Source organism: Trinickia sp., from assembly GCF_051953405.1.
Classification (GTDB): Bacteria; Pseudomonadota; Gammaproteobacteria; order Burkholderiales; family Burkholderiaceae; genus Trinickia.
This window is the reverse complement of sequence record NZ_JBQCIV010000018.1, coordinates 57,672-115,208: the sequence shown is the minus strand read 5'-3', so window position 1 is coordinate 115,208 and position 57,537 is coordinate 57,672. Positions and strand designations below refer to the sequence as shown.

47 protein-coding genes and 5 tRNA genes (2 of these 52 running past the window's edge) are annotated in these 57,537 nt (G+C 63.4%); 37 read left to right on the top strand and 15 right to left on the bottom strand.

Features of this window, described 5'->3' with window-relative positions:
• Together ACTHN9_RS03885 and ACTHN9_RS03880 are read left to right on the top strand one after the other, a co-directional pair.
• Positions 1-166, top strand: partial view of a hypothetical protein gene (locus ACTHN9_RS03885; protein WP_440535427.1) — the final stretch only. The gene continues 1,382 nt to the left of window position 1, outside the view; 166 of the gene's 1,548 nt are visible here — the last part of the coding sequence; the start codon falls outside the window, past its left edge; it ends in the stop codon at positions 164-166.
• Between the two features lie 79 nt (positions 167-245).
• Positions 246-893 carry a hypothetical protein gene (locus ACTHN9_RS03880; RefSeq protein WP_440535426.1) on the top strand — a complete coding sequence of 216 codons (648 nt, stop codon included), beginning with the start codon at positions 246-248 and terminating at the stop codon, positions 891-893.
• Positions 894-1,135: 242 nt separating this feature from the next.
• Here the strand turns inward: ACTHN9_RS03880 and ACTHN9_RS03875 are convergent, their stop codons facing one another.
• Complete coding sequence (locus tag ACTHN9_RS03875) at positions 1,136-1,636, bottom strand: DUF2867 domain-containing protein (protein ID WP_440535425.1); 501 nt, start codon at positions 1,634-1,636, stop codon at positions 1,136-1,138.
• A gap of 327 nt (positions 1,637-1,963) precedes the next feature.
• On the opposite strand from ACTHN9_RS03875, the gene ACTHN9_RS03870 reads away from it, so the two are divergent.
• From ACTHN9_RS03870 to kdgD, 9 genes are all read left to right on the top strand, one after another.
• On the top strand, positions 1,964-4,318 hold the full coding sequence (locus tag ACTHN9_RS03870) for a hypothetical protein (protein WP_440535424.1): 2,355 nt from the start codon (positions 1,964-1,966) through the stop codon (positions 4,316-4,318).
• Entirely contained in the window at positions 4,315-5,532 is a 1,218-nt protein-coding gene (locus ACTHN9_RS03865; protein ID WP_440535423.1) for a hypothetical protein, read from the top strand. Before ACTHN9_RS03870 ends, ACTHN9_RS03865 begins: the two co-directional genes overlap by 4 nt.
• A gap of 12 nt (positions 5,533-5,544) precedes the next feature.
• Complete coding sequence (locus ACTHN9_RS03860) at positions 5,545-6,261, top strand: DUF1266 domain-containing protein (protein WP_440535422.1); 717 nt, start codon at positions 5,545-5,547, stop codon at positions 6,259-6,261.
• Positions 6,258-6,866 carry an SMI1/KNR4 family protein gene (locus ACTHN9_RS03855; RefSeq protein ID WP_440535421.1) on the top strand — a complete coding sequence of 203 codons (609 nt, stop codon included), beginning with the start codon at positions 6,258-6,260 and terminating at the stop codon, positions 6,864-6,866. Before ACTHN9_RS03860 ends, ACTHN9_RS03855 begins: the two co-directional genes overlap by 4 nt.
• 315 nt (positions 6,867-7,181) lie before the next feature.
• Entirely contained in the window at positions 7,182-8,543 is a 1,362-nt protein-coding gene (locus tag ACTHN9_RS03850; protein ID WP_440535420.1) for a hypothetical protein, read from the top strand.
• 420 nt (positions 8,544-8,963) lie between these two features.
• Positions 8,964-9,857, top strand: a complete 894-nt coding sequence (locus ACTHN9_RS03845; protein ID WP_440535419.1) for a LysR substrate-binding domain-containing protein — start codon at positions 8,964-8,966, stop codon at positions 9,855-9,857.
• Between the two features lie 175 nt (positions 9,858-10,032).
• The gene (locus ACTHN9_RS03840; protein WP_440535418.1) at positions 10,033-11,418 is read left to right on the top strand and encodes an MFS transporter; all 1,386 of its coding nucleotides are present in this window, start codon (positions 10,033-10,035) and stop codon (positions 11,416-11,418) included.
• Between the two features lie 38 nt (positions 11,419-11,456).
• A complete protein-coding gene (gene gudD, locus ACTHN9_RS03835) occupies positions 11,457-12,797 on the top strand; it encodes a glucarate dehydratase (protein ID WP_440535417.1) in 1,341 nt (446 codons plus the stop codon).
• A gap of 60 nt (positions 12,798-12,857) precedes the next feature.
• Complete coding sequence (gene kdgD, locus ACTHN9_RS03830; protein WP_440535416.1) at positions 12,858-13,775, top strand: 5-dehydro-4-deoxyglucarate dehydratase; 918 nt, start codon at positions 12,858-12,860, stop codon at positions 13,773-13,775.
• On the opposite strand, the gene ACTHN9_RS03825 is transcribed toward kdgD, so the two are convergent.
• Complete coding sequence (locus ACTHN9_RS03825) at positions 13,753-14,445, bottom strand: SGNH/GDSL hydrolase family protein (protein WP_440535415.1); 693 nt, start codon at positions 14,443-14,445, stop codon at positions 13,753-13,755. The genes kdgD and ACTHN9_RS03825 overlap by 23 nt on opposite strands.
• A gap of 281 nt (positions 14,446-14,726) precedes the next feature.
• Between ACTHN9_RS03825 and ACTHN9_RS03820 the strand changes: the two genes are divergently transcribed.
• Positions 14,727-15,554: an isocitrate lyase/PEP mutase family protein gene (locus tag ACTHN9_RS03820; RefSeq protein ID WP_440535414.1), complete on the top strand. Its 828-nt coding sequence runs from the start codon at positions 14,727-14,729 to the stop codon at positions 15,552-15,554.
• Positions 15,555-15,640: 86 nt separating this feature from the next.
• Here ACTHN9_RS03820 and ACTHN9_RS03815 read toward each other — a convergent pair whose 3' ends face one another.
• From ACTHN9_RS03815 to ACTHN9_RS03805, 3 genes are all read right to left on the bottom strand, one after another.
• On the bottom strand, positions 15,641-16,039 hold the full coding sequence (locus tag ACTHN9_RS03815) for a DUF995 domain-containing protein (protein WP_440535413.1): 399 nt from the start codon (positions 16,037-16,039) through the stop codon (positions 15,641-15,643).
• 297 nt (positions 16,040-16,336) lie between these two features.
• Positions 16,337-16,717: a VOC family protein gene (locus tag ACTHN9_RS03810; RefSeq protein ID WP_440535412.1), complete on the bottom strand. Its 381-nt coding sequence runs from the start codon at positions 16,715-16,717 to the stop codon at positions 16,337-16,339.
• 163 nt (positions 16,718-16,880) lie between these two features.
• Complete coding sequence (locus ACTHN9_RS03805; RefSeq protein WP_440535411.1) at positions 16,881-17,309, bottom strand: tautomerase family protein; 429 nt, start codon at positions 17,307-17,309, stop codon at positions 16,881-16,883.
• A 114-nt stretch (positions 17,310-17,423) separates the two neighbouring features.
• Here ACTHN9_RS03805 and ACTHN9_RS03800 point away from each other — a divergent pair, with 114 nt between their 5' ends.
• The 3 genes from ACTHN9_RS03800 to ACTHN9_RS03790 all read left to right on the top strand — a co-directional run bounded on the left by ACTHN9_RS03800 (position 17,424) and on the right by ACTHN9_RS03790 (position 19,811).
• Positions 17,424-18,014 carry a TetR/AcrR family transcriptional regulator gene (locus ACTHN9_RS03800; RefSeq protein ID WP_440535410.1) on the top strand — a complete coding sequence of 197 codons (591 nt, stop codon included), beginning with the start codon at positions 17,424-17,426 and terminating at the stop codon, positions 18,012-18,014.
• Positions 18,015-18,135: 121 nt separating this feature from the next.
• Positions 18,136-19,290: a YncE family protein gene (locus ACTHN9_RS03795; RefSeq protein WP_440535409.1), complete on the top strand. Its 1,155-nt coding sequence runs from the start codon at positions 18,136-18,138 to the stop codon at positions 19,288-19,290.
• Between the two features lie 161 nt (positions 19,291-19,451).
• Complete coding sequence (locus ACTHN9_RS03790; protein WP_440535408.1) at positions 19,452-19,811, top strand: hypothetical protein; 360 nt, start codon at positions 19,452-19,454, stop codon at positions 19,809-19,811.
• A 210-nt stretch (positions 19,812-20,021) separates the two neighbouring features.
• Here the strand turns inward: ACTHN9_RS03790 and fabI are convergent, their stop codons facing one another.
• Positions 20,022-20,816: an enoyl-ACP reductase FabI gene (gene fabI, locus ACTHN9_RS03785; RefSeq protein WP_440535407.1), complete on the bottom strand. Its 795-nt coding sequence runs from the start codon at positions 20,814-20,816 to the stop codon at positions 20,022-20,024.
• Between the two features lie 110 nt (positions 20,817-20,926).
• Between fabI and ACTHN9_RS03780 the strand changes: the two genes are divergently transcribed.
• From ACTHN9_RS03780 to ACTHN9_RS03760, 5 genes are all read left to right on the top strand, one after another.
• Positions 20,927-22,846 (top strand): extracellular solute-binding protein, encoded by a 1,920-nt coding sequence (locus ACTHN9_RS03780; protein WP_440535406.1) that lies wholly within the window; start codon positions 20,927-20,929, stop codon positions 22,844-22,846.
• Positions 22,847-22,974: 128 nt separating this feature from the next.
• Positions 22,975-24,021, top strand: coding sequence for a microcin C ABC transporter permease YejB (locus tag ACTHN9_RS03775; protein WP_440535405.1), 1,047 nt, complete (start codon positions 22,975-22,977; stop codon positions 24,019-24,021).
• A gap of 83 nt (positions 24,022-24,104) precedes the next feature.
• On the top strand, positions 24,105-25,136 hold the full coding sequence (locus tag ACTHN9_RS03770; protein WP_440535433.1) for an ABC transporter permease: 1,032 nt from the start codon (positions 24,105-24,107) through the stop codon (positions 25,134-25,136).
• On the top strand, positions 25,133-26,770 hold the full coding sequence (locus ACTHN9_RS03765) for an ABC transporter ATP-binding protein (RefSeq protein WP_440535404.1): 1,638 nt from the start codon (positions 25,133-25,135) through the stop codon (positions 26,768-26,770). Before ACTHN9_RS03770 ends, ACTHN9_RS03765 begins: the two co-directional genes overlap by 4 nt.
• Before the next feature lie 136 nt (positions 26,771-26,906).
• Positions 26,907-27,623, top strand: coding sequence for a C40 family peptidase (locus ACTHN9_RS03760; protein WP_440535403.1), 717 nt, complete (start codon positions 26,907-26,909; stop codon positions 27,621-27,623).
• A 123-nt stretch (positions 27,624-27,746) separates the two neighbouring features.
• Here ACTHN9_RS03760 and ACTHN9_RS03755 read toward each other — a convergent pair whose 3' ends face one another.
• On the bottom strand, positions 27,747-28,694 hold the full coding sequence (locus ACTHN9_RS03755; protein ID WP_440535402.1) for a patatin-like phospholipase family protein: 948 nt from the start codon (positions 28,692-28,694) through the stop codon (positions 27,747-27,749).
• A 262-nt stretch (positions 28,695-28,956) separates the two neighbouring features.
• Here ACTHN9_RS03755 and gltX point away from each other — a divergent pair, with 262 nt between their 5' ends.
• Positions 28,957-30,366, top strand: a complete 1,410-nt coding sequence (gene gltX / locus ACTHN9_RS03750) for a glutamate--tRNA ligase (RefSeq protein WP_440535401.1) — start codon at positions 28,957-28,959, stop codon at positions 30,364-30,366.
• 105 nt (positions 30,367-30,471) lie between these two features.
• Positions 30,472-30,547 (top strand) — tRNA-Ala (locus ACTHN9_RS03745).
• Positions 30,548-30,650: 103 nt separating this feature from the next.
• Here ACTHN9_RS03745 and ACTHN9_RS03740 read toward each other — a convergent pair.
• A complete protein-coding gene (locus ACTHN9_RS03740) occupies positions 30,651-31,859 on the bottom strand; it encodes an MFS transporter (protein ID WP_440535400.1) in 1,209 nt (402 codons plus the stop codon).
• A 102-nt stretch (positions 31,860-31,961) separates the two neighbouring features.
• Positions 31,962-32,861 (bottom strand): transcriptional regulator GcvA, encoded by a 900-nt coding sequence (gene gcvA, locus ACTHN9_RS03735; RefSeq protein WP_440535399.1) that lies wholly within the window; start codon positions 32,859-32,861, stop codon positions 31,962-31,964.
• Between the two features lie 197 nt (positions 32,862-33,058).
• Between gcvA and ACTHN9_RS03730 the strand changes: the two genes are divergently transcribed.
• The 9 genes from ACTHN9_RS03730 to ACTHN9_RS03690 all read left to right on the top strand — a co-directional run bounded on the left by ACTHN9_RS03730 (position 33,059) and on the right by ACTHN9_RS03690 (position 45,733).
• Positions 33,059-34,498: an amidase gene (locus ACTHN9_RS03730; protein ID WP_440535432.1), complete on the top strand. Its 1,440-nt coding sequence runs from the start codon at positions 33,059-33,061 to the stop codon at positions 34,496-34,498.
• The gene (locus tag ACTHN9_RS03725; protein WP_440535398.1) at positions 34,495-35,721 is read left to right on the top strand and encodes an MFS transporter; all 1,227 of its coding nucleotides are present in this window, start codon (positions 34,495-34,497) and stop codon (positions 35,719-35,721) included. The genes ACTHN9_RS03730 and ACTHN9_RS03725 overlap by 4 nt, the downstream gene beginning before the upstream one ends.
• 260 nt (positions 35,722-35,981) lie before the next feature.
• Positions 35,982-42,017, top strand: a complete 6,036-nt coding sequence (locus tag ACTHN9_RS03720; protein ID WP_440535397.1) for a HAMP domain-containing protein — start codon at positions 35,982-35,984, stop codon at positions 42,015-42,017.
• A gap of 21 nt (positions 42,018-42,038) precedes the next feature.
• On the top strand, positions 42,039-44,183 hold the full coding sequence (locus tag ACTHN9_RS03715) for a response regulator (protein ID WP_440535396.1): 2,145 nt from the start codon (positions 42,039-42,041) through the stop codon (positions 44,181-44,183).
• 259 nt (positions 44,184-44,442) lie between these two features.
• Positions 44,443-44,518, top strand: a tRNA-Glu gene (locus tag ACTHN9_RS03710).
• A gap of 87 nt (positions 44,519-44,605) precedes the next feature.
• Positions 44,606-44,682: transfer RNA gene (locus ACTHN9_RS03705), tRNA-Asp, on the top strand.
• A 75-nt stretch (positions 44,683-44,757) separates the two neighbouring features.
• A tRNA-Glu gene (locus tag ACTHN9_RS03700) sits at positions 44,758-44,833 on the top strand.
• Positions 44,834-44,912: 79 nt separating this feature from the next.
• Positions 44,913-44,989: transfer RNA gene (locus ACTHN9_RS03695), tRNA-Asp, on the top strand.
• A gap of 264 nt (positions 44,990-45,253) precedes the next feature.
• Positions 45,254-45,733, top strand: a complete 480-nt coding sequence (locus tag ACTHN9_RS03690; RefSeq protein WP_440535395.1) for a GNAT family N-acetyltransferase — start codon at positions 45,254-45,256, stop codon at positions 45,731-45,733.
• 102 nt (positions 45,734-45,835) lie between these two features.
• Here ACTHN9_RS03690 and ACTHN9_RS03685 read toward each other — a convergent pair whose 3' ends face one another.
• On the bottom strand, positions 45,836-46,717 hold the full coding sequence (locus tag ACTHN9_RS03685) for an AraC family transcriptional regulator (protein WP_440535394.1): 882 nt from the start codon (positions 46,715-46,717) through the stop codon (positions 45,836-45,838).
• 233 nt (positions 46,718-46,950) lie between these two features.
• On the opposite strand from ACTHN9_RS03685, the gene ACTHN9_RS03680 reads away from it, so the two are divergent.
• Complete coding sequence (locus tag ACTHN9_RS03680; RefSeq protein ID WP_440535393.1) at positions 46,951-47,382, top strand: gamma-glutamylcyclotransferase family protein; 432 nt, start codon at positions 46,951-46,953, stop codon at positions 47,380-47,382.
• A 97-nt stretch (positions 47,383-47,479) separates the two neighbouring features.
• On the opposite strand, the gene aceB is transcribed toward ACTHN9_RS03680, so the two are convergent.
• Together aceB and ACTHN9_RS03670 are read right to left on the bottom strand one after the other, a co-directional pair.
• Positions 47,480-49,072: a malate synthase A gene (aceB, locus tag ACTHN9_RS03675; protein ID WP_440535392.1), complete on the bottom strand. Its 1,593-nt coding sequence runs from the start codon at positions 49,070-49,072 to the stop codon at positions 47,480-47,482.
• A gap of 84 nt (positions 49,073-49,156) precedes the next feature.
• Positions 49,157-49,897: a haloacid dehalogenase type II gene (locus ACTHN9_RS03670; RefSeq protein ID WP_440535391.1), complete on the bottom strand. Its 741-nt coding sequence runs from the start codon at positions 49,895-49,897 to the stop codon at positions 49,157-49,159.
• 141 nt (positions 49,898-50,038) lie between these two features.
• On the opposite strand from ACTHN9_RS03670, the gene ACTHN9_RS03665 reads away from it, so the two are divergent.
• On the top strand, positions 50,039-50,941 hold the full coding sequence (locus ACTHN9_RS03665) for a LysR family transcriptional regulator (RefSeq protein ID WP_440535390.1): 903 nt from the start codon (positions 50,039-50,041) through the stop codon (positions 50,939-50,941).
• A 200-nt stretch (positions 50,942-51,141) separates the two neighbouring features.
• Positions 51,142-51,576 (top strand): universal stress protein, encoded by a 435-nt coding sequence (locus ACTHN9_RS03660; RefSeq protein WP_440535389.1) that lies wholly within the window; start codon positions 51,142-51,144, stop codon positions 51,574-51,576.
• 181 nt (positions 51,577-51,757) lie between these two features.
• On the opposite strand, the gene aceA is transcribed toward ACTHN9_RS03660, so the two are convergent.
• The 3 genes from aceA to ACTHN9_RS03645 form a co-directional block, all read right to left on the bottom strand.
• Positions 51,758-53,065 carry an isocitrate lyase gene (aceA, locus tag ACTHN9_RS03655; RefSeq protein WP_440535388.1) on the bottom strand — a complete coding sequence of 436 codons (1,308 nt, stop codon included), beginning with the start codon at positions 53,063-53,065 and terminating at the stop codon, positions 51,758-51,760.
• Positions 53,066-53,438: 373 nt separating this feature from the next.
• Positions 53,439-55,040 (bottom strand): DEAD/DEAH box helicase, encoded by a 1,602-nt coding sequence (locus ACTHN9_RS03650; protein WP_440535387.1) that lies wholly within the window; start codon positions 55,038-55,040, stop codon positions 53,439-53,441.
• Between the two features lie 442 nt (positions 55,041-55,482).
• Entirely contained in the window at positions 55,483-55,752 is a 270-nt protein-coding gene (locus ACTHN9_RS03645; protein ID WP_440535386.1) for an acyl-CoA-binding protein, read from the bottom strand.
• Positions 55,753-55,891: 139 nt separating this feature from the next.
• Here ACTHN9_RS03645 and tsaB point away from each other — a divergent pair, with 139 nt between their 5' ends.
• The 3 genes in view from tsaB to ACTHN9_RS03630 are tightly spaced (each overlapping or abutting the next) and all read left to right on the top strand, a layout consistent with a single transcriptional unit that may run on beyond the window.
• Positions 55,892-56,665, top strand: coding sequence for a tRNA (adenosine(37)-N6)-threonylcarbamoyltransferase complex dimerization subunit type 1 TsaB (gene tsaB, locus ACTHN9_RS03640; protein ID WP_440535385.1), 774 nt, complete (start codon positions 55,892-55,894; stop codon positions 56,663-56,665).
• Positions 56,662-57,144 (top strand): ribosomal protein S18-alanine N-acetyltransferase, encoded by a 483-nt coding sequence (gene rimI / locus ACTHN9_RS03635; protein ID WP_440535384.1) that lies wholly within the window; start codon positions 56,662-56,664, stop codon positions 57,142-57,144. The genes tsaB and rimI overlap by 4 nt, the downstream gene beginning before the upstream one ends.
• Positions 57,144-57,537 carry the 5' end (the start) of a uracil-DNA glycosylase family protein gene (locus ACTHN9_RS03630; protein WP_440535383.1) on the top strand. The gene runs 596 nt beyond the window's last position, so only the first 394 of its 990 coding nucleotides appear in the window; the start codon lies at positions 57,144-57,146; its stop codon lies off the right edge, out of view. Before rimI ends, ACTHN9_RS03630 begins: the two co-directional genes overlap by 1 nt.

Below are 57,537 nucleotides of genomic sequence, written 5' to 3'. Positions count from 1 at the left end.
TGCCGACACGGTGAGTGCATTGCCGTCGAACGGCGATCACCACGAAGTTCGAGGGCACTGGCGTCGACCGCACTTCAGAATGCAACCTCACGGGCCGAATTCGTCGCTGCGAAAGCTCGCGTTCATCGGTCCGACGATCGTGCGGCCGGATCGGCTTGCGCTGTGACCTTTCCGGCAGTGAACGATAGGCCGAGGCGTTCGGCGGCCACGACAGCTTCGTCTTCCAACTTTTAGCTAGGACTTCGATGGAGATTTCTCAGCAATCCCACAGTGTCTGCCCAGCCATGTCCTTCGACGGATACGTCGTGCGCCGGCTGGAGAATGGCATTTACGGACAAGTGAGCAAGGCAACGACCGACGAGGTTGTGCCGCGCTGCTATCTAAGGGGATTCGACGCGCTAATAGACAGCCTGGCGCTGTTAGGACAAACCGGCGAAACTCACCAGGCCACCCCGGTATCGAGTCTTGAACGGGAATTCTTGGTCGAGGGTGTCACCCAAAAGCCGATCGTGGTTCACCTCGGTTGGCGCGCCAAGGGTTATCGGGTACTGCAGCGGCCAAACGGCCGGCTCGCCGGGATCGGGCACCTGCAGCCCGCACGACCGGAAGCGAGCGATATCGCAATCGAGGCTCAAGCGCTGGTGACGATGCAACGGTTGTACGAGTCCGCGGGAATATACGCTTGGTACGACGAATATCTCGTCATCGCCTCGCGCAGCAAGATGCGCATGCTGGGCCATGCACTCAAAGCGCTATGCGACGCAAATCCGGATATCAGCGAGGACGTGGACGACTACGATCAGATTGCGATGTTCGATTCAGAGGCTTGTGAATGGCACTTTGTACCTCGCGACGCCCTTCTCACGCTGGAGGGTTGGCCGTACTTTCGATAAGAGAAGCCGACGCGAGTGTTCCGCGCGTCGCACCTTGCTTAGCGATATGGATCGACGTCGATTGCCGCAGATCCTTGGAGCGGCCCGTCCGCCGTCCGGTCCCGAGCAGCCCTGGAGTGCCCGTGAGGCTTTCGCGTTGCGGCAATTCCCCGATCATCCCGTTCGCAATGACGACGCGCGCTAGACCGGCGACCGGCTTTCCTCGCACCCTTATGCGCAGCGGCTACGCTCCGCGCTTGAATCTACCTCTCTTCCAAAGACACGTTGTCTCGCCGATTGACCGCCAGTTGCAGCAGCGAGCGCGACAGGCGCTTGTGAAACGGCATGATGGCAAACAGGTAGACTCGTCCAAGCAGATGGTTGATTTTGACCAAGGTTGAAATCGTCACTTCCGATCCCTTCGCACCCGGTTGAATGCTTATCCAGATCCGAAAATCCAGATGCTTGTCGTCGCCACCGACGACGACTTCGGCGTTCGTACTCGAAATAATCGGAAACACGTCGATCTTCCCCAGCCCGCGGTCGGAAAAGTCAATACTTGCCTTAAGTCCGAACGGCGCCACGATTCCGTTACGCAAGGCCATCAGACATCGGACCGTGTGTGGCGGATCGGCGAACACGGCGCGCGCTGCTTGTTCGGCGTCGACGTAGCATCGATCTACCTGAGCGGAGTAGGCATCGGCGAAATCGATGTGCGACAACCCCGACGCACGAATTGCCGCCGTCGGCGTGGGAATCAGCAAGACCTTGTTTGCCATGAGTGCCCCAGGTAAAAATTTGCAACGTTGATGGGTGCGTCGACCCAGACTTCGGTCCTCTTTACTCCGATCATCGCGAACCGCTGCCAAGAATGCCATGATTGTCCGAAGCACTAGCGCTCACTCCGCACCTTTCAAATGTCGATTATCCGGCTGCGCGTCCAATGCGTTCGCTGTTCTTGCTTCGCGAGCCGAGTCACCTCGCACCGGTGCGCATGAAGCCGTAAGCGAAAGCCTTCGTCCATAGCAATCGGACAGAAATTTAAGGCTGTTAATCTATCGCTCTACCCAAAAAGAATCCCGGAGATATGAATGACTCCGAATCTCGATGTTGTGACGGGCCGGCAGTTGGAGCAATGGCTGGATCGGCTCGAAGCCGATCTGGAAGAAGACGATTCGGACGAAGCCCGTAATTTGCTGGCCACGCTACGTGCCCGGCCGTTGTGCGCGCATTCGATGGACGCGATCACGCGGCTTTACGGCCTGTGGTTGCAAGCCGGCGACGCCGCCGCGGCGCGCGCCGTGCTCGATGGCGATGGGGCGAGCGTGCTGGCGGGCGCGGCGCCTGATGCCCGTGCCGACATCCGCATGCGTCTTGCGCTGTACCGGCTGCACATCGCTACCTTCCTGCGGGAGGATGACGCCATCGGGCGAGCGCTCGTCGAAATTCGTCACGTGGTGGGCGAAGAGCCCGGCCTTAACGCGGAGCGCTATCGCCGCTGGGGTGCCTTCGACAACATCGAGCTGCACCATCCCGCCCACGCACTCGCAGCCATCGAGTTACGCCATGCGCTGCGTCTGGCGATCCCCGAGCGTGCGACACTTCGCGCTGGCGATGAAGCCGATCGGCAGCGGCGGCGCGCGTGGGCGTTCAAACGGCAGGGCGCGGACGCACAGGCGGTGACCGCCGCCGATGCCGCGCTTGCCGCGATGGCGGGCGCGGCGCCGGGCCAAGCCGTCGATGAGCGCGATTGGCTGCGCCTAGGCGACTCGCTGATCGAGATCGTGCCGCATGGCTATCCAGTTATCGAACAGGCCGTTGCCGCGCTGATGGCGGATTGGCCGGCGCCCCGACGCCGCGAACTGGAAGTTCGCCTGGCGCGCCTTGCCGCTCGGGCCGCTTATGCGCAGGAGGGTCCGCAGGCGGCGCTCGCGGCCTGCGAGCTTGCCCGCCACAGCCTGTCTGTAGACGGAACCGACGATTTCATCGAATACGAGCTGCGGTGGCTCCTCGAAGCCGGACAGCTTGACGAAGCCGGGCAGCGTCTGTTCTTCCATATGTACGAATGCGAAGAGCAGACGTGGGCAGGCATGGCACAGATTGTCCACGAACGGCTCGCAGACGAAAACGACACATCGGTGTGGTGGCCGCTTTCCGTGATGCTCGCCTGCGACACGGCGCGTTTGCTCGAGCGCTTGATTGCGGTTGGCCGGGTGGGCACGAACATCAGGCTGCGCTCTATCGCGCATGCGGAGCTTTATGCGACGGTGGGCGAATCGAGGGGCGACGAACTGCGCGAAGCGGTCCACGCGGCGGCCCGCTCCCTTGCGCAGCGGCGTGCGTCGGACCATCCGTGGATCGCTTACCTTAGCGCCCTGCACGATGGCCGCGCCAAGCTCATCGACCCGGCGACGCAAGCCGAGCGTCTGCGCGTGGCCATCGAGCAAGGCCGCATGACCGACGATCGCTCGCACTATGCGTTGTTTGTCGCACGCCAGCAGTCGGCGGGCCTGGCCGCCGCGATCCAGTCTCCTTCTCCTAACCTGGCGAGCGGTAGAGCTTGCTACCGGTTTGCGGCCGGACTCGACGAAGACGATGACGCGTTCGTGCAAGCCGTGCCCGAGCCATCGCGGGCCGACGTGCGTGTCGACTTGGATCGGCTCAAGCTTGCCATCTATGAGCAGGGCCTGGCTTATATGGAGCGGTTTCTCGAAATGGGAAACGGCCACCCGTATGACGGATGCGCGGAGCTTTACGCGATGCTCTGCAACAATCTCGGACTCTGTTACAAGAGCGCCGAGCGTTATGCGCAGGCGATCGAATTGCATCGGCGCGGCACCGCGGCGAGCCCGTTCGCCGACCAATACGGGAGCTTGATGAACGCTTTGCGGGCGAGCGGCGACCACGTAGCCGCCATCGACGTGGCCGAGCAGCTTTGGCACTTTTCGATGGCGCGCGGTTTTGGGAACTACTCGCCGAACTGGTACGTGCGCAATATCGCCAGCTCGCTCGAGACGCTCGGGCGCGCGGATGAAATCTTGATCTGGCTCGAGCGGCTCGTGACATGGCAGCGGCAAGTAGCGCGACTCGACGAAGCGAAGCTCCCGCAAGACGCGTTGGGTGCGCGCGTGATCATTGCCATGTACCTTGCGCCGACGCGGCCCGGCGAAGCGGCCTCCCTTTGGGCGAGCCTGCAACCTCAAGCGGCGGTGAGCGAGAACCCATGGACGGCCTGGAACGCCGCCACGCTCTTGCATGATCTCGGTCGCTACGACGAGGCGAAGACTTGGTACGAGCGAGTGCTGGCGTTGAACGAGGCCCGGCCGGAACGCGAGCGCCTGGACACCGCAAGCATCGAACGACAACTGGTGTCCTACCGCGATGGGGGCGAATATCGGTCGCCGCGCGAGCGGGCGCGCAAAACGTGGTGGAGGTTCTGGCGATGAATACCCCGGCTGTCAGGCTCGGTTATGCGCCGCGCAATGCGCTCAATGCCGACGAATTGAAAGCGGGCATCGCCGCGCGCAGCGGCGCACGCGGCGATGGCAACGACATCCGCGCGTGGCTGCTCAATCACTTTTATCGTCACGTCGTCGCTAACTTCGTTCCGGCTCGCGCTATCGAATCGCTCGACGAGGCAGCGCGCGCACTCGCTCCGGCGGCGTTGCCCGCCTGGGTCGCCGCGCGTTTTGGCGGCGTGGCCGAACGGCGCGACGGACCAACCGGCGTTGCGCTCGCACCCGTCGTCTGGATCGATCCGGCCGAGCCCACATTGCTTGCACTCGAAGCGCGCCTCGTCGAATTTCTCGAATCGCGCGCCGGCACTTCGCTGGCCGGCAAGCTCGATCGCATCAATTGCCCGCAAGCGCTCGCGCTCTGGGAAAGCGAGCATGCCCAGATGGCCGCGCGGATCGAGCGCGGCTGGCGCGAAAGCCGGCCGGAGGCGGTTTGCACGTTCCTCGATCTGCCGAATGGCCGGTTCGTCGAGTTCCGCCACGACAGCGCGCAGCTTCGCGCCGAGATGGCATACGAAAGCTATGCGATGCGGCATTGTCTCGGCCAGTTTGTCGACCGGCAAGCGCTGACGGGCGGTTATGGCGATCGCTACGCACAAGCGATCGAAGCGCAGCATATGCGGCTGCTCAGCTTCCGGGACACGAACGGGCAACCGCACGTGACGATCAGCGTGATCGCGCACGAGGATGGCTCGCTCGAAGTCGAGCAGGTGAAGGGCAAGCAGAACCGGCCGCCGATCGCCCGCTATGTGCCCGAAGTCGTGGCGTGCCTAGAGGCGCTCGGCACGAACGACGTCATGCCGGCCGACTGCATCGCGATCGGCGTCGTGCGCACGCCGGGGGGCTGGGCACCTATCGACGAGGTGCGGGACACGGCCCTGCAGGCCAGTCTCGTCGCGCGTCATCCGATGCTGTTCGCGCACCTTGCCGCGCCGACGCCGGCGGTGGAATGGTTCGTCGCGGCGCGTGCGCCGCAGTTGCTGCAGGCGCGCGCGCCGCGTGCCGCGGCCGTTCGCTATGCCATGCGCAGGCTCGACGGCGCACGGACGGATGAGCCGGCGCCGTTCGCGACCGAAGGCGTTGGGTGGCCGGGATTTCACGCGTCCGACGACGATGAACCCAACCTTTCTCCGCTCACGGCATAAGGAAACCGGACGATGTCTCAGCCCTGGTGGTTCAACGTTTTTATCGTGCTGTTCGCCGGCTGGTGGTTGTATCGCAACCTTGTCCGGCAACTGCTGCCGGAGCGGTTGCGGGCACGCAAGCGCTGGGCGCTCGCGTTGGCGCAGCCGTTTGCGGTCGCGACGCGGTACGGAACGTTTCACGTCTCGGCCGATCTCGTCATGACCGATACGATGCGCGCCCGGTTCCGGCCGCAACTGCTTCACCAGATGGGGTTGCGTATCGATGCCAGCGGCGACGATGCGCGCGCGCATCTTGCCCGCACGCTCGAGGCGCAGTGGTTCCGTGCCGATCTGCAGGACCTGCTGCCGAGCGACGATCCGCGCGCGTTGCTCGCGTTCGCCTGCGCGCGCACGGCCTTTCTCGTGCGCATGGTCATGTTGATGGGGTGGTTGGAGCCGCAGCTTGGGTGGCGGGTGCTGTTGCTCAATGCGCAGCGCGCACAGGATTGCTTCTCGAGCTGGGAAGACTTCGGGCGGGCGTTCATCGCAGGGCGCCGCCAATGGGTCGAGGCGTTTCGCGCCGACCCGTTCGGCAACGCATTCGACGAGCAGACGCTGGCACAATGGCTTTCCTCGCGAAAACGCGGGTGGCGCAGCCTGCCATGGCCCGGGCCTGCGGCGTTCAGTCCGGAGCCTGCTGCCGCTCGGGGCGCTGCCTCTCATCAACATCGACTATTAAAACAACGATGACACCGACAAGCCCTTGCATCCCGCCTCTCGAATGGCCGAGCCTGAAGGACGACGCTGCGCGTGTGACCTGGTTCCGAGCCGTGATCGAGGCCTACGCCGATTTGTGGGCCGGACACGTATCCATGCCGAAGCTAACGCCTGCCACGCAAGAGGCGGTGGCGGAGGCCGAAAAGCGGCTCGGGTGCGTGCTGCCTGCAGATCTGCGCCGCTACCATTTAGAAGTTGGGACGCTCGATCTGGCTGAGCAGCTATGCGCCCTGGACAAGGCGGCGCGCACGCCCATGCTGCCGCTATTCGACGCCTATCCCGGTCTCATGGAGAGAGGGCTGGCCAAGCAGGAAGAAGCGCTGGCCGAGCAGTTGATCGTGTTCGGCGATTATCTCGGCAACGGCAATATGTTCTGCTTTCATCGGAGCACCGGTGCCGTCTATTACTTCGACCACGACACCGATCCCGCGCTGACGTTTTTCGCCTCCGATATCGATCGCTATCTCGAGGCATTGATGATCAAGATGCTGGCCGAGGTGCATGAACAAGAGGCGGCGGGGGAGGCGCTGCTCGCCGAGCGGTTCGGCCGCGCGTTGGTCCGCAAGTGGTTGTATTGACGGGAAGTTTCGCTGCGGTCGACATCGATTCGCGCGCATGAGCCCATCGAACATACCGGCCACATCGAATTGCGCGAGAGTTGGCACGGGACCTTCAGATCGATTCGCTGGATATTGGTCGTGGCGGTAGGTATTGCGGGTATTGCGGCTAGCGACCTGCCGACGTGTGTCGGCCCCATCTGGGCCAGCGAAGCGGTACTGCCGTTTCGCCGCATTCCGCAACCTTTCGCCGGCAGGGACTTGGCCGCTGCTTGACTCCCGCTACATTCGCGTCGATCCCGTTATTGATGCGTTTTATCGGAAAGGAGGACGGCCATGTCCCAGTCGATTCGAATGACCCCGGTGTCGACGCATATCGGCGCGGACTCGAGCCAAACCATTCCGGCAGCGCGGGCGAAGAGTCCGAATCCAAGCTCGGCTGCACTGCCCAAGGGCGGTAGCCAGATCGAGAGCCTCAAGGCACTCGGCAGCCGCACCACCGCCGGCAAACGGGAGGCCGAAGCCGCCAGGGCGCCACTGACGCGCGAGCTATCTTTCCGCGAGTGGATTGCGCCGACTACCAAACCGACTACATCCCAGGACGACGAGTGGTCGGAACTCGACGACATCTTTCGGCGTCCGTCGGCCGCGGGCCAGGCTGGCGCCGGCGCACCGACGCACAGTCTGATCGATGCGCCGCAAACGCCGTTGCGCAAGAGCGCGGCGGCCTCCGCGTCTCAGCGTCCAGCCGTGCGGCAGGAGCCGGCGCGCGCCGGCTCGTCGGGCATGCTGAGCGCAATCAAGCGCTCGGCCAAGAACCTGCTCGGATTCACGCGCTCGTCATCGCAGCCGACACCGAAGCAAGCTTCCGCCTCGCCGCCGCCACGAGCCGCGTCGCGTCCCGCTGCCGCACCGGAGAATTCGGCGGCCGAAACGGTCCAACGGACGCATGAACAGAACGGCCGTCCGACTACAACGCGCAACGCTATCCCGAAGCTATCTGTCGAACAGGCGCGTCGCGAAGGCAAGCCCGTGCCGACCCGTCGCCCGCCGCCGCCGATGACCGGGGGCGCTGGCGAAGTCGCCCGGCCGGCCGCCTCCGCGAGGGCGCAAAACAATCTGAAACCGAAAATCGGCGCCGGCATGGCGCCCAACCCGCAGCGGCGGAAGTCGACGCCGGTAAGCGCGGATCGGCGCGGGGAGCCGGCCGTGTCAACCACCTCGGGCCGCTTCGTCAAACGGACCCCACAGCAAGGGCGGAGCACGTTTCGGCCACAGCTTCCGACCATCGCCGAAGACCGGCACGAAACCGGCCCCCTGGCATCGATAGGTCAGCACTACGCCGGCCTCGCGCGCGATTTGCGCGGCTCGGTCAACGGCGCATACCGCGCGCTTCAATCGGTGCGGTCGACGCCGAGGAAAGAATTGGCTGCCAAGCGCGCAGAACTCGAGGGCCATGCTGCCCAACTCAAGCGATTGATCGCCGAAACCGGGATGGCCGAGGTCGATCTGGGGACGGTACAAGCGCTGAAACAGCACGAAGCGCCTGCATCGAGCAAGCCCGACTCGCTGCGCGCCCGGGCGATTCTGGTCGATCGCGACATCCACGAGGCCGGACGTCAACGCAACCATGCGCGAGTCGCGCTGGACAGGCTCGAACGCGCCATCGCCCGCCTGCCTCAACCGACGGGCCGCTAAAGCGAACGCCGAATCGAGTACCATCTCGTTCTATATTCGCGCGAGCGCAACATCGCCGAACCGCGTCGCCAGGCGTACGATATCCCGGTTGACGGCTAACTTCCGGGAGGCGCCATGAACGCGGTATGTCCATCGCATGGTCCGACGACCATCGTCGGCACCAACGCCTACGGTTTTCCCATCTACGCATGTTGTTGCGACGATCTGCCCTATGTCCTGCCGCCCGACGCATGCACGAGAGAGCCGGCGCAACGCGGATCCGATCCTCGCGCCCCGCGCCAAAGGCCAAAAACGAACGAAGAAGGAGGGCCTCGGCCCACTTGACGAGCGCCGCTCGTGGAAGTCCGATGTCGAGTCGCGCTCGAATGTCCGGGCGTAAGCCCCGGACTGCCGTTCTCGCCCTCGCCATCGCACCCGCCCATGTTCGAAATCAGTCAAATCCGTTGCTTCGTCGCCGTCGCCGAGGAACTGCACTTCAGCCGCGCGGCCGAGCGTTTGAACATGACTCAGCCGCCGCTAAGCCGGCAAATCCGCCTACTCGAGCACCAGATCGGCACGCCGCTTTTGGATCGCACGAGCCGCACCGTTCGGCTCACCGCCGCGGGGCGTTCCTTCTTGTTGGAGGCGGCGCGGATTCTTCGTCTTGCGGAGGAGGCGGCCTACACGGCGCGGCGCGTCGCGAAGGGCGAGACCGGCTTCCTATCGATCGGTTTCACCGCCGCATCCGGCTACGGCCTTCTGCCGACGCTCGTGCGGCTCGTGCACGAGCATTCGCCAGGCGTTGCGCTGACACTCAAAGAACTCGTCAGCCGCGATCAGCTCAAAGCGCTCGCATCGGGGCAACTCGACATCGGACTCTTGCGCCCGCACGTCGACAGCGGCGAACTCGAAACCGCGGTACTCGGCAATGAGGGCCTCGTGCTGGCGATTCCGGAAAGCGAAGCCGATCAGTGGCCGGAGCACCCCGTTGCCGCCGATCTGCACGGCCGAGCGCTGCTCATGTACTCGCCGTACGAGGCCGACTATTTCTATCGGCTGACGCAGGCGATATTCGACCGGGCCGGTGTCGTCCCCGACTTCGTCGAACATGTGGCGCAGATTCATACCATGCTGGCGCTCGTGCACGCGGGCATCGGTGCGGCGTTGATCCCGGAAGCCGCGACGCGGCTGCGTTTCCAAGGCGTTATCTTGCGCCGCATCGAAACGGATCCGCCGCGGCCGGTCGAGACGATCTGCGCGTTTCGGCGCAGCAACGACAATCCCATTCTGACGATCGTCAAAACCGAAATTCTTCCGCGCTTCGCCAATCGTTGATCTTCGGCCGTGGCGGCCGCGGCGCACTTCGTCTCGTGGATCGATTCAGTTTTTGAATCGATCGAGTCACTCCTTGATTTGATTCTGAATCGACCTCCTCCCAGAATGCAACGGACAACAACGCCGGTGCGATCGGTACGCACACGGCGAGCGCTTCCAATCGGAGGAGACGGAGATGGACCAGATAGGTGCGTCGAATGGATCGAATGCGTCGAATGCGTCGAATGCGCCGATCGCCCGAACGCTCGCATCGCGTACGCGGTGGGGCATCCTCGCGATGCTCTTCGTCGTGACGACGATCAATTACGCAGACCGCGCGACGATCTCCATCGCCGGCGCCGCAATCCGCAAGGCGATGGCGCTTTCGCCAGTCGAAATGGGCTACGTCTTCTCCGCGTTCGCGTGGTCGTATGTCATCGCGCAGTTGCCCGGCGGCTGGCTGCTCGACCGATTCGGCTCGCGCATGACGTACTTCTTCAGCATCTTGCTTTGGTCGATCTTTACGCTGTTGCAAGGCGCGGTGGGTTTCCTGGCGGGCGGGGCGGCGGTCGCCGCCTTGTTTTTGTTGCGGCTGCTTGTCGGCGCGGCCGAAGCCCCGTCGTTTCCCGGCAATAGCCGCATCGCCGCCGCGTGGTTTCCATCGCACGAGCGGGGCATGGCCGCCGCGATTTTCAACTCGGCGCAGTACTTCGCGACCGTGTTGTTCGCGCCGATCATGGGGTGGCTCGTGCACAACTACGGGTGGCAGAGCGCGTTCGTGTTCATGGGCGCGGTGGGCATCGTCTGCGCGGTTTTTTGGCTCAAGGTCATTCACGGGCCGAAGGACCATCCAAGCGTCAGCGAAAGCGAACTGCGCTATCTCGAGGAAGGAGGCGCGCTCGTCGCGCTCGATTCGGGCCACGGCGCCGCGACACCCAAGCAGGTGGAGACCTGGGCATGCGTGAAGGAGTTGCTCGGCAATCGCATGCTGCTCGGTATCTACATCGGCCAGTACTGCATTACGACGCTGACCTACTTTTTCCTGACATGGTTTCCGGTGTATCTCGTCCAGCAACGCGGCATGACGATCTTGAAGGCCGGCTTCGTTGCCTCGCTGCCGGCGATTTGCGGCTTCCTCGGCGGGATCGTCGGCGGCTGGCTGTCGGATCGGATGTCGGCGTCGGGTTTTTCGTTGTCCGCGTCGCGCAAGACGCCGATCGTCATCGGCATGTTGATGTCGATGAGTATGATCGCGTGTAGCTATATCGGCGACAACACGCTCGTCGTCATCGTGATGTCGCTTGCGTTTTTCGGTAAAGGCGTCGGCGCGCTCGGGTGGGCGGTCGTGTCGGATACCTCGCCGCGCGAAGCCGCGGGCCTATCGGGCGGGCTCTTCAATACGTTTGGCAATACCGCCGGCATTACCACCCCGATCGTGATCGGCTACATCGTGCAAGCAACGGGCTCGTTCGCGGGCGCCTTGGCCTTCGTTAGCGCGAATGCGGCGATGGCCATCGTCAGCTACCTCGTCATCGTTGGCGAAATCCAGCGCGTGCATCTCACCCGATCGCTGGCGACCTAGGCCGTGTCGCCGATCTTTTTTACTTCGCGGAGCATTTCATGAGTTCGACTTTCTCAGGCTCGCCGGTCGTCACGGACCTGCGCGTCATCCCGGTCGCGGGCCAGGACAGCATGCTGCTGAACCTGAGCGGTGCGCACGGCCCATGGTTCACGCGAAACATCGTTATCGTGCGGGACAGTGCGGGCCGCACGGGCCTAGGCGAAGTGCCCGGCGGCGAGGCGATCCGAAAGACGCTCGAGGAGGCGCGTGCGCTGGTCGTCGGGCAGCCGATCGGCCGATACAACGAGGTATTGAACGCGATGCACGCGGCGTTCGCCGATCGCGACGCAAGTGGGCGGGGACTGCAGACGTTCGACCTGCGCACCACGATCCACGCGGTCACTGCGATCGAGTCCGCGTTGCTCGACTTGCTCGGCCAGTTCCTCGATGTCCCCGTCGCGGCGCTGCTCGGTTCGGGGCAGCAGCGCGACGAAGTGCAGATGCTCGGCTATCTCTTCTACATCGGCGATCGAAACAAGACGTCACTCGGTTATCGCGACGAACGCGACACGGACGACGCATGGTTCCGTCTGCGCAACGAAGCCGCGCTCACCGCCGACGCCGTGGTGCGCCTGGCCGAGGCGGCACAGGCCCGCTACGGATTCGACGACTTCAAGCTCAAGGGCGGCGTGTTCGAGAGCGACGTGGAGATGGAAGCGATCGTCGCGCTGCATGAGCGCTTTCCCGATGCGCGCGTGACGCTGGACCCGAACGGGGCTTGGTCGCTGGCCGAAGCCGTGCGTGTGTGCCGCGACAAGCACGGTGTATTGGCCTATGCCGAGGACCCCTGCGGGGCGGAAAACGGCTATTCGGGCCGCGAGGTGATGGCCGAGTTCCGCCGCGCCACGGGCTTGCCGACGGCGACGAACATGATAGCGACCGACTGGCGCCAGATGGCGCATTCGCTCCAGCTGCATTCGGTCGACATTCCGCTGGCCGATCCGCACTTTTGGACGCTGCAGGGATCGGTACGCGTGGCGCAGTTGTGCCAGATGTTCGGGCTCACCTGGGGATCGCATTCGAACAATCACTTCGATATCTCGCTCGCGATGTTCACGCATGTCGGCGCGGCCGCGCCGGGCAAGGTGACGGCGATCGACACGCACTGGATTTGGCAGGACGGGCAGCGTTTGACGCGCGAGCCGCTGTATATCGCGGGCGGCAAGATCGCGGTGCCGCGCAAGCCGGGCCTTGGCATCGAAATCGACATGGTCGAGGTGGAAAAGGCACACGCGCTTTATCGCAAGCATGGCTTGGGTGCGCGCGACGATGCGCTCGCCATGCAATACCTGATTCCGAATTGGACGTTCGACCACAAGCGTCCGTGCCTCGTGCGCTGAACGACACGGCCTCCCCGATTTCGTGCCTTTTTTACGGACTTCACGAGCAGGACCCCGATCATGACTACACCGCAAGAACTCAAAACCATCATTTCGCAAGGGCTGTTGTCTTTCCCCGTGACCGACTTCGACGCCAACGGTGAATTTCGGCCCGACACCTATGCGGCCCGCCTCGAATGGCTCGCGCCGTATGGCGCCAGTGCGCTGTTCGCCGCGGGCGGTACGGGCGAGTTCTTTTCGCTGACGAAGAGCGAATATGTGGACGTCATTCGAACGGCCGCCGAGACATGCAAGGGCAAGGTACCGATTCTCGCGGGCGCCGGCGGCCCCACGCGCGTCGCGATCGAGTATGCGCAGCAGGCGCAGCTTAACGGCGCTCAGGGCATCCTCTTGATGCCGCATTACCTAACCGAAGCGCCGCAGGAAGGGATCGCCGCGCACGTCGAGCAGGTTTGCAAGGCCGTGCCGAAGATGGGGGTGATCGTCTATAACCGGGCGAACTCGAAGCTGAACGCCGATAGGCTCGAGCAATTGGCCGATCGGTGCGAGAACCTGATCGGCTTTAAGGATGGCGTGGGCGAGATCGAGGCCATGGTCACGATCCGCCGCCGGCTCGGCGAGCGCCTCGCGTATCTTGGCGGACTGCCGACGGCGGAAGTGTACGCGGCAGCGTACAAGGCGCTCGGCGTGCCGGTGTACTCGTCGGCGGTATTCAATTTCATCCCGAAGACGGCCATGGCGTTCTATCGTGCCATCGCATTGGATGACCACGCCACCGTGGGCCGCCTGATCGACGAGTTCTTCCTGCCATATCTGAATATCCGCAATCGCTGCGCGGGATATGCCGTGAGTATCGTGAAAGCAGGGGCGAAGCTGGTCGGACGCGATGCGGGGCCCGTGCGAGCGCCGTTGATCGACTTGACCGACGAGGAAACGGCGCAGTTGGACGGACTGATCAGGAAGCTGGGGCCGCAGTAAGGACAGCGTCGTTCAGGCTTTCGTCGAGGTTCCGGCCTAGCGCGGCCTGCGCCACATCCGCAAGGGCCTTGCCGAGTACCGTGTGCTGATCGGCGTCGAGATGAATACCGTCTCGGCGGCTTGTCGTGGTAACCGCGCCCGCGTCGAAGCACAGGCATCCGTGCGATCGGGCGACTTCGCCGTACGCATCGGCCAGACCGGCGCAACGGCTTTCGCTGCCGAGGAACTTGGGCATGGCGGGGCCGTCGGGCACCTGGATGGCCGGCGGCACGACGATCAAGATGGCGGGCACAGGCATGCCGGGTTCGACAGGCGCACGGCGTATCGATTGAATCAGCGCGCCGATGCCCTGCGCCGAATCCCGCGCGGTATGGGGATGCATCGCCTGGAAATCGTTGGTGCCGAGCATCACGACGACCAAATCCAGCGGCGAGTGCATTTCGATGACCTGTTCGAGACCCGCGATGCCGTTGCGCCCGGGCTTGAAGGGATCGTCCCACACCGTCTTGCGGCCGTTCAGGCAGTTCTCGAACACGCGCGCCGCGATGCCTCGGGCTTGGAGTTGGTGTTCCATCACCCCGGGCCAGCGGGCGTCGAAGGGCAGGCGCCGACGCGTCCCGGGGATAATGCCCCAGGACAGCGAATCGGCGTAGACGAGGATCTGTTTCATGTCGAGCGTAGGTGTAAGCGTAGCGGGCGGGTGCCGGTCCGCTAGTAAACCATCTTCCCGAGTGCTAGCGCTAGGCATCTTCACCTCGCAGGCGGCCTTGGTTCGATTCGCGGTGAGAATTCGGTAAGTGAGGTTAAATGGCGAGTCGAGCACAGGGCTGACGGTAGCGAATGTCGAATGCCCCAGTGCGGATAGGCGTCGCGATGCGTTCGCGAGCCCGAAATCGCCCGATCGTGCCGAAAATCACGCTAGGGCCTCCCGTTTCTCTTCTGGAGCTTGTCATGCCACGTACCGTCGCCGAAAAACGCGCTGCCTTCCGTGCCTTGCACGCATCGAGCTGCTTCGTGTTGCCGAATCCCTGGGATACGGGCAGCGCGCGCTATTTGGCCAGCCTCGGCTTCCAGGCGGTGGCCACGACGAGTTCGGGGTTCGCGTGGTCGAACGGTCGTGCCGATAACCATGTGAGCCGCGAGGCCGTGCTAGCGCATTTGCAAACGATCGTGCAGGCCACGGATTTGCCGGTCAACGCCGACTTCGAAAACGGCTTCGGTGCGAATCCGGCTGAAGTTGCCGAGAGCGTCAAGCTGGCTGTTGCCACCGGTGTGGCGGGCCTATCGATCGAGGATTCCACCGGCAACGCCGGCTCGCCGGTCTTCCCGATCGAAGAGGCCGTGGCGCGGCTGACGGCCGCGCGTCGAGCGATCGACGAAAGCGGCGGCGACACGATGCTGATTGGCCGCGCGGAGAACTTCATCGTCGGCGTGCCCGATCTGCCCGATACGCTCGCGCGTCTAAAGGCGTACGCGCAAGCCGGTGCCGATTGCCTCTACGCGCCGGGCATCCAGAGCGCCGAGCAGATCGAGGCGGTGGTGCAGGCCGTGGCGCCAAAGCCCGTCAATGTGTTGATCGGTGCGAACTCGACCTTCACGCTCGAGGATCTCGCTGGCCTCGGCGTGCGTCGCGTGAGCGTGGGCGGTGCGCGCGCGCGGGCCGCGTGGGGTGGGTTCATGCGCGCGGCGCGCTCGCTCGTGCAAGGGCGGTTCGACGGGTTCGGCGATGCGGCGTCCGGCGCGCAGCTCAACGGTATTTTTGCGGACGACGCTCGCTGAAGCGAGAGGCGCGATCGGCGCCTCCCAGATGAACGCGCGCGCTGGTTAAAGCGCCCAAGCGTCGTCCCGTCGAGCGCGCACCGACCTTATTTCGCGATCTCCATCGAGAGCGGCAGCGCGGCGGCATTGGCGGCCTTCACCATCGCGTACTTCCCCTCGGCCGTTTTTTGAATCGGCGCGCACCATCGCTCCGTGACCGATTGCCATTCGATGTGGACGCAGTATTGGCCATCGTCCGAGACATGCCAATCGCCCCGGGCGGTGCTGGTCGTGCGCTTGCCCATCGGCAACGAAGCATTGGCGATCAAGGTGCCGTCCGGGTCGTTCGTCCAATTTCTCTGGGCGCCGCTGACGCCCGTGCTCGTGACCTTCGACCCCGGAACGATTTGCTGCAATTCGTCTTTCGAGAGCGGCGCATCCTGCGCGAAGGCCCCTGCGTTCAGTTGCGCGAGCAAAATGCCGAGAAGGACTGCATATCGTTTCATGTTTGCGTCTCCGGTTGGCATGGTCCGATGCTGATGTGAAGCCGCTTATTGACCGCCGTAGGTGTAACGACTCGCCGATCCCAGTGTTCGATACTCGAACTGGAACCGGCGACAGGCGCTTGACGCGCTCATGGCGGGAAATTGTGCGATGCCACACGGCGGATCGACTGTTGCCGACATCGCACTTGCCGCGAGGTTGATGCCGTTTTGGGCGCCGCCCGTTCCGCCCGATGCGGTGACGACGACATCGGCTGCGGCTTGCGAAGGATCGCAATTGGCGGTTCGCCGCGCGCCTAGTCAATGCCCGCCATACGGACGCGTCAAAATCTCGAGCAGATGGCCGCTTGGATCTTCGAAGTAAGCACCGTGGCCGCCGTCGCGCGTGTTGATTTCGCCTTCGTGCCGCTGGGCCGGATCGGCCCAATACCGCACGCCGCGCGCCTTGATTCGGTCCATGATGTCGGTGAACTCGGCTTCCCCGACGAGAAAGGCATAATGTTGAGGACTCGGCGGCTTATCGGCCTGTAGGAAGTCCATCGTCACGTCGTTGCTCAAATGAACCGTGAGGAACGGCCCGAACGGCGTCGCTTTAGGCAGCCCGAGGATGTCGGTGAGAAACGCGGCGGACACCGCCCGATCATGGGCGTAAACGATGGTGTGGTTCAAAGCGATGCTCATGGCTGCAGACCTCCCGATTCGAACGGTGCAGGAGCCGGCGCTCGTAGGCAGCGATGGGCCGATTGTACGCCGCCGCAGCCGCGGGCGTGCCGCGGTGCGACGACGTTCTCGGGACAGTTTCGACCGCTCGCGCGTCGCGGCAAACCGTTCGAGTACGCGAGCCCTATCGGGCGAGCGCCGCAGCTTGAATCGCACCGCCTAGCGCTGCATTGTCATAGCCGCGCCCGGCGATGCCCCACGCGCCATCGGCGGCATAGACGACATTGACCCACACGCGCTCCGGCACGATGCGGCCGCTCGACGAGCGCGCCACGATGTGGGTGGCGCGCTCGATGAAACGCCGCTTCGCATCGGGCGACGCCAGCGCGACCGCCGGCAGCTTCAATTCCACGAACGCCGCCTCGGCAGCCGCCCCGCCCGAGAAAATTCTGTTGCGCGGCAGCACGTTCAACGTGCCCACGACGTTCGGCACCATAAACGCGTTGTCTTGCAGCCCTTCGATGTCGAGTAACGTATCGGTCAGTTCGGCGAATACCTTCGCCTCGGCCGCGGCGTCGAAAACGCCTTCCGGCACGGTCAATGTGATCGGCATAGCAATACCTCCAGGTCGGTTGACAGGAACATGATATAAATAGCGATCGCTCTCTATAGAATACATATCAACTGCTCTCTATGCAATAGAGAGTGGGTGCTCTGTAAAAAATTTATGCGCTACTCGATCGAACACAAGCAAGAGACCCGGGAGCGGATCCTGGACGCCGCCGCGCGCCTTTTTCGGCGCGAGGGGTATGGCGGTTCCGGTATCGGCCCGCTGACTAAGGAAGCGGGCGTGACGAACGGCGCGTTCTACGGCCATTTCAAGTCGAAGAGCGAGGCGTTTCGTGCCGTGGTGCTGTCCGGCATGCAGCAACTGAAAGAGGCCATCGCAACGTTGAAGGCGGGGCAGGGCATGCATTGGCGCCGTCCGTTCATCGCCTTCTACCTCGGCCAGCGCCGAACCTGCAACATCGACGAAAGCTGTGCACTCGTCAGCCTTTCGCCCGAGGTCATGAGGGCGGACGACGAGACACGCGACGCTTACGAAAAGATACTGGCGTCCATCGTCGACGAGGTGTCGTCGGGGCTCGGCGACCTGCCCGGCGACGACCACGACGACCGTGCCATCGCGCTTTTGTCGCTGTTGGCGGGTGGTGTTACGCTAGCGCGCGCCGTGCGCGATCCGGCCTTGTCGGAACGTATCGCACATGCGGTCAGTCGCTACGCGAGCGCATTGACGGAGCCGCCGCCGCACGATTGACCGCCGTCGCACAGGGCTTGGCGACGTTGCTTATAGAGGGCAGCGTGAGTAACAGGGCATCGACTCACAGGGCATCGACTTGCCCGCTGCCGAAAACAACAAGAGAGAAACCAGAGAAGAAATGAAAAAACTACGCACGCTACTTCCGGTATTCCTGTCCGCATTCGTCGCGTTAATCGCGGTGAACGCGGGCTATGCGTTCGCCGCATCCACGCCACCGGCCGAATTCGTCGTGGATGTTCCCGAGGAATTTTTCGCTGCCTCGATCGCAAGCGTCGGAGACGGACGTTATTGCGTGTCGGGCTACATCTTCCATGACGACGTTCCGAACAACAGTGCAATGGTCGTGCTCGTCGACGCTCACGCCCGGCGCGTGCTTTGGAAGACGGACATCCCCTATGCCAAGGATCATTACGAGAACTCCAGTGTCGACTGCGTTCGCAGCGGCGAGTTCTACTACGTCCTCACCCAGGAGCGGACGGACTCCCTCGAAGCGCAAAGCGACACCTTGTTAGTCATGAGCAAGATTTCGTCGGCGGGCAAACTGCTGAAGAGCCAGCGCGTCGATGTCGGCAGGGATGTCTGGCCGAATCTGTTCCAAGCCGGGCCCGAAGGGCTGTCGCTCGTCGGCGGCGCAAGTACCGATTCGATCGATCGCGGGGGCAAGCGAAGCCTGTTCGTTGCCCACTTCGATCGAGACCTCTCGCGCACGCAACTTGTCGTGTTGCCGACCGGTGCCTTTTGGGATCCGAGTTACGCGAAGCTCGACGGCACAAGTTTGACGATTGCCGGCGGCTTCCTGCCGAACGAGCATGCGAAGGGGGCCGCTAACGAAGGGTATGCCGTTTCCAAGATCGATCTGAGCCGAGCACGATACGTGTGGTCGACGTTCGTCGCGCCACCGAACCGACAAGCGCAAGGGGCAGTGTCGCTGCCCGATGGCAGCATGGCTTATGTGGGCGTCGGCGACGATCGTTTGCTCCTGTCCGTGATCGACGCCTCCGGGCATGTCGCGCGGCGGCTGTCTGCGCCACGGACAATATGCAGCGTGGATGCCCTGGGCGTGAAAGACGGGAAGGTGCAGATCGTGGGTACGCGTTGCGGCGAGACGCATTCGATGTTGCTGCTCGACATCGATCCGACGAGCGGTACGGTCTTGGCGTCAAGGGATATCGGCGACGGCGCGGGGGCCGTGTCGTTCGATGACGATGCCGTGTGGATGTTCGTCGGCAAGCCCGGTAGCGATCGCAAGCTGTTTCGGCGTGTCGCGCGTTGAGTACGTTGCCGAACAGGCAGCGCCGCGCCCGTAAGAGGAATATCGGCAAATTCCGCGCGGTGAAGATGTTCTGCAGCAACAGTTACAAGTTTGAAATACGCCTATCGGACACGCCGCGCTATAGTTCGTCCCAACCACGCTACGTATTCGAAGGTGTCACCATGAAATCGCTTGTTTCCATCGTTTCGTTGGCCGTCGGCGCGCTTGCGATCGGCGCCTCCACCTCGGCGATGGCGAGGGTGGACATCGGCGTCAACATCGGTATTCCGGCACCGGTTTACGTCGCGCCCGCGCCCGTTTATGCACCGCCTCCGCCGCCGCCCGTCATTTATCAGCCGGCGCCCGTCTATATGGCGCCCGCGGTCGTGATCGGCTGGCATGGCGACCGCTATTGGGACGGCCGCCGGTGGTGGGACCGCGACGAATGGGGCCACCGCGGCTGGGATCACGACCGAGGCTGGGATCACGGTCGGGGGCACGGCTGGGGCCACGAACATGGCCACGGCCACGGCGACGACTGATCGCGCCGAGCGTCGACCTTAACGGCTGGAAAGCAGCATAGAAGCCGTTCGACGAGAGCCTTCCCGGCACGCGCTCGAGAAAAACAAAACCGCCTGGGCGTGCGCCGCAGGCGGTTTTGCTTGATGGGTGCCTCGGGCACTCATGCTCGCCGCGTTCGAGCCGCGAGCAAGGCGTAGGCGCGAATCGCGAAGCGCTGTGTGTGTGGCTTCTTACTCGGCCGCTTCTGGGAGCATGCCGCCGACGACGGTGCTGAAGCCGCTATCGACGTGCATGATCTCGGCCGTCACGCCGCTGGCGAGATCCGACAGCAAGAACGCGGCGGCGTTACCCACTTGCTCGATCGTCACGTTGCGCTTGAGCGGCGCATTGTGTTCGACGAAATCGAGGATCTTGCCGAAGCCTTTGATGCCGCTGGCGGCCAGCGTCTTGATCGGGCCTGCCGAAATGGCGTTCACGCGGGTGCCCTTGGCGCCGAGCGAGCCGGCCATATAGCGCACGCATGCTTCGAGTGCGGCCTTGGCGACGCCCATCGTGTTGTAGTTCGGAATGACTTTTTCGGCGCCCAGGTACGACAGCGTCAGCAGCGAGGCGTTCTCCGACAGCAGCGGCAGCGCGGCTTTGGCCAGAGCGGGGAAGCTGTAAGCCGAGATGTCGTGCGCGATGCGGAAGTTCTCGCGCGTCATGCCGTCCAGAAAGTCGCCTGCGATCGCTTCGCGCGGCGCGAAACCGATCGAGTGCACGAGGCCGTCGAGCTGGGGCCAATGCTGGCCCAGCGAGGCGAAGAGCGCGTCGATCTGCGCGTCGTCGGCGACGTCGCACGGAAACACGAGTTCGCTGCCGAATTCAGCGGCGAATTCGGTGATCCGGTCTTTGAAGCGATCGCCGACGTACGTGAAAGCGAGTTCGGCGCCTTCGCGCTTACAGGCTTGCGCGATGCCGTAGGCGATCGAGCGGTTCGACAGCAGACCGGTCAGCAAAATGCGTTTTCCAGCGAGAAAGCCCATGAATTCTCCTAGCGTTATCGGTGCCTCGCGCCGCGCGCGCGAAGCGCGGCGCGGCGGCGGCGGGTACGGTTTGGGTAGAATTCTCTCACATTGCCACTTCCGATCCCCCGATGAAGGCGAAGACGACCTTGGATACCCCGCTCGATGCGCGTCAGTGCCACCCGTGGCGCATCGGGTATTGGCTGTTGGCGTGTTGCTTCGCCGGCGCGTTCGGCGCATTCGGTGCGGCGTCGCCCGCTGATGCCGCCTATGCGATTGCACAATTCGGCGAGCCGAAGTACCCAAGCGGCTTCCAGCACTTCGACTACGTGAATCCCGATGCGCCTAAAGGCGGCACGCTGGTCTTGTCCAATCCGAGCCGGCTCACGAGCTTCGACAAGTTCAATCCGTTTACGCTGCGCGGCAATGCCGCGCCGGGCCTCGGGATGTTGTTCGAGAGCCTGACGACTGGCAGCCTGGATGAAGTCGCATCGGCATACGGCCTGCTGGCCGACGATATCCGCATTGCGCCCGATCGCATGTCGGTCACGTTTCACATCAATCCGCGCGCGCGTTTTTCGAACGGCGATCCGGTCACGGCGAAAGACGTCAAGTACTCGTTCGATACGCTCAAGAGCCCGCAAGCCGCGCCGCAGTTCGCCTTGTTCTACGGCGACATCGTGCGCGCGGTCGTTGTCGATCCGGCCACGATCCGCTTCGAGTTCCGCCAACCGAATCGCGAGCTGCCGTTGATCGCGGGCGCCATTCCCGTGTTCTCGCACAAGTGGGGGCTAAACCCCGACGGCACGCACGTGCCGTTGGATCAACTGGCGTTTCAGCAGCCGATCGGCAGCGGCCCATATCTGATCGATCATTACGACGACGGCCATACGATCACGTACCGGCGCAATCCGTCGTACTGGGGCGCATCGCTGCCGGTACGCGTGGGGACGAACAACTTCGATCGGATCACCTACAAGCTCTATGCAGACAGCACCGCTCGGCTCGAGGCCTTCAAGGCAGGCGAGTACGATGCGCTCGTCGAGTACGTGTCGCGCAATTGGGTGCGCCGCGACGTGGGTAAGCGCTTCGACGACGGCGAACTCGTCAAGCGCGAGTTTCGACAGCACAACGGCGCGGGGATGCAAGGTTTCGTGATGAACTTGCGGCGTCCGTTGTTCCAAGACGTGCGGGTGCGCAAGGCACTGGATTTGGCGTTCGACTTCCAATGGCTGAATCGGCAATTGTTCTTCGGCGCCTATACTCGGCTCGACAGCTACTTCGCGGACAGCCCGCAGCAGGCAACCGGCATGCCGAGCGCCGGCGAACTGTCGATTCTCGATCCGTTGCGCGCGCAACTCGATCCGGCCGTGTTCGGGCCAATGACGGTGCAGCCGGATACCGATCCCCCGGGTTCGTTACGCGCCAATCTGCTGAAGGCGCGCGCGCTGCTGGCCGAGGCGGGTTGGCACTATCGCGACGGGGCCTTGCGCAACGAAAAAGGGCAGCCCTTCGCCTTCGAAATTCTCGACGATTCCGGGCAGAGCGCGGCGATCGCGCCGATCGTCGGCGCTTATACGCACAACTTGAAGAAGCTCGGCATCGACGCGACTTACCGGGCGGTCGATTTCGCGCTGATCCAAAAGCGCTACGACTCGTTCGACTTCGACATGACGATGCTGCGCTATCCCGAAGTGCAAGTGGCCGGTACGGAGCAACTGTCGCGCTTCGGCAGCCGATCGGCCGACGAACAAGGTTCGGACAATCTGATGGGCTTGAAGTCGCCGGCGGTCGATACGATTTTGCATACGTTGGTGCGCGCGCAAACCAAGGATCAATTGCTCGATGCGACCCGGGCGCTCGATCGCGTGCTCATGCACGGCTACTATGTCGTGCCGCAGTGGTACAGCGCCACGCATCGTGTGGCCTACTCGCGCACCTTGCGGTATCCGGCAACGCTGCCGCTGTACTATTCGGCGGAAGATTGGATCGTATCGACGTGGTGGCGTGCGCCATCGCCGCCGGGTAGCGACGCCGCCGCGGCGCACTGAGGGTGCAATGACGGCGCAATGACGGTGCGCTGACATTGACGTCGCAAGGGTCGAACCTCGGCGCGCCACGGGCGACTTGCTATCTGGCTTTTTGCTATTGCTACCGGCTCATCCACAGGGGCTCGCAGATGTGGAGCTATATCCTCAAACGATTGCTGCTCATGATCCCGACGCTGCTCGGCGTGTTGACGGTCACGTTCGCCGTCATCCAGTTCGTGCCCGGCGGGCCTGTCGAGCAAGCCGTCTACGAATTGCGCAAAGGCGCGACGCAGGAAGGGCAGGCACCGCCGTTCGGCCTGCGCGCGCACACGGGCGTCGACGCACAGCAGCTCGCTCAGCTCAAGGCGCTCTACGGCTTCGATAAGCCGCCGCTCACGCGCTATTGGCTGATGTTGTCGCGCTTTGCCCGTTTCGATCTGGGGCAGAGCTATTTCCATCACCAGAGCGTGTGGTCGCTCGTCGTATCGAAGCTGCCCGTCTCGATCAGCATCGGGTTGTGGACGTTCTTTCTCACATACTTGATCTCGATTCCGCTCGGCATCGCCAAGGCGGTGCGCAACGGCTCGACATTCGATGTCGCGACAAGCCTCGTCGTGCTCGTCGGTTACGCGATTCCGGGCTTCGTGCTCGGCGTGTTGCTGCTCGTGCTGTTCGGCGGCGGCACGTTCTTACAGATCTTCCCGCTGCGCGGCTTGGTGTCCGACAACTTTTCGCAATTGAGCCCGCTCGGCAAAGTCGTGGATTACCTGTGGCACATCGCGCTGCCCGTGACCGCTTCGGTCGTCGGCAGTTTTGCCGTCGTGACGATGCTGACCAAGAACGCATTTCTCGACGAGATCAAGAAGCAATACGTGTTGACGGCGCGCGCCAAAGGCTTGAGCGAAAAGCGCGTGCTGTGGAAACATGTGCTGCGTAATGCAATGCTGCCGCTCGTGGTCGGATTTCCGGCCGCGTTCATCGGGGCGTTCTTCACGGGCAGCCTGCTGATCGAAACGCTGTTTTCGCTCGACGGTCTCGGGCTGCTGTCGTACGAATCGGTCGTACGGCGCGATTATCCCGTCGTGCTCGGCACGCTCTATCTCTTCACACTGATCGGGCTCGCCACGAAGCTCATCTCGGACCTTTGCTACGTCTGGGTCGATCCTCGTATTCAATTCGAACGACTGGAGCGCTAACGTTGAGTCAAGTTCGCCCCCGAACCGGTGCCGATGCCGTGGCGCGCAGCGCTTTGCACAGCGCGCTGGCTTCGCCCTCGCCGATGCGCCGTGTGTGGCAGCGCTTCAAGGCCCAGCGGCTCGGCTATTGGAGCCTCGTGCTGTTCGTCGTCGCGTTCGCGGCGAGCCTGGCGGGGCCGCTCTGGTCGAACGACAAGCCGCTCGTCGTCCGTTACGACGGCCACTACTACTTCCCGATCGTGAAGGACTATGCGGAGACGACCTTCGGCGGCGATTTCCCGACGCCGGCCGATTACCTCGATCCCTACGTCCAGCATCGTCTGACGCTGCCGGGCAATTTCGCGATCTATCCGCCCAATCGCTACTATTACGACACGCTGAATTATTTTTCGCGCGAGCCGAACCCGGCACCGCCTTCGCACGGCAATTGGCTCGGTACCGATGCGCAAGGGCGCGACGTGTTCGCGCGGCTGCTGTACGGCTTTCGCGTATCGGTCGAATTCGCTCTTGTGCTGACGCTGATCGGCAGCGTCATCGGCATCGTCGCGGGCGCCGTGCAAGGGTATTTCGGCGGCCGCATCGACATCGTCGGGCAACGCCTCATCGAAATATGGAGCGCCTTGCCGGAGCTGTATTTGCTGATCATCTTCGCGTCGATCTTCGAGCCTAGCTTCCTGTTGCTGATCGTTTTGTTGTCGCTGTTCGGCTGGATCGGCTTGTCCGACTACGTCCGGGCCGAGTGCCTGCGCAACCGTAACCAAGATTATGTGCGCGCCGCGCGCGCGATCGGGCTGTCGAACTGGCAGATCATTTGGCGCCACGTCCTTCCCAACAGCATGACGCCCGTCATCACGTTCTTGCCGTTCCGGATGAGCGGCTCGATTCTCGCGTTGACGAGTCTCGATTTTCTGGGTTTGGGCGTGCCGGCGCCCACGCCGAGCCTCGGCGAATTGCTTTCCGAAGGCAAAGCGAATCTCGATGCCTGGTGGATCTCGTTGTCGACGTTCGGGGTGCTCGTCGTCACGCTGCTGTTGCTGACATTCATGGGCGATGCGCTGCGAAACGCGCTCGATACGCGGATCGCCGATGCGATGCGCGCAGGAGGCAACCAATGAGCGCACCCTCCGTCGGGCGCGAGGTGGTGGATACGCCGCACGCACCGCTGCTCGAACTCGACCATTTGCGGGTAACCTTCGGCGACACGGTCGCCGTCGACGATTTGACGTTCGCGATCGGGCAGGGCGAGCGCGTCGCCCTCGTCGGCGAATCGGGTTCGGGCAAGACGGTGACCGCCTTGGCCATTCTGCGCTTGCTGCGCGATGCGCAGGTGGCCGGCGCGATCCGTTTTGCGGGGGAAGCGCTGCTCGGTAAAAGCGAACGCGCGATGCAGGGCCTGCGCGGCTCGGAAATCGCCATGATCTTTCAGGAGCCGATGACGGCGCTCAATCCGCTGTTTTCGGTGGGCGAGCAGATCGCCGAAACGATCGTCGCGCACGAGGGCGTGTCGCCGCAACAAGGCCGCGTGCGCGCCGTCGAACTGCTCGCGCGCACGGGTATCGCGCAGCCCGAGAAGCGGGTGCTCAGCTACCCGCACCAGCTATCGGGCGGGCAGCGCCAACGCGCGATGATCGCGATGGCGCTTGCGTGCCGTCCGCGCCTGTTGCTGGCCGACGAGCCGACCACCGCCCTCGACGTCACGATCCGCGCCCAGATTGTCGACTTGCTCCTCGACATTCAGCGAGCCGAAGCGCAAAAGCGCGGCATGGCGGTCCTACTCATTACGCACGACCTCAATCTCGTGCGCCGCTTCGCCCAGCGCGTCGCCGTGATGGAGCACGGGGTACTTGTCGAAAGCGGTCCGGTCGAGCGCATCTTCGACGCGCCGCAGCACCCCTATACGCAGCGGTTGATCGCCAGCCGCCCGCAGCGCCGCGTGACGCCGGTGTTGCCGATCGCGCCCGTGTTGCTCGATGCGCGCGACGTATCGGTGTCGTTTGCGACGAAGATGCCCGGCATGCGCGGCTGGTTTCGATCGGGACGCTTCGATGCCGTGTCCGACGCCACCTTGAACGTGCGGCAGGGCGAGACGCTCGGGATCGTCGGCGAATCCGGCTCGGGCAAATCGACGCTGGCCATGGCGCTGCTTGGGCTGCAGCGCACGGCACGCGGCGCCATCGAATTTCAAGGCAAGCCGCTTGGGCGCTATCGGGGACGCGAGCGGACGGCGCTGCGCTCGAACATGCAGGTCGTCTTTCAAGACCCATTCAGCTCGCTTTCGCCGCGCCAGACGATCGAGCGCATCGTCGGCGAGGGGCTGGCATTGCACCGGCCGCAGCTCGACGCGGCTGCCCGCCGAGAGAAGGTGATCGCGGCATTGCGGGAAGTAGGGATCGATCGAACGGCGTTGGCGCGCTATCCCCACGAATTCTCGGGCGGGCAGCGGCAACGCATCGCGATTGCCCGCGCGCTGGTGCTCGAGCCGCGTTTATTGGTGCTCGATGAGCCGACGAGCGCACTCGACGTCTCGATTCAACAGCAGGTTCTGACCCTGCTTACGACACTCCAGCACAAGTACAACTTGGGTTTTGTCTTCATTAGCCATGACCTGGCGGTGATCGGCGCGATGTCGCACCGGGTGGCCGTCATGCAAAACGGTGCGATCGTCGAAACGGGCGACGTCGAAAAAATCTTCTCCAATCCGGCCCATCCGTATACGCGAAAACTCTTGGAAGCGAGTCTGCAAGAGTGAATCGCGGCAATTGTGACGGTACCCCGATTGTTTTTTTTAATTTGTTTTGACATTCGGTTGCATCGTGGCTAGTATCGTCCAAACTTTCCGCAGTTCACTCGCAATCCACTGATTCTTAAGCAAAACCTACCGACCAATGCAGCACCGATATTTTGCCCAGGCTTGTACGCGCGTCGTCGCCGGCATGTTCATTGGCGTGTTGATGACGGCAAGCGCCGGCGCTTTCGCCGACGAAACGAACAGTTCGCAGCAATCCGCTTCTCCCGCATCGGCTCAGATCGAGTCGAATGCGTCGTCCTCTTCTCTTTCGTCCCCCAGCGTCACGAGCGACACCAGCACGAGCGGCCGCGCCAAGGCGTTCTTGTCCGGCGTCGCGGGTAAGGCCGGCGATGTCGTCGTCGGCGCGCTGAACATGATCGGCGTCCGCTATCGCTGGGGCGGCAGCTCGCCCGATTCGGGGCTCGATTGCAGCGGGTTCGTGCGCTACGTGTTTCAAGACACGCTGGGTATGGCCCTGCCGCGTCGCGCCGAAGAGATGAGCCGTGTTGGAGAAAAGGTCCAGATGGCCGATTTGAAACCGGGCGATCTCGTCTTCTTCAATACGATGCGTCGCACGTTCTCGCACGTCGGCATCTACATCGGCGGCAACAAGTTCGTGCATTCGCCTTCCACGGGCAGCACGATCCGCGTCGACGATCTCGACGACGGCTATTGGGAAAAGCGCTTCACGGGCGCACGTCGGATCGAGACGGCCTTCCCGGTTAAAGCCGAGGATCTGCGCAAGCGCGTGAGTGCGACCATCGGCGGCGAAGGCGCGGCCGGCGGCGACGCAGGCCGCGTCGGCAGCAACTGACCTACGCGATAGGCCGTCCGCGATCGGCCGGCATCGGCGGTCGCCAGTCCCAGTAAAACGAAGCCCGCTCGAGAGCGGGCTTTGTGCTTTTCTTCGCCGATACGCGTCGACGCGCGCCGACGATTAGGCTGCGGCGGCCGTTCCCGCACGCCGCTCCGCGAGCTTGCGTTCCAACTCCGGATAGAGCTTCGAGACGGCGGCTTCGCCGGCCAGAATCGCTTCGTTGCGATGGGCGAAATCGGCGCCGCTCATGGCGGAGAGGGCCGGGCGAATGACGAAGTCGGCATATCGCTCGAGTTCGTATGTCTTGATCGTTTGACCCATGATCGTGAACGTCTGTAGCAGGACGTCGAACGAGCTGGTCGTTTTCGCCGTTTCGGGATCGGCCGAGATGTCGACGGCGATCACGAAGTCGGCGCCCATCTTGCGCGCGAACGAAGCCGGCACGGGGCTCACGAGTCCGCCGTCAACATATTCGTGTCCGCCGATTTTGACCGGCTCGAAGATCGAAGGCACGCTGCTCGAGGCGCGCACCGCAATGCCCGTATCGCCGCGTTGGAAGAGGATCGGCTGGCCGCTGCGAAGGTCGGTGGCGACGATGCCGAGCGGCTTGGCCATCTTTTCGATCGGCCGATGGTGCAAGGTCGTATCGACATAATTCTGCAGTGCGACGCCTTGCAGGAAACCGCGCGTGCGAAACGGCATGGCCCAATCGCTGATCGACGCTTCGTCCATTGTCAACGCGAGCTTATTGATCTGCAGGCCGCTCATGCCCGAAGCGTAGAGCGCGCCGACCACGGAGCCTGCGCTCGTGCCGCAGACGATGTCGATTTGGACGCCGCGCGCTTCGAGCGCCTTGATCACGCCGATATGGGCGAAGCCGCGTGCGGCGCCGCCGCCCAAGGCGAGCCCGATGCGAAGGGGCTTGGGCGGAGCGGCCGGCGGCCGGGTCGGCGTGGCGTTCGATTCGGAAGAGGTGCGTGTGGCCGGCGAGGCGCAGGCCGCGAGCAGGGCCGATGCACAGGCAATGGAAAAGCCGCGGCGGGTGAGTCGAGGGGAAGACGTTTTCAAGTTATCTCCAGCAGCGCGTCGAAAGCGACGGGCATCGATGCGCCGGGTACGGACCAGTCGGCCCGGCCGGCACGCCGCGCGGGACGCGGCGCGCGCACATCATACGGCAAAGCGATCGCGCGCGGCTGAGCCCTTCCTCGGCTTTCGCCGCGTGCTGTCGAGCGGGCGTGCGAGGCAGGGCGGCGGGTATAATTGCGGTCTATTTCTCTTCGCTCGACGGCATGCAGCTTCGTTTCGTGCCGTCGAACTAACGACGCTATCTATGACCACCGTCCGTACCCGTTTCGCTCCGAGTCCCACCGGGTTCATCCACCTCGGCAACATCCGCTCCGCGCTTTATCCGTGGGCGTTCGCGCGCAAAATGCAAGGCAAGTTCATCCTGCGTATCGAGGATACGGACGTCGAACGCTCCACGCCCGAATCGGTCAATGCGATTCTCGAAGGCATGGCGTGGTTGGGTCTGAACTTCGACGAAGGTCCGTTCTATCAAATGCAACGGATGGACCGGTATCGCGAAGTCGTGGCGCAGATGCTCGAGCAAGGCCTCGCGTATCGCTGCTATATGTCGATGGAAGAACTCGAGGCATTGCGCGAGCGCCAGCGCGAGGCTGGCGAAAAGCCGCGCTACGACGGCACCTGGCGCCCCGAGCCGGGCAAGACGCTGCCGACACCGCCGGCCGGTGTCGAGCCCGTGATTCGCTTCAAGAATCCGATCGGCGGGGTGGTGGCATGGGACGACGCCGTCAAAGGGCGCGTGGAAATCTCGAACGACGAGCTGGACGATTTGGTGATCGCGCGGCCCGACGGTACGCCGACGTATAACTTCTGTGTCGTCGTCGACGATCTCGATATGCGCATCACGCACGTGATCCGCGGCGACGATCACGTGAACAACACGCCGCGTCAGATCAACATCTTGCGCGCGCTCGGCGGTCAGACGCCTGTCTACGCCCACTTGCCGACGGTGCTCAACGAAGCGGGCGAGAAGATGAGCAAGCGGCACGGGGCGATGAGCGTGATGGGTTATCGCGATGCCGGCTACTTGCCCGAAGCCGTGCTCAACTATCTGGCGCGCTTGGGCTGGTCGCACGGCGACGCGGAAGTGTTCTCGCGCGAGCAGTTCATCGAATGGTTCGATCTCGACCACCTCGGCAAGTCGCCCGCGCAATACGATCACAACAAGCTGAACTGGCTGAACAACCACTACATCAAGGAAGCCGACAATGCGCGCCTGGCGCAGTTGGCTCAGCCGTTCTTCGCCGAGATCGGCATCGACGAGGCCGCGCTCGCGCAAGGCCCCGATGCGGCGGCGGCGATCGGGCTCATGAAGGATCGTGCGAACACTCTCAAGGAGATCGTCGAGAATGCGGCGATGTTCTATCGCACGCCGGCACCGGAGCCCGAGGCGGTGGCGCAGCACGTGACCGATGCGGTGCGTCCCGCGCTTGGCGAACTGGCTGCTGCGCTGCGCGGCTGCGAGTGGACGAAGGAGGCGATTGCCGCTGCGTTGAAGGCGACGCTCGCGGCGCACAAGCTCAAGATGCCGCAGCTTGCGATGCCTGTCCGCTTGCTGGTGGCCGGTACGACGCATACGCCTTCGATCGATGCCGTGCTTGTCTTGTTCGGGCGCGAGCGTGTGGTGAGCCGGATCGAAGCCGCGCTTGCCGCCTAACGAGCGAGTCCTTCGAAGGTCGTTTCGCAAAAATCTGCAAAAAGATCGACGAAGGGTATTTACAAGTCAGAAAGAGGTCCATATAATCTCATTTCTGTTCTGCAAGGGGGTATAGCTCAGCTGGGAGAGCGCTTGCATGGCATGCAAGAGGTCAGCGGTTCGATCCCGCTTACCTCCACCAAAAAGCAGACAGTCTCAAAGAAAAGCTCTGGATTCCAGGGCTTTTTCTTTTTTTGCGGTCCGTAGATTGACCCAGCATTCCCGCATGTTCCTGTCGCCGCCGATCACGGGCGAGGCGTGTCCATTTGGTTTCGGGAAAATGCAGATAGTGCGTCGTACAGCGTTAGCGCGACGCCTATTCCTAAACCCGCCGCGAAGACCGCTGTTGCCATAGCGATTGTCCCAGTCGAGAGCATCATGGATGCGATTGGGACGACGGACAGAATGACGACGTTGTTGAGCGTCTCGGCAGTTGCCAGAACCACGCCCTTGTCGTGACCCGAACGTTCGGCCAGTACGGTGGTAGCGGAGGGGGCGCCGGCCCCGAGGGCAGCACCCCACGCCGCCAAACAGAGGAGCGCGCCGATTACCGGCAGCGACACAAGATAGAACGCGCCAACGGAAGCGAATAGCAGGCTCGTCACGACGGTCAGCGAACGCTCCTCGCTGCCGGTCAGCCGGCGTAGATTGCCGGCCGACAGATTGCCGATCGCGAGCCCGATGCCGAATGTTGTCACGCTCATCCCGACATGAGCGACGTCGAGCTGGTAGCGCTGCCGCAACACCTCGCCCGACAGCAAAAATGCAGACACACCCGTTCCATTCCATAAGCCTTTCGCGAGCAGTGGGCGAGTGACGCTCGGGTTGCGGAGCCACCTGAAGCCGTGGGTTTCGCACATCACGGCGGTGGAGTGGCGTTTCGGCAAGGCCGCGGTACCGATCAGGAACGCGACGATGCAGCCGACCGACATCAACAGGAACGGTGCTCGCCAGCCGACCCACCCTGTCAGCAGACCCGCTATCGCGGGGCCGAACGCGACGCCGAATGTCATGCCCAGCATGACGGTCCCCATCGCGGACGCATGGCGCTCGCGCGGCACGACGTCGGAAATCAGCGCGAACGAGACCGGAATGATGATTGCCGACGCGAGACCGCCGAAAATCCGCAGCGCTATCGCGATGCCGAGCGTCGGCGAGAGCGCGATGCCGACGCCGTCAATCGCGAACGATAGCAACGCGATCAGCAGGAGACGGCCACGATTGATCCGGTCCGATAGATAGCCGAGGAAGGGCGCCGCGACGGCATAGGCGAACGCGTAACTCGAGATCAGCCAGGCGATGCTAACCGAGTCGGCGCCGAACGCGACGCTAAGCGGATTTAGCATCGCAGACAGCATGAACTCGCTCGCGCCGACAAAGAACACCGACATCGAGAGAACGGCCAACAGCATGCGATCGTTGTCTGCGCTGGCAATGGCTTCTGGTGATGACACGTCTTGTCCTATAAGAATTCGAAATCGATGGAACATAGGTTCGCGAGGAAGACTCTTCGGCGCTGTTGGAATGCCGTCGGGGAGGAGGATCGATCGGAGATCTCATTCTCCGAACCGCCCACCTTCCCGATTGCGCAGTACCCATTCCCTGAACGCAACGATTTTCGGTTCGCTTTGCCTGTCTTGCGGATAGACAAGATAGTAGGCAAATGCCTCGATGTACTTCGAGTCGAGCAACTGAATCAGCGAGCCGTCCTTAAGCTCATTGGCGACCATCGCAGCCGGTAGCAATCCCACGCCTTGACCCGACTGAATCGCTTTCAGAAGCAGGCCTGTGTCGTTGAACGATGGCCCGCGCATCGGTTTGCTGTCCTCGACGCCATGAGCGGCGAACCATAGGCTCCATCCTTTGCGCTGCGCGTCGTGCACTTTGGGCCAGTCGAGCAGGTCGCAAGGCGCGCTCGGCCGCGCGCGGCTTTCGGCGAGCGAGGGTGCCGCAACCGCCACCGTCTCGACCGTCGCGACGCGATCGCTATGCAGCCCCGGATAGCGGCCGAGACCATGCCTCACGGCCACGTCGATCCCGTCCCGGGAGAAATCCGCCAACGTATTGCTTGCGACGATCTGAAGATCGATCTCGGGATGCTCGCTTTGAAACGACTTCATGCGGGGCACGAGCCATGCCGATGCGAAGAACGGCGTGACGCCGACGGTCAACACACCCGTATCGACGGCGAGGGCAACCCGGCGCGACGCTTCCGCGATTTGACGAAAGGCATTGCGGATCGACGGTAAATACTCGCGGCCGGCATCGGTTAGGTACAGGCCACGCGTTACGCGATCGAACAGCTTCACGCCCAGATGGCGCTCCAAATTCTTGAGCATCTGACTGACTGCGCCCGGCGTCACGCACAGTTCCTCCGCAGCCATCTTCACGGAAAGGTGGCGCGCGACGGCCTCGAATGCCTTGAGCGCGTTCAACGGTGGAATGCGATCTTTCATGAGTGAGAAAAACTAAATCGTAACGAGCAGAAACGCTGGTTTGTTCGCTGGCATGAACGAGCATAACATCTGCGAAAAGGTGATGAAACGATTGGGTTGATGTTGCTCATACTCGTATATGGATGAGCAATTCTAATCCGTAACGAACGAGACGCTGCGCTGTGGCCAATGACGCCTCGCAGTGGGGAAAGGATGAAATGACGGTTGATGCGACAGACTTGGCTTTGCGCGAGCTGATCGAAGTTGGGCAGATGATCGCCGCGGGCGATGTCACCTCGTATCAGGTGACGCAAGCGCAACTCGAGCGCATTGAGCGGTTCGATGGGCACTTGCATGCCTACGTGCAAGTGCTGGCGGACACGGCCCTCGCGCAAGCCGCTGCCGCCGACAAGGAGCGGGCGGCGGGCGTTCGCCGCGGTCCCCTTCACGGCGTACCGATCGCGGTCAAGGATCTATGTTGGATCGAAGGTGTGCCGACGGCAGCCGGCATGGCGATTCATCGCGATTTCGTTCCATCGACGGACTCGACCGTCGTACGCCGACTGAAGGAGGCAGGCGCCGTCCTGATCGGCAAAACGCAACTCACGGAGGGCGCGTATTCCGACTACCATCCGTCCGTTACGCCGGTCGTCAACCCCTGGAACGAGACGTATTGGGCCGGCATCTCGTCGAGCGGTTCCGCTGTGGCGACCGCAGCCGGCCTTTGTTACGGAGCGATCGCGTCCGACACTGGTGGATCGATCCGCTGGCCCTCGGCGGCAAACGGCGTGACGGGGTTAAAGCCGACCTGGGGGCGCGTGAGCCGCCACGGCGTGTTCGAACTTGCGCCTTCGTTGGATCACATTGGGCCGATCGCGCGTTCTGCCGCGGACGTCGGCGCGCTGCTCGCCGCCATTGCAGGTTCCGATGCGCGCGACCCAACTGCCGCGGTTGCGCCGGTACCGGATTACCTCGCCGCCGCCTCGATCGGCATCGCGGGGATGCGTGTGGGTTTCGATCCGCACGGCAATAGTGACGGCGTCGATCTCGACATCCAGGCGGCGCTGGCGGCGGCTTTGCAAACGTTCCGCGATCTCGGCGCCAGGATCGTCGAAATCGAATGGCCCGATGCCACTCGGATCGTTCAGGACTGGCCAACCCACTGCGCCGTGGAAGCCGCCGTTGCGCACGAAGCTTATTATCCGGCGCACAAGACGAGCTACGGCCCGATTCTTTCGCGAGTAATCGAAGCCGGAGCGGCCGTGTCCGGCGTCGATTATCAAAAGATCCTGCTTCGGCGCGCGGCGTATCGGGGCCGTGTGGAAGCATTGTTTTCCACGGTCGACGCGGTGCTGGCACCCGTTCATCCTTTCGCGCCGCTCACCTTGTCGAGCATTGCGACGCTAGGCGCCCAGCCAGGCCTCGTCGCGGCGCTGCAACGGTATACGTGTCCGTTCAACATGAGCGGTCATCCCACGCTGACGTTTCCGGCTGGGCGCGCTCGGGACGGCATGCCGGTCGGCTTGCAATTGATTGCTGCCCACTTCGACGAGCTTGCACTGCTGCGTGCGGGCATCGCGTATCAGAGCGCTACGTGCTGGCATCGACAGCATCCGACGTTGCCCGAGCACCGTTCGACTGCAGGAGGCCATCGATGAATTTTGTCGCCCGCTCCGAAGCAAATCGATTTTACGGATGGTTCGTCGTGGCCGCGGCTTTCGTCATTACGCTCGTCGGCTTTGGAAGCGCCTATACCTTCAGCTCGTTCGTCGGACCGCTACAGCGAGAATTCGGCGCCTCGCGCGGCTCGGTGTCGCTGGTGTTTTCGCTTGCCGGGTGTCTTTACTTCGCGCTCGGCGTCGTTTCAGGACCCATCGCCGACCGTTGGGGCGTGCGCAAGCTCGCCGCAATCGGGATGGGGCTGGTCGGGCTAGGTCTCATCCTCGCGGCGCGATCCCATACGCTGCGGCAAGTCTATGTCGCCTATACCCTCGGCATCGGAATCGGTGTGGGGTGCGCCTACGTTCCGACGCTCGGTGCGGTGCAACGCTGGTTCGTCAAGCGCCGCGGCCTGGCCTCCGGACTGGCTGTCAGCGGCATCGGAGTCGGCACGCTCGTCATGCCGCCGCTTGCTAGTTGGCTAATCGCCAACTTCGCATGGCGCGGCGCATACCTCGCGCTCGGCATCGTTGCTATCGGGTTGGGTGTCGGGGCTGCGCTCCTCATGGAGAACGATCCGGGCTCGCGCGGACAGCATCCCGACGGCCGACAGGCCGGTGCGCAAGCGCCGGAAACCCTGCGGGAAGGCTTGTCCGTACGCGAGGCTTTGCGGACCGCACGATTTCGCGGCCTATACCTGGGATGCTTGGTCGGTTCGGTGGGCGTGTTCGTGCCGTTCGTGCATCTCGTGCCGTATGCGACCGATCGCGGCATACGCGTCGGTACGGCGGTCTGGCTCTTGGGCGCGATCGGCATCGGCAGCACGTTCGGCAGGTTCTTGCTCGGAAATGTAGCGGACCGAATCGGCCGAGGGCGGTTCCTTGTCTCCATGTATGTCGGCATGGCGGCTTCGCTTGCGATTTGGGCCTTCGGCGGGACGCCGGTACCGTTATTCGCCTTTGCTCTGACCTTCGGCCTTTTCTATGGCGGATGGGTGGCTATCCTGCCGGCGGTCGCAGCCGATTGCTTCGGCGCAAAGCACCTCGGTGCCATCATCGGCGCACTTTATACGAGCGTGGCGATCGGAACGCTGATCGGGCCCAGCAGCGCGGGGTTCATCTACGATTTCACGCACCGCTACGCGTGGGCGATCGCCATTAGCGCCGCCTCGTCAGGCGTGGCGGCCGTCGTCACCGCTATGGCCTTGAAGGTTTCTCGATAGCCGCCGCACCGCGTCCCCTCCCTCCGGCCTCTTTAAGGCCCGCCCGCGCAGCAAGTGCCGTGCCCGCGGCCGTCTTCCCTATCGCGATAATCGACCGATTCATCTGACGATGAAAAGGGTTCCAGAGCCTCTCCGCGAAGCAAATTAATGCGCTAGACTGCGCTGCGATTACCCCAGAAAGGCGACTTGGGCGGCGCCTGTGTCGCCACTGTCCGCTCCCTTCAAAAGAATAAAAGCTCGTCCTGACTTCCGAGGAATTCATGGAAACGTTCGCTACCGAGACACCCCAGCGGTCCGACGATCAACTCGCGCTGATCGCCACGGCATTGAGCGCACTTCGTCGGGGCGACATGTCTTATCGTCTTCCCGAACACTGGACGGGCGAAGCGGCAAAAGTCGCTGAGCAATTCAACGGATTGTCGTCGCAATCGGCGCGGATGGTCCGCGAACTCGGCCGATTGTCGAGTCGACTGGCGGGCGGGACCGTTGCACCCGGCGACCAGGCCATGGACAGCGATAGTCTCGCCGGCGGCTGGCTCGATGCCGCGCAGGATGTGAACCGCCTATTCGAATGTCGGAAGGATGCGGACGCGCGCACGAGCGCGGTCCTGTCTTCGCTCGCCGCGCTGCAGAAAGGCGAGGCGGCAACGCTGCCGTTGAACTGGGAGGGGGTGCACGGCAAGGTGGCGCACACGTTCAACGAGGTGGTGGAACAGAACGTCAGGATGTCGGAGGAACTCGGCCGGTTGAGCCGCGTCGTCGGCAAGGAAGGGCGCTTGAAGGAGCGCGCGGCGCTGCCCTACGCGCGCGGCTTCTGGGGCGATTCGATCGACGCGGTCAACTCGCTGATTGCGGATCTCGTGCATCCGACGAGCGAGGTGGCACGTGTGATCGGCGCCGTGGCGCAAGGCGACTTGTCCAAGAGCATGGCGCTCGAAGCGGACGGACGAGCACTGCAAGGCGAATTTCTGCGGACGGCAAAAACCATCAACACGATGGTGGAGCAACTCGGCACGTTCGCGGTGGAAGTCACGCGCGTGGCGCGCGAGGTGGGCACCGAAGGCAAGCTCGGCGGTCAGGCCGACGTGCAGGGCGTCGCGGGCACATGGAAGGATCTGACCGATTCCGTCAACTCCATGGCGGGCAACCTGACGAGCCAGGTGCGCAACATCGCGGAAGTGACCAAAGCCGTGGCGGCCGGCGATTTGTCGAAGAAGATTACCGTCGACGTGAAGGGCGAAATCTTGGAACTGAAGAACACCATCAACACGATGGTGGACCAGTTGCGCTCGTTCGCCTCGGAAGTGACGCGCGTGGCGCGCGAGGTGGGCACGGAAGGAAAACTCGGCGGCCAGGCGGATGTGCAAGGCGTCGCGGGCACGTGGAAGGATTTGACCGACAACGTGAACTTCATGGCCGGCAATCTGACGAGCCAGGTGCGCAACATCGCGGAAGTGACCAAAGCCGTGGCGGCCGGGGATCTCTCTAAGAAGATCACTGTCGACGTGAAAGGCGAAATCCTCGAGCTGAAGAACACGATCAACACGATGGTGGACCAGTTGCGCTCGTTCGCGTCGGAAGTCACGCGCGTGGCGCGCGAGGTGGGCACCGAAGGCAAGCTCGGCGGCCAGGCCGACGTGCAGGGCGTGGCCGGCACATGGAAGGATCTGACCGACTCCGTCAACTCGATGGGCAGCAATCTGACCGCGCAAGTGCGCAACATCGCCGACGTGACGACGGCGGTGGCGGCGGGGGACCTCTCGAAGAAAATCACGGTCGACGTGAAGGGCGAGATTCTCGAGTTGAAGAACACCATCAATACGATGGTGGATCAGTTGCGCTCGTTTGCTTCGGAGGTGACCCGCGTCGCCCGCGAGGTGGGTACCGAAGGCAAACTGGGCGGCCAAGCCGACGTGCAAGGCGTGGCGGGTACCTGGAAAGACCTGACCGATTCGGTCAATTCGATGGGCAGCAACCTGACGGCACAAGTGCGCAACATTGCCGAGGTGACGACGGCCGTGGCGGCGGGCGACCTGTCCAAGAAAATCACGGTCGACGTGAAGGGCGAGATCCTGGAACTGAAGAACACCATCAACACGATGGTGGACCAGCTCAGCTCGTTTGCGTCCGAAGTGACGCGGGTGGCGCGCGAAGTCGGTACGGAGGGGAAGCTGGGCGGCCAGGCCGATGTGCAGGGCGTGGCCGGCACCTGGAAGGACTTGACCGATTCGGTCAATTCGATGGGCGGCAACTTGACGGCCCAGGTTCGCAACATCGCCGACGTGACGACGGCCGTGGCGGCCGGCGATCTATCGAAAAAGATCACCGTCGACGTCAAAGGCGAGATCCTCGAACTGAAGAACACGATCAATACGATGGTCGATCAGTTGCGCTCGTTCGCATCGGAAGTGACGCGCGTGGCGCGCGAGGTGGGCACGGAAGGCAAGCTCGGCGGGCAAGCCGATGTGCAGGGCGTCGCCGGTACGTGGAAGGATCTGACCGACAACGTGAACTTCATGGCCGGCAACCTCACGAGCCAAGTGCGCAATATCGCCGACGTCACGAAGGCCGTGGCGGCGGGGGACTTGTCGAAGAAAATCACGGTCGACGTGAAGGGCGAAATTCTCGAACTGAAAAACACCATCAATACGATGGTGGACCAGCTCGGCTCGTTCGCTTCCGAGGTGACGCGCGTGGCGCGCGAAGTGGGCACCGAGGGCAAGCTCGGCGGGCAGGCGGACGTGCAGGGAGTTGCCGGCACGTGGAAGGATCTGACCGACAACGTGAACTTCATGGCCGGCAACCTCACGAGCCAGGTGCGCAACATCGCCGACGTCACGAAGGCGGTCGCGGCGGGGGACTTGTCGAAGAAAATCACGGTCGACGTAAAGGGCGAAATTCTCGAACTGAAGAACACGATCAACACGATGGTGGATCAGCTGCGCTCGTTCGCCTCGGAGGTGACGCGCGTGGCGCGCGAGGTGGGGACCGAGGGTAAGCTAGGCGGGCAGGCGTATGTGCAGGGCGTGGCCGGCACGTGGAAGGATTTGACGGACAACGTGAACTTCATGGCGGGCAACCTCACGAGCCAGGTGCGCGGTATTGCCAAAGTGGTGACCGCGGTCGCGAATGGCGATCTCGCCCGCAAGCTGACGGTGGAGGCGAAAGGCGAAATCGCCGCGCTGGCCGATACGATCAACAGCATGACCGAGACGCTCGCGACCTTTGCCGATCAGGTGACGACGGTGGCGCGCGAAGTGGGCGTGGAAGGCAAGCTCGGCGGCCAGGCGAAGGTGCCGGGCGCGTCCGGCACGTGGAAGGGCCTTACCGAGAACGTGAACCAGTTGGCCGCGAATCTGACCACGCAGGTTCGCGCGATCGCCGAGGTCGCCACGGCCGTGACGCAGGGCGACCTGACACGCTCCATCACCGTGGAAGCGCTCGGCGAAGTCGCGGCACTGAAGGATACGATCAACGAAATGATCCGTAACCTGAAGGACACGACGCAGGTCAATACCGAACAAGACTGGCTCAAGACGAACCTCGCGAAATTCAGCCGGATGCTGCAAGGGCAGAAAGATCTGGTCGCGGTGGGGGAGTTGATCCTATCGGAGCTTGCGCCGGTGGTCGGCGTTCAGCAGGCCGAATTTTTCGTGCTCGATGCGTCGTCGGACGAGATCTTGCTGCGTTTGATGGCCAGTTACGCATCGGGCGGGCGTTCGTTGCACGGCAAGGGTATTCAGCTCGGCGAGGGGCTCGTCGGCCAATGCGCGGTGGAGCGTCGCAAGATTTTGCTCGAGCCGTCCGGTAACGACGCGTTCCGGATTACGTCCGGCCTCGTCAGCATCGTGCCGCAGAACGTGCTCGTGCTGCCCATCGTGTTCGAAGGGCAGGTCAAGGGCGTCGTGGAACTCGCTTCGGCGGAACGCTTCAATCCCATTCACCTCGCCTTCCTCGATCAACTGACGGAGAGTATCGGTATCGTCATCAACACGATCGAGGCGAATACGCGCACCGAGGATCTGCTCAAGCAGTCGCAATCGCTCGCGCACGAGTTGCAAAGCCGCCAGGAGGAATTGCAGCAAACGAACGAGGAGTTGCAGGAAAAGGCGCGGCTGCTGGCGCACCAAAATCAGGAAGTGGAGCGCAAGAACACCGAAGTGGAACAGGCGCGCCAAGCCTTGGAAGAAAAGGCCAAACAGCTTGCGCTGACGTCGAAGTACAAGTCGGAGTTTCTGGCCAACATGTCGCATGAGTTGCGGACGCCGTTGAACAGTCTGCTCATTTTGTCGGACCAGCTTTGCAAGAATACGGAAGGCAATCTTTCGTCGAAACAGATCGAGTTTTCGCGCACGATTCACTCGTCGGGCAACGAACTGCTGATGTTGATCAACGACATCCTCGACCTGTCGAAGATCGAGTCGGGCACGGTCGTCATGGATTTTGCCGAGCATCGCCTTGCCGATCTGACATCCTACGCCGAACGCAATTTCCGCCATGTCGCCGAATCGCGCAACGTCGACTTCGTGATCCACGTCGGCACCGCGTTGCCCGCATCGATCCATACGGACATCAAGCGCCTGCAGCAGATTCTGAAGAACCTGCTGTCCAACGCATTCAAGTTCACGCATCGCGGGCATGTGACGTTGTCGATCGAAGAGGTGTTCGGGGGATGGAGCGTCGATAACGACAGCCTGAACCGCGCAGTGGACGTCATCGCGTTTTCCGTATCGGACACCGGTATCGGCATTTCCGCGGATAAGCAGCAGATCATCTTCGAAGCGTTCCAGCAGGCCGACGGCAGTACGAGCCGCAAGTACGGCGGAACCGGCCTCGGTCTCGCCATCAGCCGCGAACTGTCGAAACTGCTGGGCGGAGAGATCAAACTGGTCAGCTCGCCCAACAAGGGCAGTACCTTTACGCTCTATTTGCCGCTGTCGGCGGATACGGGCCGCGCCGCGCGCAAGCCGGCCGCGGTACCGAGCGAGGAAATCGCGGCGCCCGCACTCGAGGTGGGGGGCAGGCGAGAAGCAAAGGGGCTGCCGGCGCAGGCGTTTGTCGATAGCGTGGTCGACGAGGCGCGGCACTTGGCGGCCACGCCCGAAGACGACCGGCTCGATATCCGGCCGGGCGAGCGAGTGGCATTGATCGTCGAAAACGACCAGGCCTTTGCCGGCGTTTTGTTGGATGCGGCGCGCGAGCATGGTTTCAAGGCGCTGGTCACGCCGCTCGGTGCATCGGCGCTCACGCTCGCGGACCAGTTCAAGCCCGACCTTGTCACGCTGGATCTGTTTTTACCCGATATGGACGGCTGGCGGGTGCTGGGCCGCCTCAAGCACGATATGGCCACCCGTCATATGCCCGTGTGCGTGATCTCCACGGACGAATCGCGCGAGCGCGCGCTGCGCGAAGGGGCGCTGGCGTTTTTGCCCAAGCCGATTCAATCGCGCGAAATATTGGACGACGCGCTGGGCTCGCTGGCTCGCTACGCGGGCGAATTGCCGCGCAAGGTGCTGGTGGCGATGCCCGAGTCGGCGCAGCGCGACGAGTTGCTCGCGCTGTTAGCGAGCGACAAAGTTGCGCCGGTCGCCGTTCCGACTGCCGATGCGTTGGCGCAGGCTCTGGCCGGCGATCATTGCGGCACGGTGATGGTGACGGAGGATCTGTTCGAAGCGTATAAGCGGCGTGTGGTTGGCGCGTTGCCGGAGCATCGGTCGTTCGTGCCCATATCGTTCGTCGTCCTTTCGTCCGGCAAGCATTCGGGGCGGATCGTCGAGACCGCCGAGCGTTATCGGATGCAGCCTGTTTCCGACTTCGCCCGCTTTTTCGATGCGGCGGTGGCCTCGTTGCATTTGGATCATCGGTGGCTGTCAAGCGACGCGCGCAAGGTGGTCGACGGTATTCACGGTTCGGGGGCCGACCTGGCTAACCGCAAGGCGTTGATCGTCGACGACGACATGCGCAACATCTTCGCGTTGGCCACCGTGCTCGAAGATCACGGGATGCGCCACGTATGGGCGGACAATGGCCGCGACGCGATTGCCCTCGTGGAATCCGACGCGGAAATCGACATCGTGCTGATGGACATCATGATGCCGGAGATGGACGGCCTCACTACGATGCGGGAGATTCGCAAGCGTCCTGTCGGACGGACGTTGCCGATCATCGCGGTGACGGCGAAGGCGATGAAGGGCGATCGCGAGCGTTGCATCGAAGCGGGCGCGTGGGACTATCTGTCCAAGCCTGTGAACCGCGACGATCTGCTCGCGGTGCTGCATGCCTGGCTGCACCGCTAGAAGCTAGAAGGTTGTCGATCTATGGAATTCGCCTTGGACAATGTCGCGGGTGATCGGACACCGGTCGATATCCTAGTCGTGGACGACCTGCCGCAGCAGCAGGTCGTGATGCGCACGGTCCTCGAGCAGTTAGGCGAGAACGTGATCGCGGTCGGATCGGGCCGAGAGGCGCTGAAGGCTGTCCTCGAGCGACGCTTCGCGGTCATTTTGCTCGACGTGAACATGCCGGGCATGGATGGTCTCGAAACGGCCTCGCTGTTGCGCAGCTACAAAAAAACCGCCACGACGCCCATCATTTTCGTGACCGCGTACGTCGACGAAGCGGAAATGAAGCGCGGCTATTCGCTAGGCGCGGTGGATTACATTTCCTCGCCGGTCGTGCCCGAGATTCTGCGCTCGAAGGTGAAGGCATTCGTCGAGATGCACCGTATGCACGAGGCGCTGCTTTCGCGGGCGGCGGAACGCGAGGCTTTCGCTCGTGCCGAAGCGGGGCGGGCGGTGGCGGAGCGCGCCCGGCAGCGCGCGGATTTTCTCGCGACCGCGAGCCAGGTGCTCACGCGTTCGCTCGAAATCGATACGACGTTGCAGCGTATCGCCGAACTCGTGGCCGGCGAATTCGCCGAGACGGTGTTTGTCACGGTCAAACGGATCGGCGACTCGGGTGCGGTCGTCACGCGCTCGGCGACGCGCGGCCCGCTCGCCGCCCCAGCGTTCGATGCGTTTCGATCGAATACGCTGGGGGCGTTGTTTCCGCAGGCAGGGCATTATCTAGACCGGTTGCTGCTCGGCGAACCGGCGGACGAGACGTCGGGAGGCGCGCGGATCTTCGAAGCCTCGAACGATGCCGGCGAGCCGTGCGGCATTCGCCGGATCGGCATCTTCCCGTTGGTGACGGCCAGCTTAAGCGGCGCTGTCGTGCTTTGCTACACGGCGTCGGACGCGGCCGCGCCCGAACACCAGACGCTGTTGCAGGAGTTCATGAGCCGCGCGGCCATCGCCGTCGAGAACGCGCTGCTGTTCTCGACGATCCGCGACGGAGACCGCAGGAAGAACGAGTTTCTTGCGATGTTGGCGCATGAGTTGCGCAATCCGCTCGCGCCCATTGCCAATGCGGCCGCGGTGATGCGCGACGCGAGGGCGGACGATGCCAAAGTGCTGCGCTGGGCCGGCGAAATCGTCGGTACGCAGGTCGAGCACATGGTGCGCATCGTCGAGGATCTGCTCGACGCGTCTCGCATCGCTCGCGGCACGGTGACGCTACGCAAGGAGCCCGTGCCGCTGTCCGTCATCATCGGCCGCGCGGTGGAAACCAGCCGCCCTCACTTTATCCGCCGCGCGCAGACGTTGACTTGCGACGAGGCGGCGCCCGATGCCGTCGTCGAGGGCGATCTCGTTCGCTTGGCGCAAGTCATCTCGAACCTGCTGAACAACGCGTCGAAGTTCACGCCGGACGGTGGACACATCACGGTCTCGACGCGCATGGAAGACGGATGCGCATCGATCACCGTTGCCGATGACGGACAAGGCATCGACGAGACATTTCTGCCGCACGTTTTCGAGTTGTTCGCGCAGGCGGACACGTCGTTGCATCGCTCGCTGGGCGGACTCGGGATCGGGTTGACGCTCGTGCGGCACCTCACCGAGCTTCACGGCGGTTCCGTCACGTGCAGGAGCGAGGGAGTCGGGCGCGGTGCGCAATTCGTGGTGCGCCTGCCCGCGGTCGCCGGTCCGCATCGGCTTGCCGCGCGCGCGCCCGTCGTACATCTGAACCGCAAGACGGCGACCCGCGTCCTCGTGGTCGACGATCTTGCGGCCTCGGCGGAAAGCCTCGATGCGCTGCTGACCCTGCACGGGTTCAGTGTCCGATGCGCCGTGGACGGCGGGTCCGCGCTGCGCGTCGCCGGCGAGACGCGCCCCGATATCGTCGTGCTCGACATCGGGCTCCCCGATATGAGCGGCTATGAGCTGGCCAAGCACCTGCGGTGCGGGGCCTGCCCGGATGCGCTGATCGTCGCGTTGAGCGGCTACGGGCAGGAAGAAAACATCCGCCACGCGACCGACGCCGGTGTCGACCACTATCTCGTCAAACCCGCCGACATCGGGACGCTGCTGGAATTGATGTCGGAGCACGAGGCTGCGAAGCTCGGGAAAAGCGCCGGCAACTGACCGAAGGGCCGCCCGCTGCGCGCAAAATCGCTTGCGCTGGCATGCGAGCCATGCGTATAATGCGAGGCTCTGCTGTTCGAGGTGTCGTGTGAGTTGAAAATTGCGCGATGCGGCCGGCGGGTAGTTGTGAAGTGCTTTCGAAGCGCAGTGATTGAAAGAAAAAGCTCGAAAAAACTTCACAAACGCCAATCGGCGAGTTAGAATAGCGTTCTTCGCTGTTGACGAAAGTTGAGGCGAAGAACAGATGTGAAAAGATTTTGTCCCCTTCGTCTAGAGGCCTAGGACATCACCCTTTCACGGTGAGTACAGGGGTTCGAATCCCCTAGGGGACGCCAAACATCGCGGTGCTTCATCCAGATACGGTGAGGGATTGCAGCTTGCGAAACGAAACCGACCGTTCGCGAGTATGATGCGCAAGTTAAGGAGTGGTAGTTCAGTCGGTTAGAATACCGGCCTGTCACGCCGGGGGTCGCGGGTTCGAGTCCCGTCCACTCCGCCAGACAAAGCCCGTTCAGGGATGCTTGAACGGGCTTTTTCAATAAAGGTGTAAGCAGTAGATTGAGCAGTACCTGTTGTCCCCTTCGTCTAGAGGCCTAGGACATCACCCTTTCACGGTGAGTACAGGGGTTCGAATCCCCTAGGGGACGCCAAAACATCGGCGGCGTTTCGTGAATCGAAGCGCTGCGGCTTGCGGAAACGACCGACGTCCGCGGGCCAAGATGCAAGACTGGAGTGGTAGTTCAGTCGGTTAGAATACCGGCCTGTCACGCCGGGGGTCGCGGGTTCGAGTCCCGTCCACTCCGCCAAATAAAAGCCCGTTCGAACAAGCTTCGAGCGGGCTTTTTCCTTTGGTGCTGCAGTAGCGCTTTAGCGCTTACTGCGGCCCATGCAAAGCTCCGCCGCAGTTTGCACTTTAGCGCTTACTGTGGGCCCATGCGAACCCCGGCGTTCGAAACGAGCCGGACGCTTGGCCACGATGGTTGCGCCGGCAACCGGCGCGGGAAAATCCGCCATTGCAAGTCGCATCATGCTGTCTTACTGTGGTGAGGGTTTCTTTCGATCCGGCTACGATGTTCGATCCGACCGACGCGCCCGTGCATCACGCACCCTCGCCGTTTCATCTGCGCAGAGCCTCGATGAGCGATTTCGCCTTTGCTGAGGCGCTGACGCGCACCAACATGGGCCGCTACTACGAGCGGCATAGGCTGGCTTGGCGGGCCGACTTGTTCCTCGCGAGCTGGCAGGAGTCCGAAAACTTCATCCTCGAGATCGACGACGAGCCGATCGGCGTGTTGCGGCTCACGGAGGAGGGCAATTCGCTGCACATCCGCGACGTCCAGATCGCCGCCGGCCATCGGGGCAAAGGCGCGGGCACGTTCCTGCTCGAGACGTCGCACGACTGGGCGCGCGAACGGGGCTTGCGCGAGCTGCAGTTGCGGGTGTTCGTCGATAACCCGGCAGCGCGCTTGTACCTGCGCATGGGTTACCGGTTGGCGGGACCTAGGCTGGCTCAGTTGGGCTCCATTCGCCATATGACGCGGCCCGTTTGATCCGCGCCGCGTATCTGCCCAGATGCGCTCCTACGCACGCATATCCGCCTGTATGCGCCCGTATGCGCACCCATCGCCGAACGGCGGCGGCGCCGTGGCCGCTCAGGTGCTTTCCGACGAGGCTAACAGCCCTTCGAAGTCCTCGTCGGTGCCCGCCCGCTCCGGGGCCTGCTCCACGTCGCGCATCATGAACGCGCGCGGGCTTTCGCCGAATGCGCGCCGGAACATCGCGGAAAATGCGCTTTGGCTCTGGTAGCCGAGTTCATGCGCGATCTGCGACAGCGCCCGGCCCCGGTGCAAGAGCGGAATCGCTCGCGCGAGCACGGCTTGCTGGCGCCACTGCGAAAAGCTCATCCCGAGTTCCTGGCGAAACAATCGCGCGATCGTGCGCGTGCTCGCGCCGACGGTCGTCGCCCAATATTCGAGCGAGTCGGCGTTGCCGGGATCGGCTAAGAGTCCTTCGCATAGCGCGCGCAGCCGCTTCTCGCTCGGCAGCGGGACCGACAGCGGCAACGGTTCCGAACGCGTGATCTCGTCGAGCGCCAGCGCGCCGAGCAGCCGTTCGCGCGTCGGGTCGAGCCCGTCGGCGTCGAGTGCCGCGATCGCCTCGCGCAGCAAGCCGGACACGTTGACGACGCGGCAAGCGTCGAGCCCTGGCGGCACCACCGATTCGTCGATGTAGAGCGTGCGCTGGTACGCCGCTTCGATGACGACGACTTCGTGCGGTATGCGCGGCGGCACCCAAATCGCCCGCGAGGGCGGAACCAACCACGTGCAGTCCTCGATGGCGACGCGCATCACGCCGCGCGAAGCGTAGGCGACTTGTGCCCAAGGATGCATGTGCCACGCAATGCGTTCGCCGGCCGGCATGGGGCGGGCCCTGACGCGAATCGGATGCTGGGGCGTGGGCGCGACCCTAGGCGGAATGTCGAGCAAGAGCACGCGCGCGGCCGCAATCGGAGCGGCGGGGTCGGTCGGGTTCAAAGCGATGGACTGTCGGTGAAATGAAAGGCGCCGCGCATTGGGAAAAATGCGTATGGGTATTGTATGTGCGTCCGTTTTATTCGGCATGCATAATGCACGAGCCGAGTGCACACGGTGCGAAGTCATTCCCCGCATCGCGTTCGGCGCCTAAGCGTTCGCCGGCGAAGTCCAAAGCATTGAACGAGCCATACAACCGGCGACGTGCACACCCACATAAAAAAGGACGAGGGCACATGCGATACGTATTCGTGTACGGCACGTTGCGAGCCGGCGAAATCAACGACATCGGCCAGGCCGCCGCGCGCCACGGCGTCGACGCGCCGCGGATGATCGGACGGGCGGCGGTCATGGGGCGGTTGTACGACTTCGGCGATTATCCGGGGTTGGTACCCGACGAAACGGGGAATCCCGTTCGCGGGGACGTCTACGAGATCGACGAGGCACTGGTGCCGGTGCTGGATCGGATCGAGGGCGTGCAGCCGGGGATCGACAGCTTGTTCAAATCGCGCGAGGTGAACGTGGCCGTCATGGGCCGCGAGCTGCGGTGCTTCTTTTATCCCGTCGACGACGTGTCGGTGGGCGGGCGCACGCGCATCCAAGCGGGCGATTGGATCAGTTACCGCCTCGCGCGCGATTCGGTCGCCGCGCTGAAGTACGGCCGCTGATCGAGCGCTGCAAGCGCAACAACGCCGTGCCGGCTCGTGAGAGGGGGCGGCACGGCTCGGCTAGCGGCGGCACTGAGCCGCCGCTTGTTTCGCCGGCTTAGACTTCTTCGTACAGCGGCAGCGTCAAAAAGTCGGTGAACGTTTCCGACGTCGACATCTTCTCGAAGATCGTGCCGGCGCGATCGTACGATTGCGTCTGGCCGCCGACCGATTCCTTGATCTTCGGCAGTTCCTCCGCGATCAGCGCGCGCACGAGTTCCGCCGTGACCTTGCGGCCGTCTTCGAGCTTGCCTTTCGGCGAGCGGATCCATTGCCACACTTGCGAGCGCGAAATCTCCGCGGTGGCCGCATCTTCCATCAAATTGTGGATCGGCACGCAGCCGTTGCCGGCGAGCCATGAACCGAGGTAATGGATCCCGACGTTGATGTTGTTGCGCAAGCCTGCTTCGGTGATCGGCGCCTCCGGGCGGAAGTCGAGCAGATCCTTGGCCGTCACCTGCACGTCGTCGCGCTGTTTGGCGATTTGATTGGGTTTGTCGCCCAGCACCGCGACGAACTCTTCCATCGCGACCGGCACGAGGCCCGGGTGGGCCACCCAACCGCCGTCGTAACCGTCGGTGGCATCGCGCTTCTTGTCCGAGCGCACCCCGCCCATCGCTTTCTCGTTGGCGGCCGCATCGCTCTTGATCGGAATCAGCGCGCTCATTCCGCCGATCGCGGGCGCATTGCGCTTGTGGCAGGTCTTGAGCAACTGCAACGCATAGGCGCGCATGAACGGCACCGTCATCGTGATTTGCGCACGATCGGCGAGGCAGAAATCCTTGTCGTTCTTGAACTTCTTGATTGCCGAGAAGATGTAATCCCAACGCCCGGCGTTGAGGCCGGCGCTGTGCTCGCGCAGTTCGTACAGAATCTCGTCCATCTCGAAGGCGGCGAGGATCGTCTCGATCAGCACCGTCGCGCGAATCGTGCCGCGCGGCAAGCCGATGGCCTCTTGAGCCGCCACGAAGATGTCGTTCCACAAGCGGGCCTCGAGGTGGCTCTCCATCTTCGGCAGATAGAAGTAGGGGCCGCTGCCGCGCGCGATCAGCTCCTTCGCGTTATGGAACAGGTACAGCGCGAAATCGAAGATACCGCCCGACACGCGCTGGCCGTCCACCGTCACGTGCTTCTCTTCGAGGTGCCACCCGCGCGGGCGCACCAGCAGCGTCGCGACCTTATCGTTCAAGGTGTACGTCTTCCCGTTCTGTTCGAGCGAGATCGTGCGGCGCACCGCGTCCTTCAGATTCAGTTGGCCCGTGATCTGGTTGTGCCAGTTGGGCGTGTTCGAATCTTCGAAGTCGGTCATGTACGCGTCCGCGCCCGAGTTCAGCGCGTTGATGATCATCTTGCGCTCCACCGGGCCCGTGATTTCGACGCGGCGGCATTCGAGATCCTTCGGCAGCGGGGCGATTTTCCAATCGCCTTCGCGCACGGCCTTCGTCTGGGCGAGGAATTCGGGCCGCTCGCCGGCATCGAGCCGCTGCGTGCGTTCGGCGCGCGCTTGCAGCAACTCGCGGCGGCGGGTCTCGAACGTACGATGCAGATCGGCGACGAGCGCGAGCGCATCGGGCGTCAGGATCGTTTCGAAACCGGGCTCGATAGCGCCGGTGATTTGCATGCCTTGGGGTAACGACAGCGTGTTCGCCATGGAAAGTCTCCTTAGGTCGGTCAGATGGCAACAATACGGCGATCTGCTCGCGCGTCCGGGCTGTGACGCGCGGGCAGGGTCGCTTCAATCCTTTTCTGTCTGCGCGAGCGTCTTCACGAAGTCGACGAGGTCGGACATGCCGGTGCCGATGCCGCGCGGTTTCGATTCGAGTTCTTCGAGCGGCGCACCCGCCCGGTTGATCCAAAACGTCGTGTAGCCGAACCAGCCGGCGCCCGCCACGTCCCATCCGTTCGAGGAAACGAAAACGATCTCGCGCGCACTCGCATCGAACGCGCGCGTGCCCAGCGCATAGGCGGCAGCGGCGGGCTTGTAGGCGTGGACGGCATGGACGGAGAGCACGTGGTCGAACAGATCGGCGATGCCGGCGCTCTTGACGGCGATGTCGAGCATGTCCGGATTGCCGTTCGAAAGAATGCCCAGGCCGAGCGTGCGGCCGGCCGGCGTTGCCCCGAATTCGCGCAGCGCGCGCAACGCGGGTGCCGTATCGGGAAACGCCGACAGGCACGCGTACTGATCCATCAAGCGTTTCTCGCCGGCCGCATCGAGCGGTAAGCGCAAACGACGCGCTGCATGGCGCAACGCATCGAGCGTCACGTCCCAGAAGGGCTTGTAGTGCGAGCCGTTCAGATCGGCGAGCGTGCGCAATTGCGAATATTCGATCTGCTTGAGGCGCCATAGCTGCGAGAGCGCGTCGCCTTGTCCGGGGAATAGCTGCTCGGCTGCGGCCACCACCGAATGCACGTCGAACAGCGTGCCGTATGCGTCGAACAGCACGGCTTTCGGAAAGCGTCGCAGCGATGTCATAGCCAGGGCTCCCGCACTTAAGGTCCGGAACGTATTCTATTTGTGACTTGATGGATCGAAAAAGACCGTTGACGTCACTTGATCTTTGACTTTTTGATACATAATCTGCCGATCGATCGCTTTTTCGGAAGGTTGGCATTCATGTCCCGCTTCAAACAAATCGAAACGTTCGTGGCTGTGGCGGCGAAGGGCAGCCTTTCCGCCGCGGCGCAGGCCGAAGGTGTCGCGCCCGCGGTGATCGGGCGCCGGCTGGACGCGCTCGAGGAACGGCTTGGCGTGAAACTGCTCGTGCGCACGACGCGCAAGCTCACGCTGACGTTCGAGGGGTCTGCCTTTCTCGAGGACTGCCAGCGGATCGTGGGCGACTTGCAAAACGCCGAAGCCAGCGTGTCGGAAGGGGGCGTGAAGGCGAGCGGCCACGTCCGCCTGTCCGCGCCGGCGGGCTTCGGACGCAAACACGTGGCGCCGCTGATCCCCGCGTTCGCGTCCGCGCATCCCGAGGTATCGATCGCGCTCGATTTGTCCGACCGGATGGTCGATCTCGTCAACGAAGGGTTCGACTGCGCCGTGCGATTCGGCGAACTGCCCGATTCGTCGCTCGTGTCGCTGCGTCTCGCCGAAAATCGGCGCGTCTGCGTGGCGGCGCCGGCTTATCTGGCACGCCACGGGACGCCGCACACGCTCGCCGATCTCGCGCATCACAACTGCCTCGCGCTCGCGGCCGGCATCAATCAGCAGCGCGGCTGGACGTTTCAGCAAGAGGGCAAAGTGGTTTCGATCAAGGTGTCGGGCACGCTCGAATGTTCGGACGGGGCCGTCTTGCACGAGTGGTGCCTGGCCGGGCACGGTCTCGCGTGGCGTTCGTCGTGGGAAGCCGGGGAGGATATTGCGGCGGGCCGGCTCGTGACGGTGCTCGACGCGTTCGCGGCACCGCCGATCGGCATCCATGCCGTGTTCCCGCAACGCAGGCATTTGCCGTTGCGCGTGCGGCTTTTCCTCGATTTCCTCAAACATACCTATGAGCGTCCCGGCTACTGGCAATAACGGGCGGCCGCGAACCGGCGCGGGCGGCATGAGCGGCTGCGCGCGGGTTTCCGATATGCGGGCTCACCCGAGGCCTGCCCGCCGCGCGGCGAGCGCAGCACTACAATCGACTTGAGCGTGCTCGCACCGCGGTGCGCGATGCCGCCGTCGGGCGTCGCACAACGTGCGTTCGTGCAGCACCCGCCGACGAGGGAGGCTCGATGTTCAAGCACATACTGGTCCCGACCGACGGTTCCGAACTGTCGCAAAAGGCGATCGACGGCGCGATCGATCTGGCGCGGACGGTCGGCGCCCGCATTACCGCCTACGCCTGCTTGCCGCAATACCCATACTCGCCGTTCTCGGACGTCATCATCGAGCAGCCCGACGATTTTCAGGCGCGCAGCGAGCGCGAAGCCCGCGACCATTTGGTCGAAGTCGAAGCAGCCGCGCGCCGAGCCGGCGTGACATGCGCAAGCCAAACGAGCGTGCATCCGTCCCCCTACCTGGGCATCATCGAAGCCGCCGAACGCGGCGGATGCGACGTCATCTTCATGGCCTCGCATGGGCGCAAAGGACTCGGCAGCCTGCTGATCGGCAGCGAGACGCAGCGTGTCCTCACGCATACGAAGATTCCCGTGATCGTGTATCGGTGAAGGTGCGGTAGAGCGTGGCGTGGCGTTGCCGGGCCGGGCCGGGCGTAATGGCGCGGGCGCTTCGCTCGAGCCATCGCGGCCGCGACTCTTGCGTGCGGGCCCAATCAAACGCGTAGCCCCGCATGCCCATCGCATGCGGGGCTCGCGTCCTCCCTTCAGGTCCCCTCGCGAGTCCCGTCGTTTATGCCACTTTCTTCGCGTCGAAGAATTGTTCGTCTTCGGTCGAACCGTGCAGCGCCGTCGTCGAGGCTTCGCGTTCGACCGTTTGCGTCACGGCGTCGAAATAGCCCGTGCCCACTTCGCGTTGGTGCTTGACGGCGGTGAAGCCCTTTTCGGCGGCGGCGAACTCGGCCTGCTGCAGTTCGACGAACGCGCTCATCTGCGAGCGAGCATAGCCGTGCGCGAGATTGAACATCGAGTAGTTGAGCGCGTGGAAGCCCGCCAGCGTGATGAACTGGAACTTGTAGCCCATCGCACCCAATTCCTTCTGGAACTTCGCGATCGTCGCATCGTCGAGGTTCTTCTTCCAGTTGAAGGATGGCGAGCAGTTGTACGAGAGCAGCTTGCCGGGAAATTGCTTATGGATCGCCTCGGCGAATTTCTTGGCGTACTGCAGATCGGGTTTGCCCGTTTCGCACCAGATCATGTCGGCATACGGCGCATAGGCCAGGCCGCGCGAGATCGCTTGTTCGAGGCCGGGCTTCGTGCGGAAGAAGCCTTCCACCGTGCGCTCGCCCGTGAGGAACGGACGGTCGTTGTCGTCGACGTCCGACGTAATCAGATCGGCCGCCTCGGCGTCCGTGCGGGCGACGAGCACCGTCGGCACGCCGCACACATCGGCGGCCAGGCGTGCCGCCGTCAGCTTGCCGATGTTTTCGCGCGTCGGCACGAGCACCTTGCCGCCCATGTGCCCGCACTTTTTGACCGATGCCAGTTGATCTTCGAAGTGAACGCCCGACGCGCCGGCTTCGATCATGGCCTTCATCAGTTCGAAAGCGTTGAGCACACCGCCGAAGCCGGCTTCGGCATCGGCCACGATCGGCGCGAAGAAGTCGATATAGCCTTCGTCGCCGGGGTTCTTGCCTTCGGACCATTGAATCTGATCGGCGCGCGTAAGCGTATTGTTGATGCGCTTCACCACGAGCGGCACCGAGTTGGCCGGATAGAGCGATTGGTCGGGGTACATTTCGCCGGCCACGTTCGCATCGCCCGCCACTTGCCAGCCCGACAGGTAGATCGCCTTGAGGCCGGCCTTCACTTGCTGCATCGCCTGGTTGCCCGTCAGCGCGCCCAGCGCGTTGACGAAGGGCTCGTTATTGATGAGCGTCCAAAGCTTTTCGGCCCCGCGCTTGGCAAGCGTATGTTCCGGCTGGATCGAGCCGCGCAGGCGCACGACGTCCTCGGCCGTGTAGCCGCGCTTGATGCCTTGCCAGCGCGGATCGGTTTCCCATTGCTGCTGAAGGTGCTGTGCTTGCTGTTGGCGGGACATGGTGGACTCCTGGTTGCTTGAAATAGAGAACGGGGATCTTGCTTGCCGCGGCCGATTCGGTCGAGAACTCTTATATAAGAGTCTAGGCAATTCGAATCTTTCGGAGTAGGCGGAATCGAACGTTTCTAGAATGTATTTAGTCGTTAAAAATCAAAAAGATAGGTTCTATATTTTGCAATGAGAAATGCCGTTTTCCATGTCGCAACGGTTGCGGTTGTGCCACGCAGCACAGATTTTTACGACACAAAAAATCTTTTCGCATCGTGAAAAAGGGGCTCGATCAATGCGAGGGCCCGCGTCGCCGGGCCGGGCGAAAAAAAACCGGTGCATCTAGCACCGGTTTTCGTATCGACGCACTCATGCGCCGGGAGACTTAGCCGTTTCGACGAGCGCCCCGCCCGCCGTCGCCGCGGCGGCTTTGGCCGTCGCGCGCGCCATAGCCGTCGCGCGAGCCGTAGCCGCTGCGCGAGCCGTTCGAGCTGCCACGGCCGCCGAATCCATTGCCGCCGAAGCCGTTGCCCGTGCTGCTACGGTTCTCGCCATTGCCACGCGAAGCGCCGTTGCTGCTCGAACCGAAGCGTCGGCCGCCATTGCCGCCGCCCGGGCGGCCACGGCCGTTACCCGTGCGCGCCGGCGGGGCCTTACGCGGCTCGAAGCCTTCGATGACGTTGACAGGCAGCGGCGCGCGCACGAAACGCTCGATCCGCTTGAGCGCGCCTTGCTCGGCGTGATGCACGAGGCTCACGGCGATGCCCGAGCGGCCCGCGCGGCCCGTACGGCCGATGCGGTGCACGTAGTCTTCGGCGAACTTCGGCAGATCGTAGTTGAACACGTGCGTGATGCCGGGGATGTCGATCCCGCGCGCAGCGACGTCCGTCGCCACGAGCACGCGCACGCGACGCTCGCGCAGTGCGCGAATCGTCCGGTTGCGCGCGCCTTGCGGTAGATCGCCGTGCAGCGCGGCCGAGGAGAAGCCGGCATCGGCCAGGCGGCCGGCCAGCTGATCGGCTTCGCTCTTCGTTGCCGTGAAGATGATGGCTTGATCGAGCGCGTCGTCGCGCAACAGGTGATCGAGCAGGCGATCTTTGTGATCCCGGTCGTCGACGTAATGAACCGTCTGCGCGATGTTCGAGCTCGATTGGACTTGGCGCGCAATTTCGATGCGCTCCGGATCCTTGAGCAGGCGACCCGTCAGCGAGCCGATCTTACCGTCGAGCGTGGCCGAGAAGAGCATCGTCTGCCGCGTGGCGGGCGTGGCGGCGACGATCGTTTCGATGTCGTCGATAAAGCCCATGTCGAGCATGCGATCGGCTTCGTCGAGCACGAGCATCTGCAATTGCGACAGATCGATACGGCCGCGTTCGAGGTGATCGAGCAGACGGCCGGGCGTCGCCACGAGGATTTCGGGGTTCTTCGCGAGCAGCATCAATTGCTGGCCGTACGCAACACCGCCGAGAATGCTGACCGTGCGCAGCCGGCGCAGATGCTTGCCGTAGGCCGATGCGGCCGTCGTGACTTGCATGGCGAGTTCGCGCGTGGGCGTCAGCACGAGCAAGCCCGGGCGGGCGACGGGCGGGCCGCGGCGCGGGCGACGATCGCCACCGGCCTCGCGCGGCTGTGCCGCTTGCGTCTTTTGCATTTGAGCGAAGCGCTCGATGGCCGGCAGCATGAAGGCTGCCGTTTTGCCCGAGCCCGTGGGGCTCGAAACGAGCAGGTCGCGGCCGGCGATGCCGGCGGGAATGGCGCGCTGCTGCACCGGCGTGGGAGCCGCGTAGCCTGCAGCCGTCAGCGCCGAAACGATTTCGGGCGACAGGCCGAGCGAGGCGAACGTGGGGCCCGACGGTGCATCGGTGGCGGCGGCATCGGTCGGCGCCGCGTCTGCGGACGCCGCATTGGCGGGCGCTGCGTCGGCGTCCTGGCCGAGGGCGCGATCGGCAATGGCGTTCAGCGGGCTGGAATCGAAGCTCGAGGTCATGAGAATCCTAAGAAGACGGCTAATAAGGCGTCGGCGCCAATCGGCATTACCCAAGTCGTCGGATTCAGCATGCACGAGCGCACGCGAGCAAATCGCAAAACGGGGGCAGCTCGCGAACAGGGGCGAGCTTTTCGTTAGAAGCTGTATCGGATACGGGACGCCGTTATGGCATCGCCGCCAGCCTGGTATGAGACGGCCTGCGAAGGCCTAGGCGGAAGGGGACAGGTTCTAAACTGGATTGGAGCAAAACGCTACGGCACGCTGCACACACCAATGTAGGCCGGCGCGAGAAGCGTAGAGCGCATTATAGGGGTTTTTGCTGCGCTGCGCCACCGTTACGTGGCGTGGCGGGCAAAATCGGCCGGTGGAGGCAACGGCTACCGGCCGGCGAACGTGCGAACGTGGCGGCGAGCGCTGCCCGCGCGGCGCGGGGTGGCCCAGCTCAGCTTGCGGTGCCGTTCTTCAGCGATTCGACGAGTTCGACGTACTGCTGTTTCGCCACGTCCTGCTCGGTACCCTTGAGCGAGGCCCAGGCGTCGTACTTGTACTTGCCGACGATATCGGCGAAGCCGGGCTTGTCGCCATGCACATCGCCCTCGGTGGCTTGCTTGAAGAGCGCATAAAGACGCAGTAGCGTCATGTTGCCCGGTTTCTCGGGCAGGCTCTTGACGTCTACCTGCGCTTGCTCGAACTGTGCGTCGACGTTGCTCACGATGGTTTCTCCCGTGCATAAACGATAAGGCCGCCGATCATAGCAAGCGTTCGAGCCGGAAAGATCGAGCGATGCTTCCAAACGCGGGCGGCGCATACGGGCGGCGGGGCGCCGCACGAGCCGCATTACAATAGCGCCCATGACATCAACCGTGCTGCTTGCTCTCGATACCTCGACCGAATATTGCTCGGTCGCGCTGATTTCCTCGGAGGCCCCCTCGGCCGCCTCGGCTTGCTCGCAACCCGCGCCCGCGCGCGTTTGGACGCGACACGAATCCACGGGCCCCGTTTCCAGTACGCGCGTGCTGCCGGCCGTGCGCGAAGTGTTCGACGAAGCGGGGCTCGCGCTCGATGCATGCCACGCCGTCGCCTTCGGGGCCGGCCCCGGTTCGTTCACGGGCTTGCGCACGGCCACCGGCGTGGCGCAGGGCCTCGCGTTCGGCCTCGACGTGCCCGTCGTGCCGATCGGCACGCTGCTGATCTGCGCCGAGAGCGCACGGCGGCGCGACCCGTCGATCGCACGCGTGTTGGCCGTGCTCGACGCGCGAATGGACGAGGTGTACTGGGCCGACTACGCTTGGGACGCCGCTGCCGGCGAATGGCGGACCGTCGTGCCGCCGTCGCTCGGCGCGCCTGACGCGCTTATTGCGCCGGATACGCCGTTCGCACTGGCCGGCAATGCAGCCGATGCATTCGGCGCGCGTCTGACCGTGGCCGAACGCGCGAGCGTCGTCGACCGAGCTGCGCTGCCGCACGCGCAACCGCTGGCTTTCGCGGCGCTGCGCGCCTACTGGGCGGGCCGAACGGTTGCCGCCGAACACGCGGCGCCCGAGTACGTGCGCGACAAAGTCGCACAGACAACCGCCGAACGTCTTGCAGCGCGTGCGGCGGGCGGTGGGCGGGAGGCACGATGAGCGGGGTATTGCTGGCCGACCGCTACCTCTCGCCGATGACGGAAGCCGATCTCGACGAGGTCGCTGCCGTCGAACACGAAGCCTATGATTTTCCGTGGTCGCGCGGCAACTTCGAAGATTCGCTGCGGAACGGCTATTTCGGCATCTGCATGCGGCATGTCGCGGGCGCCCTGGTCGGCTACTGCGTGCTGATGCCCGTCGTCGACGAGATGCATTTGCTCAATCTGTGCGTGGCGCCGCAAGTGCAGGGCACGGGAGCGGGTCTCGCCTTGCTGCGCGAGGCCGTTCGCACGACGCGCAGCAAGCAGCTGTCGGGTCTGCTGCTCGAAGTGCGGCCGTCCAATGTGCGTGCATTGCGGCTTTACGAACGTTTTGGATTTGCGACGATCGGCCGACGCAAGAACTACTATCCCGCACGACGCCATGGCCGCGAGGACGCGCTCGTCATGCGCTGCACGTTTTCGAAGGAGGGCGAGTGATGCCGCTCGATGAAGCCGCGCTCGAGACGCTGGGTCTCGGGACGTTATGGGTGCGGCGCGGGGCGTCGAACGGCCCAGGCCAAGTCGCACAGGAGACGGCGCGCGGCGAACCGGTGCCGGCGGCGGCGATCGCGCCGTCGACGCATGGTGCTGAAGCGGCGCAGGAGAGGGGGGCGGGTGTTGCACGGGTTGAGGAACGGCCCTCGGTGCCCGTGACCGTACCCGTTCAGGCGCAGCCCGCGAGTTCGGCGGCCAAGCAAGAGAGCAACGCGCCGCTCGCCCCGCCCATCGACGAACCGGCTTGGGACGATTTCGAGCCCATGCCGTCCGCGATGCCCGTCATGCCGTCGATGCCCGATTTCGCCGACGCCTCGTCCGCGGTCGAGCCTCGCG

What these genes read in the sequence shown, in the direction of transcription:
- ACTHN9_RS03880 (WP_440535426.1), top strand. Translation starts at nt 246, where the DNA reads ATGGAGATTTCTCAGCAATCCCACAGTGTCTGCCCAGCCATGTCCTTC.
- ACTHN9_RS03870 (WP_440535424.1), top strand. Translation starts at nt 1,964, where the DNA reads ATGACTCCGAATCTCGATGTTGTGACGGGCCGGCAGTTGGAGCAATGG.
- ACTHN9_RS03865 (WP_440535423.1), top strand. Translation starts at nt 4,315, where the DNA reads ATGAATACCCCGGCTGTCAGGCTCGGTTATGCGCCGCGCAATGCGCTC.
- ACTHN9_RS03860 (WP_440535422.1), top strand. Translation starts at nt 5,545, where the DNA reads ATGTCTCAGCCCTGGTGGTTCAACGTTTTTATCGTGCTGTTCGCCGGC.
- ACTHN9_RS03855 (WP_440535421.1), top strand. Translation starts at nt 6,258, where the DNA reads ATGACACCGACAAGCCCTTGCATCCCGCCTCTCGAATGGCCGAGCCTG.
- ACTHN9_RS03850 (WP_440535420.1), top strand. Translation starts at nt 7,182, where the DNA reads ATGTCCCAGTCGATTCGAATGACCCCGGTGTCGACGCATATCGGCGCG.
- ACTHN9_RS03845 (WP_440535419.1), top strand. Translation starts at nt 8,964, where the DNA reads ATGTTCGAAATCAGTCAAATCCGTTGCTTCGTCGCCGTCGCCGAGGAA.
- ACTHN9_RS03840 (WP_440535418.1), top strand. Translation starts at nt 10,033, where the DNA reads ATGGACCAGATAGGTGCGTCGAATGGATCGAATGCGTCGAATGCGTCG.
- gudD (WP_440535417.1), top strand. Translation starts at nt 11,457, where the DNA reads ATGAGTTCGACTTTCTCAGGCTCGCCGGTCGTCACGGACCTGCGCGTC.
- kdgD (WP_440535416.1), top strand. Translation starts at nt 12,858, where the DNA reads ATGACTACACCGCAAGAACTCAAAACCATCATTTCGCAAGGGCTGTTG.
- ACTHN9_RS03825 (WP_440535415.1), bottom strand. Translation starts at nt 14,445, where the DNA reads ATGAAACAGATCCTCGTCTACGCCGATTCGCTGTCCTGGGGCATTATC.
- ACTHN9_RS03820 (WP_440535414.1), top strand. Translation starts at nt 14,727, where the DNA reads ATGCCACGTACCGTCGCCGAAAAACGCGCTGCCTTCCGTGCCTTGCAC.
- ACTHN9_RS03815 (WP_440535413.1), bottom strand. Translation starts at nt 16,039, where the DNA reads ATGAAACGATATGCAGTCCTTCTCGGCATTTTGCTCGCGCAACTGAAC.
- ACTHN9_RS03810 (WP_440535412.1), bottom strand. Translation starts at nt 16,717, where the DNA reads ATGAGCATCGCTTTGAACCACACCATCGTTTACGCCCATGATCGGGCG.
- ACTHN9_RS03805 (WP_440535411.1), bottom strand. Translation starts at nt 17,309, where the DNA reads ATGCCGATCACATTGACCGTGCCGGAAGGCGTTTTCGACGCCGCGGCC.
- ACTHN9_RS03800 (WP_440535410.1), top strand. Translation starts at nt 17,424, where the DNA reads ATGCGCTACTCGATCGAACACAAGCAAGAGACCCGGGAGCGGATCCTG.
- ACTHN9_RS03795 (WP_440535409.1), top strand. Translation starts at nt 18,136, where the DNA reads ATGAAAAAACTACGCACGCTACTTCCGGTATTCCTGTCCGCATTCGTC.
- ACTHN9_RS03790 (WP_440535408.1), top strand. Translation starts at nt 19,452, where the DNA reads ATGAAATCGCTTGTTTCCATCGTTTCGTTGGCCGTCGGCGCGCTTGCG.
- fabI (WP_440535407.1), bottom strand. Translation starts at nt 20,816, where the DNA reads ATGGGCTTTCTCGCTGGAAAACGCATTTTGCTGACCGGTCTGCTGTCG.
- ACTHN9_RS03780 (WP_440535406.1), top strand. Translation starts at nt 20,927, where the DNA reads ATGAAGGCGAAGACGACCTTGGATACCCCGCTCGATGCGCGTCAGTGC.
- ACTHN9_RS03775 (WP_440535405.1), top strand. Translation starts at nt 22,975, where the DNA reads ATGTGGAGCTATATCCTCAAACGATTGCTGCTCATGATCCCGACGCTG.
- ACTHN9_RS03770 (WP_440535433.1), top strand. Translation starts at nt 24,105, where the DNA reads ATGCGCCGTGTGTGGCAGCGCTTCAAGGCCCAGCGGCTCGGCTATTGG.
- ACTHN9_RS03765 (WP_440535404.1), top strand. Translation starts at nt 25,133, where the DNA reads ATGAGCGCACCCTCCGTCGGGCGCGAGGTGGTGGATACGCCGCACGCA.
- ACTHN9_RS03760 (WP_440535403.1), top strand. Translation starts at nt 26,907, where the DNA reads ATGCAGCACCGATATTTTGCCCAGGCTTGTACGCGCGTCGTCGCCGGC.
- gltX (WP_440535401.1), top strand. Translation starts at nt 28,957, where the DNA reads ATGACCACCGTCCGTACCCGTTTCGCTCCGAGTCCCACCGGGTTCATC.
- gcvA (WP_440535399.1), bottom strand. Translation starts at nt 32,861, where the DNA reads ATGAAAGATCGCATTCCACCGTTGAACGCGCTCAAGGCATTCGAGGCC.
- ACTHN9_RS03730 (WP_440535432.1), top strand. Translation starts at nt 33,059, where the DNA reads ATGACGGTTGATGCGACAGACTTGGCTTTGCGCGAGCTGATCGAAGTT.
- ACTHN9_RS03725 (WP_440535398.1), top strand. Translation starts at nt 34,495, where the DNA reads ATGAATTTTGTCGCCCGCTCCGAAGCAAATCGATTTTACGGATGGTTC.
- ACTHN9_RS03720 (WP_440535397.1), top strand. Translation starts at nt 35,982, where the DNA reads ATGGAAACGTTCGCTACCGAGACACCCCAGCGGTCCGACGATCAACTC.
- ACTHN9_RS03715 (WP_440535396.1), top strand. Translation starts at nt 42,039, where the DNA reads ATGGAATTCGCCTTGGACAATGTCGCGGGTGATCGGACACCGGTCGAT.
- ACTHN9_RS03690 (WP_440535395.1), top strand. Translation starts at nt 45,254, where the DNA reads ATGTTCGATCCGACCGACGCGCCCGTGCATCACGCACCCTCGCCGTTT.
- ACTHN9_RS03680 (WP_440535393.1), top strand. Translation starts at nt 46,951, where the DNA reads ATGCGATACGTATTCGTGTACGGCACGTTGCGAGCCGGCGAAATCAAC.
- aceB (WP_440535392.1), bottom strand. Translation starts at nt 49,072, where the DNA reads ATGGCGAACACGCTGTCGTTACCCCAAGGCATGCAAATCACCGGCGCT.
- ACTHN9_RS03670 (WP_440535391.1), bottom strand. Translation starts at nt 49,897, where the DNA reads ATGACATCGCTGCGACGCTTTCCGAAAGCCGTGCTGTTCGACGCATAC.
- ACTHN9_RS03665 (WP_440535390.1), top strand. Translation starts at nt 50,039, where the DNA reads ATGTCCCGCTTCAAACAAATCGAAACGTTCGTGGCTGTGGCGGCGAAG.
- ACTHN9_RS03660 (WP_440535389.1), top strand. Translation starts at nt 51,142, where the DNA reads ATGTTCAAGCACATACTGGTCCCGACCGACGGTTCCGAACTGTCGCAA.
- aceA (WP_440535388.1), bottom strand. Translation starts at nt 53,065, where the DNA reads ATGTCCCGCCAACAGCAAGCACAGCACCTTCAGCAGCAATGGGAAACC.
- ACTHN9_RS03650 (WP_440535387.1), bottom strand. Translation starts at nt 55,040, where the DNA reads ATGACCTCGAGCTTCGATTCCAGCCCGCTGAACGCCATTGCCGATCGC.
- tsaB (WP_440535385.1), top strand. Translation starts at nt 55,892, where the DNA reads ATGACATCAACCGTGCTGCTTGCTCTCGATACCTCGACCGAATATTGC.
- rimI (WP_440535384.1), top strand. Translation starts at nt 56,662, where the DNA reads ATGAGCGGGGTATTGCTGGCCGACCGCTACCTCTCGCCGATGACGGAA.